Source organism: Curtobacterium sp. NPDC089991, from assembly GCF_044748425.1.
Lineage (GTDB): Bacteria > Actinomycetota > Actinomycetes > Actinomycetales > Microbacteriaceae > Curtobacterium.
The window spans coordinates 166,032-215,872 of the sequence record NZ_JBIVGB010000006.1 but is presented as its reverse complement, the minus strand read 5'-3'; the positions used below and the strand labels follow the sequence as shown (position 1 = coordinate 215,872).

The window sequence follows — 49,841 nt, the reverse complement described above, 5'->3', positions numbered from 1 at the left end:
CATCACCGCACAGATCAAGTAACACCCCACGTACTCCGGCTGTGCATGGCAGACCGGAACGGCCAACGCCCCGTCGCTCGCGACGGGGCGTTGCTTGTTTCCGAGGAGGGGAAGCAGGCGACGTCCGACGTGCCGCCAGTTACCTCGGCAATCGAGTTCGTTCACGGAGCGCGTGACCTGTGGCCCGCTCGTTCCAACGCACCCGCTCGCTCCCGTAGACACACTCGTGCTCTCCAGAGTGACCAAGGATCAGGTCACATCTCCACCTATCGAAGGTGCTCGGGCAGATCGTCGACATCGTGCAGCAGCATAGACACCACCACCGGCGCCCTCGTCTCACTGAACGATCGGTCAGCGGACAAGCGAGCCCATCTCGCTTCCGCTGATCCGCTGGCAGCGTGTGCGCGTCCTTGGCCCGCACGCACACGCTCATGAACCGGATCGAGAAACTCGTACACCTGAGGAGTTGTAGGTCACGACGAGGAGTCGGTGAGGAGTCGGCCGAAGGTGCGGTAGATCACCGGTTCGCCGCCCGGGCCAGCTTCTCCGAGGGCAGGGAAGTCGCCGAGGTGAAAGAAGCCGCTGCGCCGAGCGGCTGCGGCGGATGGGGCGTTGTCGATCTCTGCCCGGATGATCGCGCGGCGCCCGACTCCGAGTCTCTGGAGGCGCGCACAGAGCAAGCTGATCGCCGCGGTCGCGACACCTTGCCGCCGAGCCCGCGGATGGACCGCGTAGGCGATGTTCACGTCACCGGGCTCCGGGAGGTCGTCCGCGTCGGGATCGAAGTCGATGTAGCCGGCGAGTTCGCCGTCGAGCAGGACGCCGAACCCGCGCTTGCCCGCTCCTCGGCGCTCGTTGAGTGCGAGCATCTCGAAGTGTCGTCGAGTGGATTGCGTCGTGCTAGGTGTGCCACTGAGCCAGCGGATGGTCTGGTCGTCCTCGCCAGCATTGTGCGCCGCAACGTCGTCGTCGGTCAGGGCACGAAGGCGGACACGATCAGCGCCAGAATCTCTGCGTTTCCGCGCCATGTGCATGCACGTCACGATCGTCCATCCGCGCCGACGGGTCAAGCGCGCGTCGTGTGACTGGTGTGCGACGTTCGCTGTGTCAGCATCAGGAGATGCGTGACCTTCTCGCTCGGATCTCCGACCTCTCCGGCTACGTCCTGAGCAACGGGCGGCGCCTGACCGGCGGCGAGCAGGGCGGCGCGCTGCTCGCGGAATCGCCGGTCGGGCCCGTGGTGGTGAAATTCCAGCCTGACCCGGAGAAGGCCGCTCGGGTGCTCGCAGCCGCTCGTGTCATGAAAGCGACGCAGGCGAAGTGGTCCGTCGCGGACTGGCTGGCAGTCGGGCCGCTCGGCGACGGCGCATTCCACGTCCAAGAGTTCGTCCAAGGCGCCATCCTCGACGTCTCCAAGAACGCCCAAGTCGACGCGGTGATCGGCGCGAACCGGCGGCAGAAGGGCTTGGCGGTCGCGGGCGCGTACGACCATTCTGCCCAGATCGTCGCCGTCACGATGGACCGACATCCATGGTTCGGTGGCGTTGCACGTCGATCGCAAGCAGGAGCACGGGTAGCGGCGGATGCGCGCTCGCTCGTCGCGGTCGCGGGGACGGTCGAGCTCCCCAGTGACGACATCGTCCACGGCGACCTGAGCGCGTCGAACATCATCGTCACGCCGACCGGCGAATCTCGATTCGTCGATGCAGAGTCGGTCGGACGTGGCCACCGAGCCCTCGATCTGGCTGACCTGTACCGGCAGTGCGTGATCAGTGGTCACGCGCCTGAGACCGTCTTCCGGCGTCTGACCGTAGCCGGCGTTTCGGCGTCCGGTTCAGCCGCATTCATCACCTTGGTCGTCGGCGCATGCCTGAACAACCTCGCCTGGCATGCAGCGAATCGATCCTTGCCGCAGTTCGAGCACATGTGCTCGCGGGCTCAGCGCGTTTTCCATCGGGTCGAAGGTGACTGCGAAGCTGTCGAGCACTGCCCGTCGCAATAACCGATCGACTACCGGACTGCTAGGTAATCGTTCTGAGAGCGACCGGCTCGCATCGCAGTCGGGGCCGAACCAGAGACACTGGGTGCTAGGGGTTGAGAGCGTCCCATCCGTTCGGCAGCACCAATGGTTCGTGCATGTTGGTGTGAGGACGGAAGGTGTCCCAGTGCCCGAGTGAGTCAACGAACCCGCGAGGGTCTCCCGCGATCTGCTCAGCGGTTCGCCGGGCCCGGAGAAGATCTTGCTCCCGCAAGTACTGGGTCCGGACCGCCGCCTTGGCCTCGTCCTCGTCCTTCCACGCAACCTCGAACGTGGGGGAAATCAGCAGGTCCAGGTGCCAGTCGACTGCGGTAACGCCGAGCCGGTGCTTCTGTTTAGTAGACTCGAGGTTCACGTACCACCCGGTGAACGTGCCTGACGCGTCCCAGAAGTGCACCACCTGCCACGGCTCATCCAGGGGAATGACTCGAAGGACACTACTGCCTGTCCAAGTTCTCCTACCGGTCGTGAGGATCTGATGGAATCGCGATTCGAGCGGCGTTGCCCTCGGGTCTTCTCCGCTCGAGGTTGCCCAGTACGCAATCTCGGACCCCAAGGGCTGCCACCCCACGAGCCGATCTTCCGTCGATTCGAGCAGCAGCAGCGGGAACGCAGCTTGCAGGCGCCCATCGGGGTAGCAGTACCGCAGCAAAGTGGTCGCTGATTCCATGCCACCAGCCTACGGAAGCTGCTCAACTCAACCGCCGCCACAAAGAGACCGGAATCGACTCCGACCACCAACTGTTGGGGCAGGTCACGCCCGATATTCGATCGTCAATCGAGGCACCATGATGCCGGACGGTGGCACTCGGATAGGCGTTTTGTGGTGAGCTAGCCGGATGCGCATCAGGTCAGCGGCCGTTGTCGTCCGAGACGAGAGCCTGCTCGTCATCGATCGGTTGAAGAACGGTCGTCACTACTGTGTGCTCCCTGGTGGCGGGGTCGAGGAAGGCGAGAGTCTCCGCGAAGCGTGTCAGCGCGAGTTGCGTGAGGAGACGGGCCTTGATGCGAGCATCGGCGACCTGCTGGACGTACCAGTGGATAGCGCCGTTCCCGCGGCTTACTTCGTGGCGCGAGTGCGTCCTGGTCCGTTGGTACTCGGGGGTCCAGAGATCGACCGTGCCTCGGAACTGAACCAGTACGAGCCGAGGTGGGTGGCACTGGGCTTGCTCGCGCACATCCCGTTGGTGCCGGAAGCGGCGAGGGAAGCGGTCAAGCTGGTCATCGAGGCGCACCGCTGACCGGAACAGGGTGACCGAAGGGTGGCGTCGAGAGTCCGTCGCTCCGCCCGATTCACAGGCACGAGTTCGGGTGGCAGGGTGTCTAGTCATGGAGAACGCCGTGGGTCACCGGGACGACCGACACGCGCTCACAGGCCTCGCAGTCGTTGCCGCGTGGGTGCTGCTCTTCTGCGTAGCGCAAGCGCACTACGTTCCTCTCGAGACCGCCTACCAAGCCCACCTCGACTTCCTGAACAATCCGCCCATCCTTCAAGATCCACCCGCTCAAGTTGCCCTTGCCGAGTTCCTCGTGGGCACAGTGCTCGTGCTCGCAGTGCCGGCAGCTGCTATCGCGATTCTCACTGGGCTCAGCACCGCGCGGAACAGCCGAGGCGTGACTTGGGTGCGAGTGCTCGGGTGGACGACGTTCGGGATCGGTGCTGTCGGAGCGTTGCCCGCGCTCTGCGCTGGTTTCTTCGGTGCGATCGGAGCGCTTTTCAACGCTCTGACGTTGCTTGGCTGACTACTCTTGGTGAAGGGGATAGTTCCGCAAGTGGACCCGCCACGGGGCGACGGCCCGGCTTGTCCGCGCGATCGAGGCACACGATCAACCCGTCAGGTCGCAATGGCAGGGGATTGTGTTGCGAGAGCCCACACGATCACGACGACGATGGCGATGAACGCGGCCGCACCGCCGATGATGGCCGCCAGCCCGTCAGCCCGGCGTTCTCGATCACTCATGTCCCCACTGTGCACCGGATGTCAAGCGGCGAGAGCGTGCGATAGGGGATCGGCTATCGAGACGGGTTTTCGTCTTTTGTTCTGCGCACGCTGGCGACGCCCTGCTGTGGTCCGACGCGCGGCTCCGTTCCTCGCGGGCATCCCTCGAAACGCTCAATCCGCCGAGGACTCGCCGGTGTCATCGAGGTGGTGCACGAGTACGCCTTGGCCGCGGAAGCCAACAGCGTGCCAGAACGCCACCGCATCGTTGTCCTCGGGCGACGGGTCGACCACGAAGTGGGTCCTGCCGCGCGCCCGGACCCGCTCGAGCACGACCTCGACCACCTGTCGACCGAGACCCTTGCCGCGCTCCGCGGGGAGCAGGATGAGGTCCATGCCTGCGCCCGACCCGTCGGCGTACAACTGCGTGAAGCCGGCCACTCGGTCGTCGACTTCGATCAGGAAGCACTCGACGTCCGGGAGGCGAGCGCCCAGGTACTTCTCTCGGAGCTGCGAGTCGGACCGGAACCCAGGGCCGCCCCATCCCTCGAACGCCGGATCACGGAACAAAGCTTGCACCTCGGGGAAGTCGTCGGGCGTGGTCGGTCGGAGGATCAGCGCACGCTCACTCCCCCGCATCGGGCGAGCCTCCCACCGCACGTCCCGCGGGTCAACGAGCATCGCGTGATGTGTCCGCTTGTCCGCCAGCCGATAGTTCACCGGGCGCTCGACAGGCACCCGTTGGCAGCGTCCTTCGACCTCGCGCTTCCCCGAGCGGAAGTCATCGAGGCTGAGATAACGTCAGCCCGTGGATAAGTTCCTCAGCGACCCGGCAGGCCGGCTGTACCGATTCCTGGAGCACTGCGCAGGCGTGCACCCGAACACTTCAATACTCGAGGGGTGGCGGAGCTATCTCGATCTTCCAGACGGCACAGGGCCCGGCCCGATCATCACCGGCATCGCCCCGCTCTTCGTGCTCCCGGACGTAGTCGAGGGCCTGCTCCGATCCACCGAGCACGCCGAAGAGAACCTCGATGACTACACCCCTGCTCTCACGGCGGCTCGGGCCGCCATGTCAGTCGTCGCTGAGGCGACAAACGGCATGTCGCTGATGAAGCAGCGTTTTGACACCGGACACGTCCAGTCCCTCAGGAGCTGCAGCCGCCTTCTGCAACGCCTACCTGGAGTCGCTGCCCCGTCCGAGGGCCAACTAGCGGAAGTACGAGACAGCGCGCAGGCGTTGATCGAGTCGATCAACGACGCAACGGATCTCCCAGCCGCAGTGCGGGAGACCTTGCTCGGTTACGCGTACTCGGCCATCCACGACGTCGATCTCTTCAAAATCGGTGGCGCCGATGCTCTGATTCGAGAGGCCAAGCGCTTCCGGGGTCAGCTGGCGCTTGACCCGTGGTCGATGGTGCCGCCCCCATCGGAAAAGGGCGTGTTGTCTGGCGTGAAGCGACTCGCAGCGGCATTGGGTTTGATCGCGTTGGTCGTTCATACCCCGGTCGCTATCGGTGCCGATCTCGATGAGTACAAGAAGGCGCTCACTTCGATCACGGAGGAAGTACCCGCGGAGCTCCTTGCTCCCGGACAATTGTCCCTACCTGCCTTAGAAGCGCCAACAACAAACGACCCAGTGTGACCAAAACCTGCCAGTTCGTGACTTCAAAGTTGCAACTCCACCCGTGCAGGTTCGTTAGTCGGATTCTGCCGGGTCATGTGGTTTGGGCCGGCGGTGCAACGCTCGCAGCCAGGACGAGATCGCTCAGACGTCACTGGCGGAAGACGACGTCGGCGACGGCCTCGCTGACGAGCACGGATGTGTGCCCGTAGATGAGGTGCTGCACGGTGATCATGACGAGCCAGTGGTTACCTCGTCGAGCACCGAGCTCGCTGACTATGAGGAACAGTGAGTCACGACCCTCGAACCTGCCCGCCAGCCGCCGATCGCGGATATCGCCAGCCTCAATAGCCGGTCGACTACCGCGACTTCGTGCGCAGCGGTCCAGCTCCCCCCTCGAGCCCCGTGCTTCCTGATGGGGGCGTTCTCGGATAGGTGGTCCGAAACGATTCCGAATGACGGGACGTCAAACGAGGCGTTCCACCGACGCCCACCACGTGCGAAGGAATCAGCGCCGCCGCACCCCGAGCCCCACCACCGCCACGAGGTTGACAGCACTCCCCACCAAGAACCCCGTCGTCCCACCCGCGACGCCGGCCACCGGCCCGAGCACCGCCATGAGCACTGCCCCGACGACGAAGCCTGCGACCGATGCCAGCGCGACCTGCCGTGACCGCCCCGATGCGAGCAACAGCGCCGCCGGCACGAGCCCGACGGTGAACACCCACACCCCGACCATCAAGTACCGCAGGTCCGCCACGGCAGCAGCCCCCTCGGCTGGGTAGACGATCGGCAGGAACCACCCGGCGAGCAGCGCCACCAGACCGAACACGACGGCAGAAGCAGCGGCGAACCCGACGACGAGCATCAGCGCTCCGCGAGACCGCAAGGACCCACCATCCGTCCGGTGCGCGAACGCCGGCACGAGCACCTGCCCCAGCGCCTGCCCGAGCATCGATGCCGGCGTCGCCAGGGTGAACGCCGCGGCGTAGACCCCGGCCTCGTGCGCCGACGAGGTCACCTGCGCCGAGATCATCGTCAATTGCAGCAACCCGTTCGAGGTCACCACCGCCAGCACGTTCCACGCCGCGAACCCGAGCACCCCTGCGGCGGGTTCGCGAGCGGCAGGGCCGAAGTCGTTCCACCGCGGCCAGCACGCGATCGCGAACACCGTGTACCCGATGGCCAGCGGCAGCAGCACGAAGGGCTCGAGCCGAGTGATGCACGCCACCACGAGCAGTCCGAGCGCGAGCACGCTCGTCACCGAGTCCCAGAGCGCTACCCGCGGCGCCCGGCCGTAGCCGAGCTGCGCTCCGCGGGCGTAGCAGTACAGCCCGTAGCCGACGACGACCCCGACACCACCGAGCACCATGCCGGGCCCGTTGCCCCAGGCGACCGCGACCGGCACGGTGACCGCGGCGAGCACCACGGTCGACATCAGCATCGACAGCCCGAGCACCCGGTTCACCGCGGCGTCCGACCGCCGACCCCGCAACGCGATCGCCAGGTACCGAGAGGCGGTGTTGCCCGCGGCGTTCGGCCAGAGCAGCGCGACGAACACCGACAGGGACAACAGCGCCGTGGTCTGCCCGAGGGTCTCGGTGCCGAACACCCGCCCGACGACGACGGTCACGAGCAGTTTCGCGACGCCCTGCACCCCGATCCCGACCGTGGCGAGGGCCGCCGACGACGCCACCGAGGACGACGCACCAGAAGAAGGCCGAACAGAAGACCCGCTCACCGCGCCAACGCCTGTTCCACCCATCCACGCCGATGCGCGCGCACCCCGAGCGTCACCGCCCGGACCCCGATGTACCCGAGGGCGAACGCCGCCCACAGCCCCGCGAGCGTCCCGCCAGCCCACCACAGCAGCGGCAGGTACACGACCAGGTTCACGCCGCCCGCGATCGCTAGGTACCGCGCATCCCCGGCCCCGATCAGCACCCCGTCGAGCACGAAGACGTACCCGGCCACGGGCATCCCGACGGCGATGAGCACCAGCACGAGCGGCAGCGCGTCCCGCACGGCGGACGAGTCGGAGAACACCGGCCCGAGCACTCCGCTCACGGCCAGGGTCAGCGCCCCGAGCAGCGCCCCACCGATGATCCCGAGCAGTACGAGCCGCCGCGTCACCAGCCGGACCCGCTCAGGGTCCCGCGCCCCGAGCCCGTGCCCGACGAGCGCCTGCCCGGCGATGGCCAGGGCATCGAGCGCGAACGCCAGGGTCGAGAACACCGTCAGCCCGACCTGCGTGGTCGCGAGTCCCGCGGTCCCGAGCCCGGCAGCGGCCCCGACGGTCGCGAGCATCGCGATCCGCAACGACGCGGTCCGCAGGAACAGCCAGGCCCCGGACCGCAGCGCCCGGACGACGCCCGAGGCGCCGGGCCGCAGCGGCGCTCCCGACGATCGCGCGGCGCGCACCGCGATCCGGACGTAGACGATCGCCATCGCCCACTGCACGATGACGGTGCCGGCGGCGGACCCCTCGACGCCCCACCCCGCGCCGTAGATCAGGACGGCGTTCAACAGCCCGTTCGCGACGAACCCGATGGTCGCGACGACGAGCGGGGTCTTCGTGTCCTGCAGCCCGCGCAGCAGCCCGGTCGAGGCGGTGACGACCAGGATCCCGGGCAGCCCGATGAGCGACACCGTCAGGTACGCGGTCGCCGCCGCCGAGACGTCGGGCGACGCACCGAACAGGTCGACGAGCGGTCCGGCGAGCGGCCACCCGACGAGCGCGAGGACCACTCCCAGCACGAGCGCGAGCCACATCCCGTCGATGCCGGCGTGGACTGCGCCGCGACGGTCACCACCGCCGAGCGCGCGCGCCACGGCCGGAGTCGTCGAGTACGCAAGGAACACCAGCAGCCCGGTCACCGTCGACAGCACGGCACTCGCGAGTCCGACGGCCGCCAGGGGTGTCGCACCGAGGTGGCCGACGAGTGCGGTGTCGGTGAGCAGGAAGAGCGGCTCGACCACGAGCGCGCCGAGCGCGGGTACCGCCAGCCGCACGATGTCGCGATCGACCGCACGCCGTTCGCTGGTCAATGCGGGTCGCGTCGGTCGGGGCACCGGCCCATTCTGGCGGCGATGCGCACCCGTCGTCGGCAAGCGAGGTGAGTGTGGCCGCAGGGCGGGCAGGGGGCCTACCGTCGCGAGGAGTCCTGGTGTCGGACGCTGTTCGCGAATAGAATAAAATAAATACGATTCGGAGGCCCCGATGGTCGAGACAGCACCGTCCCCGTTCACACCGGGCTACGGCAGGAAGCCTGTCATCTTCGGCGGGCACAGGGAAGAGCTCACGGATCTCCGTGCCGTGTTCGACACGCTCGACTTCGGCGAGAACCATTCCGTCCTCGTCTCTGGACTGCGTGGTGCTGGCAAGACCTCGTTCATGACGACCCTCGAAGATCATGCCCGTGACGCTGGTTGGCTGGTCATCAGCGATGACGCCAGTGCGGGGCTCATGGGACGGGTGATGGACTCAACCATCCCTACCCTCATCAACGACATGACCCCGGCGAGTCGAGCGCGACTGACCTCGTTCGGGGTCTGGGAGTTCAGCGCGGACATCGAGTACGTGAACCGGCACCGCAGTGTGAAGCCGCAGCTGCGCTCCGACCTCACCGCCCTTTCTTCTGCGCTCGGAACGAGCGGGGGCATCCTCATCACCATCGACGAGGTGTCCTCCGGCAAGGTCCGTCTCCGTGAACTGAGCCGTTTCGCTCTGCAGATCTCGCACGCACTCCGTGACGGTGCGCAGATCATGGTCGTGTTCGCCGGGGTGAAGGTGAGCCTCGACGCACTTCTCGCAGAAGAGCACACCACCTTCTTGCGACGCTCACGCGAGGTGGAGTTCGAGCGCCTGACCGCACCGGAGACGCGGCGGGTGTTCGCCGAGACAGCGCGCGTCGGTGGTCGGCGCGTAGAAGATGAAGCGCTTACCAAGCTCGTCTCCCTCTCCCAGGGCTACCCCTACCTTGTGCAGCTCGCTGGCGACTACGCGTGGCGGAACAACTCGACAGCACCCACCATCACCCTCGCCGACGCCAGCGTCGCCCACGACAAAGCCATCAGGGCGGTCGAGAGTCGAGTCATCAGCCGTGTCTACGGCGACCTCTCCGATGTCGATCAGAAATTCCTTGACGCAATGGCCCAGGACGACGATCGCACGAAAGTCGCCGACATCGTCAAGCGCATGGGTGTGTCCGATGCGTACGTGCAGGTCTACAAGAAGCGCCTCATCGACAGTGGGTACGTCCACGCAGCCGGACACGGGTACGTACAGTTCTCCCTGCCTTACCTCGGCGCCTACATCCGCCGCCAGCTTGCTGCCGAAGCACGCGACGGCGGTGGCAGCGGCGGGTGGGACGCCTATCCGGCGCCTGACTTGCCCTCGTGAGCAGACAGGGCACGGCCAGCGGCGTCGTTCCGTTCCGCGCGTGACGCGGGATCTCCGACCCGCGCCGTGACGGACGGGAGGCCCGTGGCGGCGTTGCCACGGGCCTCCCGTCCGGTGGTCCCACGTCGTCAGGCCGGACGCGCGTTCCGGCCGACCGATCGCGTCAGTCGGCGCGTGGTTCGGCGGGGACACCGCCGGTGGCGGCGTGCGCGTCCTCCGAGGCGACGGGCGTCGCCTCGTCGGTGCCGCGCGCCCGCCCGATCAGGTCCATCAGGTGGTAGACGACGATCGCGGCGATGGTGCCGAGGATGATGCCGCCGAAGCTCGCCTGGCCGAACGCGAACGTGAAGTCCGCGATGCCGATGATGAGCGCGATGCCAGCGGTCAGCTGGTTCTTCGGCTTCGAGAAGTCGACCCGGTTCTCGACCCAGATCCGGATGCCGATGACACCGATCAGACCGTACAGGGCGGTGGTCGCGCCGCCGAGCACGCCGGCGGGGACGGAGGAGATGACCGCACCGATCTTCGGGGAGAGGCCGAGCAGGACGGCGGCGATCGCCGCGACCCAGTACGCGGCCGTGGAGAAGACGCGGGTGGCGGCCATGACGCCGATGTTCTCGCCGTAGGTGGTGGTGGCGGAGCCGCCGCCGGCACCGGCGAGCACGGTGGAGATGCCGTCGGCGAAGAGCGCCCGGCCGGTGAGGGGCGTGAGGTCGCGGCCGGTGAGCTGTCCGACACCCTTCACGTGGCCGACGTTCTCGGCGACGAGCGCCAGCACGACCGGCACGAACGCCAGGTAGATCGCGAGCTGCGATGGGTCGAACGCGGGAGCGGTGAACGTCGGCAGGCCGATCCAGGCGGCATCGCCGACCTTCGAGTAGTCGACCTGGCCGCCGATCAGAGCCGCCACGTAGCCGACGAGCACGCCGATGACGATGGACAGGCGACCGATCAGCCCCTTGAACAGGACGGTGACCAGGATGATCGCGGCGAGGGTGATGACCGCGACGACCGGGGCCGCGGTGAAGTTGTCCTTCGCCGCCGGAGCCAGGTTGAACCCGATCAGGGCGACGATCGCGCCGGACACCACCGGCGGCATCAGGCGGTCGATCCACCCGGCGCCAGCCAGGTGCACGACGAGCCCGACGATCGCGAGCAGGGCGCCGACGACGATGATGCCCGACAGGGCGAGGGGGATGCCGCCGATCTTGGTGGCAGCACCGATCGGTGCGATGAAGGCGAACGACGAACCGAGGTAGCTCGGCAGCCGGTTGCCGGTGATGAGCAGGAACAGGATCGTGCCGATGCCGCTGAACAGCAGGGTCGTCGACGGCGGGAACCCCGTCAGCAGCGGCACCAGGAAGGTGGCGCCGAACATCGCGACGACGTGCTGCACGCCGAGACCGATCGTCCGGCCCCAGGTGAGTCGCTCGTCCGGTGCCACGATCGTCGTCGCGGAGACGGTCTTGCCGTCGCCGTGCAGCTTCCACGGAAGTCCCATGCGATGACCGTACCGGCAGCCGTGCGCAGGTGACGACGGACACCGACCTGCTGCATGGCGTCGGTGGCTATCGTGGACGGCATGACCGACGTCGCACGTGCCTCCGGCATCCACACTGACGAACTCGACCCCGCGGTGCGCCCCCAGGACGACCTGTACCGCCACGTGAACGGCACCTGGATCGCCGAGACGCCGATCCCCGACGACAAGGCCCGCTACGGCTCGTTCACGGTGCTGGCCGAGGCCGCCGAACTCGCCGTCCGCGAGATCATCGAGCGCTCGCAGCAGGCCGCCCCCGGCACCGAGGAGCGCAAGGTCGGTGACCTCTTCTCCTCCTTCACCGACGAAGCCCGGCTCGAAGAGCTCGCCACCGCGCCGATCGAGCCGCTCCTCGCCGAGATCACGGCCATCGAGTCCGTGCCGGAGCTCATCGCCACCGTCGGACGCTTCGAGCGCCTGGGGCTGCCGAGCTTCCTGCAGCTCTTCGTCGACAACGACCCGGGCGACCCCGAGTCCTACGTCGTGTTCCTCGAGCAGTCCGGTCTCGGCCTGCCCGACGAGTCCTACTACCGAGAAGAGCGCTTCGCCGACATCCGGACGAAGTACCGCGAGTTCGTCGCGGCGATGTTCCCGCTCGCCGGGTTCGAGGACGGCGGCGACCGCACCGAGCACGTCATCGCGCTCGAGACGGCCCTGGCGTCGAAGCACTGGGACAACGTCACCACCCGCGACAGCCAGAAGACCTACAACAAGCTGCCCTGGGCCGAGGTCGCGGCGCTCGCCGAGGGCATCGACCTGCAGACGTGGTGGGAGGCCATCGACGCACCGGCCGGCGCGTTCGAGACCGTCGTGGTCCGCGAGCCGTCGTTCATCACGGGCCTTGCCGAGCTCCTGCGCGACCAGCCGCTCGAGGTCTGGAAGGACTGGCTGCGCTGGCAGGTCATCCGTGGCTCGGCCGCGTACCTGACGAGCGCGTTCTCGGCCACGAACTTCTCGTTCTACGGCACCGCCCTCACCGGGGCGCCGAAGCAGCGCGAGCGCTGGAAGCGCGGCGTCTCCCTGGTGGAGGGCGCGATGGGCGAGGCCGTCGGCCGGATCTACGTGCAGGAGCACTTCGACGAGACCTCGAAGGCCACGATGGACGACCTCGTCGCCAACCTGGTCGAGGCGTACCGGCAGAGCATCACGGCGCTCGACTGGATGACCGACGAGACCCGTGCGCGTGCCCTCGACAAGCTCGACAAGTTCACGCCGAAGATCGGGTACCCGGTCAAGTGGCGCGACTACTCGGCGCTGCCGGTCGTGCCCGACGACCTGGTCGCGAACGTCCGCGCCGTCGCGTCGTTCCAGGTCGACCGCGAGCTCGGCAAGATCGGCAAGCCGATCGACCGCGACGAGTGGTTCATGACCCCGCAGACGATCAACGCGTACTACAACCCCGGTTTCAACGAGATCGTGTTCCCCGCGGCGATCCTGCAGTTCCCGTTCTTCGACGCCGAGCGCGACGCCGCCGCCAACTACGGGGCGATCGGTGCCGTCATCGGCCACGAGATCGGGCACGGCTTCGACGACCAGGGCTCGCAGTACGACGGCGACGGCAAGCTCGAGAACTGGTGGACCGAGGCGGACCGCACGGCGTTCGAGGAGCGCACGAAGGCCCTCATCGCCCAGTACGACGCGCTCGTCCCGACCGAGGTGCCGGACGGCCACGTCAACGGTGCCCTGACGATCGGCGAGAACATCGGCGACCTCGGTGGCCTGTCGATCGCGTGGAAGGCGTACCTGCTGTCGCTCGACGGTCAGGAGCCCCCGGTCGTCGACGGCCTGACCGGTGCCGAGCGGTTCTTCCTGAGCTGGGCGCAGGCGTGGCAGATGGCGATCCGTCCGGAGGAAGCCGCGCGCCTGCTGTCGATCGACCCGCACTCGCCGAACGAGTTCCGGTGCAACCAGGTCGTCCGCAACATCGACGGCTACTACGACACGTTCGGCGTGACCGAGAAGGACGCGATGTACCTCGACCCCGCCGAGCGCGTCGCGATCTGGTGATGGTGGAGCCGGACGCGGCTCGGTCGTCACGCCGTCGGCGGCCGGAGGACCGCTCGGATGGTGGCGGTCGGGCCCGCGGTCGGCACAGCGGTCGGCCGGACGACCGCTTCGGCGCCACGACCGAGGCCCTCGGTGCCCTCGCCCTCGACGGCGCCGGCGTCAGCGCCTCGGTGATCGACACCTCGACCGGCAAGGCCCTGCTCGCGATCGACGACACCGTCGTGCAGCCCGTCGCGAGCCTCGGCAGGGTGCTGCTGCTGATCGAGGTCGCGGCACAGCTCGAGGACGGACGCCTGCACGGCGACCGCCTCCAGCGCATGGCACGGGACACCGCGACCGGCGCCGGGCTGTGGCAGTTCCTGCAGGAACCGACGATGCAGGTGCCCGACCTGGCGACCCTGGTCGGCGCCACCGGTGACACCTGGGCGATGAACGCACTGCTGTCGACGGTCGGCATCGACGCCGTCCGCGAGCGTGCGGAGTCGCTCGGCATCGAGCGGACCGCGCTGATCGACCGGGTGCGCGACCGTCGTGGTCCGGACGACGCCCCGGACGCCTCGGTGGCCCCGACGGGTGAGCTCGCGTGGGTGATGCGCGGACTGGCGCTCGGCGAGGTCGTGGACGAAGCGGTCTCGAACCGGGTGCTCGGCTGGCTGTCGCTGGCGAGCGATCTGAACCTGGTCGCCGGCTCGTTCGGCCTCGACCCCCTGGCGCACCGTGCGCTCGACCACGGGCTGCAGGTCGTCGCGGTCACGGGTTCGAGCACGGGCGTCCGCGCCGAGGCCGGGATCCTCCGCGGCCCGGGGTCGTCGGTCAGCTACGCCGTGACGGTGACGTTCGACGACGCCACGTTGCAGCGGCGCCTCGCGGTCATCGAGGCACTGCGGACCATGGGCACCGAACTGCTCGAGGCAGTGCACGCCCCGGCGCGCCGCTGACCGGGTCGCTCAGTTCCCCTCGGACGTTGCGTCGGGTGGCGGCACGCAGGCCGACTCGGCGGTGAGGCTCAACCCGTCGACGGTGCCGCGGATGCTGGCGGTGGCCGGGTCTGCGCCGGAGGAAGACGACCAGAAGTCACGGCCCATCGCGCGGTCACTGACCCCGAGGCCCTCGGACGTCCAGAGCGCGGTCACGGCGTCGAACGGCTCCTGGGCGTCGTCGACCACGTCGAACACGGGCACCACGCTGAGCGCCGTCGCCCGGGTGCCGGTCGTGTCGGACGACCCGGACGTCGCGCACTGTTCGGTGCCCGTCGTCACGGTCGCCGGGACCCCGGCGGCGGCTGCTGACCGCTCGAGGAACGCGCGGAGCACGGTGGCGCGGTCGTTGACGTCTGCAGGGACCCACGGGGTCGGCGTGGGACTCGTCGGTGCGTCGCCGTCCGGACCGACATCCCGCGGCTTGGGTGCGTCGAGGGGGAGCCCGAGCCACCCACTGACTGCGCCGCTGCCCAGGTCGAAGGCGGTCCGCGGTGCGCGGTGTGCATCGGCTGCCTCGTCCGTCGTCGCGGCGAGGGTCTCGGCGACGTCGCCGAGCGGACGCACGCCGATCGACAGGGACGGCCGATCGGCCACTGCCGGGAGGCCGGAAGCGTCGTCGGGGGCCCGCGCCGCGTCTGCATACGTCGTCCCGGGCGAGTAGTAGAGGCGCTCCACGTGGTGGTCGTCGGCGAGTGTGTCGATCATGCGCATCAGGGCCCGGCCGGGGTGCGTGGCCGTGACGTCGACGGACACGTCGCCGCGGCTCAAGGTCGTCGTCCTCGTCGTACTCGTGTTCGTCGGCTCTGGACCGGTGATCGTCCGCACACGTTTCGCTGCATCGCTGAAGCTGACGTCCCGCACGAGCCCGATCCTCGAACCGGTCGGGGTCATCCACAGCTGTCGCACGAAGGTCCGCGTGCGCAGCCGACCGGCCAGGCCGACGACCCTGCGGTCCATCGGATCGAGGCTGACCGGAGCGGTCTTCCGCGCAGACGGCACGTCGAGTGTCACCTGCAGCGTCGTGCCGGTGACACCGCGCTCGGCCGTCTGCCGGACCCGCTCGGCGACGGCGAGGTCGGCGGTGTCCGCGGTGACCCGGAGCGACGTGAGCCAGTTGTCCGGGTCGTCCTTGGCGTCGAACTGGCGGATCTCGCCCTCGGTCGAGCCCACGCCGGGCAGCCGATCGACGTCCGCGATCAGGTCCGCGAGCGCCGCCTCCGACCCGTGCGGCGGCGGTGGCATCGTGCACGCTGCGAGTGCCAGCAGGGCCCCGAGTGTGGTCGCGATCGCTGCCGCGGACCGTGTTCGTCTTCGAGCCCCCATGCCGTGAGTCTAGGAACGGGCCGTCGCAGTGCGGTATCGGTCGCGAGACCCATCGGTGCTCAGCGGAGGACCACGAACGACCGCAACGGCTGCGGGGCGACGTCGTGGACCTCGACGAAGCCACGTGACTCGTAGAACGCGCGCTGACCTGGCTCCGCATCGGTGAGCAGGACCGTCTGGCGGACACCCGCGTACCGCTCGAGGACGGCGTCGAGCAACGCGCCGCCGACGCCGGACCGGTGCGCTTCCGGCACCACGAGCAGGTCCTGGACGTAGACGATCGTCACGCCGTCGGACACCGTGCGGACGAGCCCGAGCAAGCGGTCGTCGTCGTCGCGTGCGGTCAGCACGGTGTCGGAGCCCGCGATCGCCCTGGCGAGGGCGGCGGGGTCCTGCGTGTACGCGGTCCACCCGACGGCCTCGTAGAGGGTGAGGAGTTCGTCGGTCCCCGGTCGTTCGTCCCTGATGGCGAAGGTCACCGGTCCATCGTGCACGAGGCCCGAGGCGGCCAGGCCGAGGTCGACACCGCCGCCGGGCGTGCGGTGAACTGCCGGAGGTGCCCTCCGTGGGCATCACGGTGATCCGGCTGCCCGACGAGCCAGCCGTCACCCACCCGCTACGACGTCGCCTGCCCCTCCGGCACGAGCGCCTGCACGGACAGCAGCGACGCATCGGCGGACGAGCACGCCTGGTAGTCGGCGTCCTTCACGAACAGCGACTGCTTGGATCCGGGCGGGTACACGCGGAAGCCGTCCGGGGTCTTCGGTGAGCAGTCGGCCTTCGAGTAGTTCCCGGCCTGGACGATCTTGAGCGGTGCCACGGCGGTCTGCCCGGCGGCCAGGCTCACGGTCGGGTGCGGTGAGCTCTTCTCCTGCGTCGCCGCAGCACCGATCTGGGTGCCGTTGCCGCCGCCGACGAACGAGACGCCCGGCCAGCCCTGCAGGGTGCAGGTGGTCGACCCGGTGTTCTGCAGGGCGAGGTGCACGATGACGCTGCCGGCCGCACCGCCGCTGCCCGGCTCGATGCTGGCGGCGAGCGAGGACGCGGCACAGCGACTGCCGGCGGCCGACCCGGACCCCGACGACCCGGACCCCGACGAGCCGGATCCGGAGGACCCGGAACCGGTGCCGGCTGACGCCGACGAGCCGGACGACGGCGTCGGGGACGACGACGACGCCGACGAGGACGACGACGCGGACGGCGACGGCGCGGGTGCGGTCACCGTCTCGGTGGCGGAGGGCTCCCCGCCGGAGGCACAACCCGCCAACGCCCCGACTGCGACGAGCCCGGTGACGGCGAGCAGGAACTTCAATCGACTGCTGCGTTGCATGGTGCACAGGCAACCACCACCGGGAGATCGCGGTTCGGTCGGCATCCAGGGACCGCGAGCACACTCCGGAGCAAGGAACCCGAGCAGCGGAGGTCGGACATGACGGGCAAGCACGAACAGGCACGTGGCGACGAGGGCCGCGCGGACGGGGTCGAGACCCGCGCAGGTGCCTTCACGGACAGCGACATCCCCGGCGAGGAGCGCGTCACGACGACGGAACCCGTCGGCGAGTTCGTCGCGAGCGACATCCCGGGCGAGGCCCGCCCGGAGTCGAGCGGACCCGACGGCGAGTACGTCGAGTCGGACATCCCCGGCGAGGCCGAACCGACGCAGGACGGCGAGACCGGTCACTACGTCGACAAGGACCAGGCCTGACGACTAGTCGATGCGCTCCGCCGCCACCAGGCGGCGGAGCGTCTCCACGCCCGCTGGCGGGCAGCGACCGGCGTCCGCCGAGGTGACCCACTCGACCTCGTCGACCTCTGCCGAGGCGACGGGCGTGGCGGAGTCCAACGGGCCTCCTGGTCGGACCAGGAACAGGGTCATCGCGACCATGGTGCCTGGCGCCTGCCCGTGGGCCGGCTCGAGGACGACACCGAACGGGTCGACGTCATCGGCGGTCACCCGCAGGCCGGTCTCCTCGTGTGCTTCGCGGATGGCGGCGTCGAGGTCGGTCTCGTGCGGCTCGGCCTTGCCGCCGGGCAGGTAGAGCACGTCGCGCGCTCGCGCACGCACCATCAGGACGCGTCGGTCCCGCACCAGCAGGAGCGCGCTGACCCGCAGCGTGGGTGGCTGGGTCGTGTCGGCCGGGAGGCTCAGCTCGCGTCCGCCTCGTCGGCGCGCTTCGAGACGGTCGGGTCCAGGGCGGTGCGGTCGGCGAGCGGGACGACGGGCGCCGGCAGCTCTGCCTCGGGCTCGGGTCGCACGCCGAACAGGGCGTCGATGGCCCCCACGAACTCCTCGCCACGGCCGGCGCGGCCGAGCTCGCGGGCCCGGACCGACGGGCGGTGCAGCAGGACGCCCACCAGGTGCCGGAGGGCGCGCTCGGTGTGCTCGGCGGACTCGCCGTCGGCGTCACCGCGGCGCTTCGCACGGTCGATCTCGTCGTCGAGGATGTCGAACACGTGCTTGCGGAACGCGACGAGGGCCGGGGTGGTGGACTGCTCGAGCGCCTGCGCCCGGAAGCGGGACACGGCGTCGTCGACCATCGCGCGGGCCTCGGACTCGGCGTTCAGCTCGGAGATCGGGGCGTGCAGGCTGATGGTCTCGAGGTCGAGCAGCTCGACGCCGTCGACACCGGCAGCGGCCGGGTCGACGTTGCGGGGGAGTCCGAGGTCGATGACGATTCGGCGGATGCCGTCGTCGAGGTCGGCCGGTGCGACGACCGGGAGCTCGCTCGACGTGCAGGTGATCACGACGTCGCTGGTGCCGATCGCGTGGCGCAGGTCACGGGCGGCGACGAGGTCGTGCTTCGCGGCGAACCAGGCGGCACGGCCCGAGGGCGAGAACACCTGGATGTGCACGGCGCCGCGGTCGCGCAGGGCCGCGATGGTGGTGGCCGCGTAGCTCCCGGTGCCGATCAGCAGCACGCGGGTGTGGGCCCAGTCGGTGACGCGCGACGACGCGAGCTGCAGGCCGAGGCGCACGAGCGAACGACCGGCGGCACCGATCCGGGTGCGGGTCTTGACGCCGCGCGAGGTGTGGGCGGCTTCCTGGAACAGCCGCTCGAGGTCCGAGGTGGTGGTGCCGTTGCTCCGGGCGTCCTCGAGCGAGCGGCGGACCTGGCCGGAGATCTCGGTCTCGCCGACGACGACGGACTCGAGTCCGCTCGACACGGCGAACAGGTGCTGCACGACGTCCTTGCCGCCGAGCACGTTGACCGAATCACGCAGTTCGGTGGCGTCCAGGTCGCTCGCAGCCGCCACGGCCTGAACGGTGGCGGCGACGGCGGAGTCGCGGTCGTCGCCAGCGATGTCGAGGTAGGCCTCGAAACGGTTGCAGGTGGCGAGGACGACGGCGCCGTCCAGGACGTCGGAATCCGTCACGAGGTGGCCTGCTGCGGCCGGGGCAGCGATGCTCAGTCGCTCCAAGAGGTCGAAGCTGGCGTTGCGATGCGACGCCGTGAGACAGATGAGCACGTAGCCAATGGTAACGCGCTCGATGGGACAATCATCCGGTGACCGACGCGACGACCACATCCCTCCCCGACTCCCACCCCCTGGCATCAGGGCGGACGAGCGGGTCCCGCCTCGTCCGGGCCCTGCGGGGTGACCGTCCGGAGACGCTGCCGGTCTGGTTCATGCGGCAGGCCGGTCGGTCGTTGCCCGAGTACCGCGAGCTCCGGGTGGGCACGGCCATGCTCGACGCGTGCCTCGACCCCGAGATGGCGTCGGAGATCACGCTGCAGCCCGTCCGCCGGCACGGGGTGGACGCCGGCATCTTCTTCAGCGACATCGTCGTGCCGATCAAGCTCGCGGGTGTGGACGTCGAGATCGTCCCCGGTCGCGGCCCCGTGCTCGGCTCACCGATCCGCACCGCGGCGGACGTCGACGCCCTCGAGCCGCTGGACCCGGCGGCCCTCGAGCCGATCCGGCAGGCGGTCGCCCGCACGGTCGAGCAGCTCGGCGACACCCCGCTGATCGGGTTCGCAGGCGCACCCTTCACGCTCGCCGCGTACCTGGTCGAGGGCGGCCCGTCGAAGGACCACATCCGCGCACGGACCCTCATGCACGCGGAGCCGGAGACCTGGTCGCGGCTGCTGGCCTGGGCGGCCGAGGTGTCGGGGGCGTTCCTCCGGGCCCAGGTGCTCGCCGGGGCCTCGGCCGCACAGCTCTTCGACTCGTGGGTCGGGTCCCTGTCGCGCGCCGACTACGTCCGGTACGTCGCACCGCACTCGGCGCAGGCGCTGTCCCACGTGACCGACCTGGGCGTGCCGCGCATCCACTTCGGCGTCGGCAGCGGCGAGGTCCTCGCCGACATGACCACGCTCGGCACCGACACGGTCGGCGTCGACGCGGTCGGGGTCGACTGGCGGCTCCCGCTCGACGAGGCCGTCCGCCGCGTCGGCACCGGCGTCAGCGTGCAGGGCAACATCGACCCGGCGATGCTCGCGGCCCCGTGGGAGGTCCTCGAAGCGCACGTGCGCGAGGTCGTCCGCCGCGGTGGCGCCGCCCGCGCCCACGTCGTGAACCTCGGCCACGGTGTGCCGCCCGAGACCGACCCGACGGTGCTGACGCGCGTCGTCGAGCTGGTCCACTCGCTCGGTGACGGGTCTGCCGCGTGACCGACGTCGTCGTGGTCGGCGGCGGGATCGCCGGACTCGTCACGGCCCGTGACCTGGCGAAGGGCGGCGCGGACGTCGTGCTCGTCGAGTCGTCCGGCGTGCTGGGCGGCATGATCCGGCGGCACACGGTCGGCGGCCTCGACCTCGACATGGCGGCAGACTCGTTCGCGACCCGCACGGACGCCGTCGGCCGCCTGGCGATCGAACTCGGGCTCGGCAACGACGTCGTCGCCCCGGACCCGCGCGGTGCCTGGTTGATGACCCGTGACGGCCGGACGTCGCCGATCCCCGCGACCGGGCTCCTCGGCATCCCGAGCACCCCGATGGCCGCCGACGTGCTCGCCGTCGTCGGGCAGAAGGGCGGGCTCCGTGCACAGATGGACTCGCTGCTGCCCGGACCGGTCGGCGCCAAGGCGGAGTCCCTGGGCGAACTCGTCCGGCGGCGCATGGGGGAGCGAGTCCTCGACGACCTGGTCGTCCCGATCGCCGGCGGGGTGCACTCCACCCACCCGGACCAGCTCGACCCGGAGCGGGTGGCTCCCGGCCTCCGTGCGGCACTGCTCCGCGAGGGCTCGCTGGCCCGCGCGGTCCTGGCACTCCGGGCCCGCGCGGCCGCCGGTACCCCGGTGCAGGGGATCCGCGGCGGGATCGTCCGGCTCGTGGACGAACTCGTCGCCGACATGGAGACCTACCGCGTCGACGTCCGGCTGCACACCCGGGCGACCCGGATCGAGGCGCACGCGGTCGAGGTCGTCTCCGCCGACGGCACGGTCGAACGCCTGCCCGCGCAGCACACCCTGTCGTCGGTGCCCGATCCCGAGCGCACCGCGGCGTCGGACCGGACCGGGATCGAGCTCGTCACGCTCGTCGTCGACCAGCCCGAGCTCGACGCAGCCCCCCGCGGGACCGGGATGCTCGTGCACCCGGACGCGCAGGCCGTGTCGGCGAAGGCCCTGACGCACGCGACGGTGAAGTGGCCGTGGCTCGCCGAGGCGGCTGCCGGCCGCGACGTGCTGCGCCTGAGCTACGCGACGCCCGCCGACGCGACCAGTGCACCGGGCGCGAGCGGTCCCGACGACGCGGCCACGAGCCTCCCGGTCGACCCGGACGGACCCGTCGGCACCCGAGCGCTGCACGACGCGGCCACGCTGCTCGGCGTCCCCCTGACGGCGACGCACGTCGTGGGCGCTGCGCGCGTCCGCTGGCACGGTCCGGACCTGACCGCTGCCGGGCTGGCCGAGGGGGTCGTCGGCATCGGCGAGGCCAGCTCCGGACGTGGCCTGGCCGGGATCATCGCAGCAGCCCGGACCGCCGCTGGACAGATCCTGGATTCCTGAGCGGACCCCAGACCGCCCGGGGGCTACTGTTGGTGAGACCGTCGGACGTATTCCGTTCGGCGCATGACCACCGCACACTGAACCAACGGAGGAATCGCACATGCGCGGAAAGCTCCTGTTCGTCGCCGGCGCCGCACTCGGGTACGTCCTGGGATCGCGAGCCGGACGGGCGCGGTACGAGCAGATCAAGACCGTCAGCGGCAAGGTCTGGAACAGCAACGGCGTCCAGAAGGGCGTGCACGTCGCCGAGGACTTCATCGCCGACAAGACCCCGGACGTCGCCGAGTTCATCGGTGAGACGACCAAGAAGGCCGTCCGCAAGGTCGGCCAGAAGAAGGACACCACCACCTCATGACCGACACCCGCGACCGCAAGTCGCGTTCGCTGTTCGGTCTGGTGGGCGACGTCCCGAAGCTCGTCAAGGGCCTGGTCAAGGGTGAGATCGACCTGCTCAAGGCCGAGATGCTCACGAAGGCCAAGATCTTCGGGCTCGCCGCGGGGCTGCTGGTCGGAGCACTCGTCATCGTGCTCTACGCGATCGGCGTGCTCCTGACCGCCGCCGTGATGGGCCTGGCGACCGTGATGCCGGCCTGGCTCGCAGCGATCGTGATCGCCGTGGTGATGCTGATCGTCGCCGCCATCCTCGGGTGGATCGGCTGGAAGCGCCTGAAGAAGGGCCTTCCGATCACGCCGAAGCGCACGATCGACAGCGTCAAGAACGACATCAACGCGGTGAAGGGGATGGGCAAGAAGCCCACTCCGCCCAGCCAGTACGGCAGCCGCAAGCCGGACGTCGGCGGCCGGTTCTGAGCCCCGACAGCCGCACCACCGACGGAGGAACCGTGACCGATCCGCACGACGATCTCGCAGACCGCGTCGCCGCGACCCGCGCCCAGCTGTTCGACACCCTCGACGCGATCGAGGACAAGCTCAACGTGCCGAAGCAGATCGGCATCGCGGCGTCGAAGGTCAAGCGCGGCATCGACGAGAAGCCGGTCCCGTACCTGGCCGGCCTCGCAGCCGGAGTAGCGGTGGTCGGGGGTATCGTCGTGATGGTGCTCCGACGGCGGTAGACCGCCCGAGCGCGGTCCACCGGGTGCGGGGCGGCCACAACCCTGGCAACCGATAGGACAAGGACCCATGAGTTCCGACGCGCCCGCTCCTGCAACCGCGCACACCTCTCCGCACGAGACCGACCCCGCGACGGGGATCGATCCCAACCTCATGACGGCGTACGCCCTCTGGGCCGTGTTCCGCAGGCCGCTCGGCCCGGTCCACCGCGTCGGTGACGACGCCGTGGCCGAGCTCGACGCCGTGGTCGCGTCCGCCGCTGAGCGCGGGGTGACCGTCCGTGGCTTCTACGACGTCTCCGGCTTCCGTGCCGACGCCGACGTCATGATCTGGCTGCACGGCGACGACGCGCAGGTCATCCAGGCCGTGCTACGCGAGATCCGCCGCACCGGGCTGTTCCAGGACACCGAGCCGGTGTGGCACGTGATGGCGATGCACCGCGAAGCCGAGTTCAACAAGCGGCACACGCCCGCGTTCCTGCGTGGCAAGGACCCCGAGGCGTGGATCACGGTGTACCCCTTCGTCCGTTCCTTCGAGTGGTACCTGCTGCCCGAGGACGAGCGCTCGAAGATGCTGCGCGACCACGGGATCGCCGGCGCCAAGTACCGCCGCGTCCTGACGAACACCATCGCCACCTTCGCCCTGAGCGACTACGAGTGGATCCTGCCGCTCGAGAGCCCCGAGCTCGTCGACCTCGTCGACCTGATGCGCGACCTGCGTGCCACCGAGGCCCGTCTGCACGTGCGCGAAGAGGTCCCCTTCTTCACGGGTCGTCGCGTGACGACCGCCGAACTCCCGGAGGTGCTGTCATGACCGACACCAGCCTGATCACGAACGGTCAGCCCGTCCTCGCCGCCACCCCAGCGGCCGCTTCCGGCCCGGAGCACGTCGAGGTCCCGACCGCCTACGACGCGATCCTGCTCGCCGGCTTCGGTGGCCCCGAGGGCCAGGACGACGTCATCCCCTTCCTGCGCAACGTCACCCGCGGCCGCGGCATCCCGGACGAGCGGCTCGAAGAGGTCGCGCACCACTACCGGCACTTCGGCGGCGTGAGCCCGATCAACGCGCAGAACCGCGCGTTGAAGGCGGCGCTCGAGGTCGAGCTGGCATCGCGCGGCATCGACATGCCGGTGCTCTGGGGCAACCGCAACTGGGAGCCCTACCTCGAGCAGGCCTTCACCGAGGCCGCCGACAAGGGCTACAACAAGCTCATCGCGATCGCCACGAGCGCCTACTCGTCGTTCTCGAGCTGCCGCCAGTACCGCGAGGACTACGCACGCGTGCTCGACGAGACCGGCCTGCTCGGCACCATCGAGATCGACAAGATCCGGCAGTTCTTCGACCACCCCGGCTTCGTCCGCCCGTTCGTCGACGGCGTCCGTGACGGCATGGCGAAGGCCATCGCCGAGAACGCTCAGCTCGACGTCGCGACCGAGCTGCACGTGCTGTTCTCGACCCACTCGATCCCGTCGACCGACGCCGCGAAGTCCGGCCCGGACTACCGCGGCTTCGACGAGCACGGCGCCTACGAGGCCCAGCACCTCGCCGTCGCGCAGGTCGTCCTCGACCAGGCGTGGGCGGAGCTGCTCGAGCAGCCCGAGCACGCGCACCTGCAGGGCACGTCCAAGCCGGCGTGGAAGCTCGTCTACCAGTCGCGCTCCGGTCCCCCGACGCAGCCGTGGCTCGAGCCCGACGTCAACGACTACATGAACGAGGAGCTGAAGGGCGGCTCGACCCGCGCCGTGCTCATCGTCCCGCTCGGCTTCGTGAGCGACCACATGGAGGTCATGTGGGACCTCGACGAGGAAGCCACCGAGACCGCGCAGGAGCTCGGCTTCTGGTCGGTCCGCACGCAGACCCCCGGTGTCGACCCGGCCTACGTCTCAGGTCTCGTCGACCTGGTGCTCGAGCGCGTCAACGGCACCCCCACCAGCGAGCGTCCGCACCTGACCGACATCGGCCCCTGGTACGACGTCTGCCGCCCGGGTTGCTGCGAGAACGTCCGCGCCGGCTTCAAGCCCGCCGCCGCTGGCGTCGCTCCGTGACCGACGCACCGACCCCGATCCGGCTGGGCACCCGCGCCAGCCGGCTCGCGGTCGCGCAGTCGCAGGACGTCGCCGACCGCCTGGCAGCGGCGTCCGGTCGCCCGGTCGAGCTCGTCACCGTCACGAGCGAGGGCGACACGAACCGCGCCTCGCTCGCGTCGCTGGGGGGCACGGGTGTGTTCGCCAGCGCCCTGCGTGAAGCCCTGGTCGCCGGCGAGGTCGACGTCCTGGTGCACTCGCTCAAGGACCTGCCGACCGCGCCGTACCCGGGCCTGACGATCGCGGCCGTGCCGAAGCGTGCCGACGCCCGCGACGTCCTCGTCGCGCGGAACGGCGCCACGGTCGAGAGCCTGCCCGAAGGGGCGAAGGTCGGCACCGGTTCGCCGCGTCGCGTCGCGCAGCTCAAGGCGAAGCGCCCCGACCTGGACGTCATCGACATCCGCGGCAACATCGACACCCGGCTCGGCCGCGTCGACGACGACCTCGACGCCGTCGTGCTCGCCGCCGCCGGGCTCACCCGCATCGACCGGCTGTCGGCCGCCACCGAACTGCTCGACCTCGGTTTCTGGCCGAGCGCTCCGGGGCAGGGCGCACTGGCGATCGAGACCCGTGCTGCTGAGACCGACACGAACCTGCTCGCCGCGCTGCGCAAGATCGAGCACGCCCCGACCCGCCTGACGGTGTCGGCCGAGCGCGAGGTCCTGGCGAAGCTCGAGGCCGGCTGCTCCGCCCCGATCGGTGCGACCGCGGTCGTGGACGCCGAGCTCCTGCTCGTCTCCGCCACCGTCTACAGCCCCGACGGCGCCGAGTACCGCACGGCGTCGCACGCGGCCGTGCTCGAGGGATCCGCGCAGGACCGTCTCGCCGAAGCACTCGAGGTCGGTGGCCGCGTGGCCGCCGAGCTGCTCGAGAACGGTGCCGGCGACCTGGCGGACCTCACCGACTCGGTGAAGTAGAGCCCGTCACGGACACGCCCGCTCCCGTCGTCGTCATCCCCCGGGGTGGCGCGTGGGGCGAGCGCGTCGCGACGGCGGCTCGGCAGCGCGGGCTCGACCCGCGGGTCGTCCCGCTCATCACGACCGAGCCGCCGCTCGACAGCGGCCCGCTCGACCGTGCCGTCGCCCGCGTGGCCGGGTACGCGTGGGTGGTGGTGACCAGTGCGACGGCCGTGACGGTGCTCGCAGAACGCGTGGCGGGCCTCCCGTCCGGTGTCCGCGTTGCGGCGGTCGGTGAGCCGACCGCCCGTGCCGCGCGTGCTGCGGGCTGGGTCGTCGACCTCGTGCCGGAGCAGGCCTCGGCCGCTGCCCTCGTCGACGCGCTGCCGGACACCGACGGCACCGTGCTCTTCCCGCGCTCCGAGATCGCCGCGCCGACCCTCGTCGACGGACTGCGGGCCCGCGGCATCGACGTGGACGACGTGGTCGCGTACCGTACCGTGGGGACCGGCGACGAGCCGATCACCCTCGACGCGGTGCCCGACGCGGTGCTCGTGACGAGCGGCAGCGTCGCCCGCGAGATCGCCCGCCGGATGACCCCGCTCGACCCCCGCACCCTCGTGGCCTGCATCGGCCCCGGAACCGCCGCCGACGCGCGCGCGGCCGGACTGCCGGTCCACGTCGTCGGACCCACCCGGTCCGCAGAAGCCCTGCTCGACGCCGTCGTCGAGGCCCTGAACCCCACCGCCCCCGAACAGGAAGGCCACCCGTGACCGGCCGTTTCCCCCAGGTCCGCCCCCGTCGACTCCGCGCCACCCCCGCGATGCGACGGCTCGTCGCCGAGACCCGGCTGCACCCAGCCGAGCTCGTGTTGCCGATGTTCATCCGCGAAGGCGCCACCGACGCCGTCGACATCTCGAGCATGCCGGGCGTGCAGCAGCACTCGCTCGACTCGTTCCGTCGCGCACTCGTCGAGGCCGCGGAGGTCGGGATCGGCGGCGTGAACCTGTTCGGCGTCCCGACCACGAAGGACGCCACCGGTTCCGGCGCGACCGACCCCGACGGCATCCTCAACGTGGCCATCCGCGTGGCGAAGGAAGAGGTCGGTGACGACCTGGTCGTGCAGTCCGACCTGTGCCTCGACGAGTTCACCGACCACGGCCACTGCGGCGTCCTGGCGGCGGACGGCTCCGTCGACAACGACGCGACCCTGCTGCGGTACCGCGACATGGCCGTCGCGCAGGCCGAGGCTGGCGCCGAACTGGTGTGCCTGAGCGGCATGATGGACGGCCAGATCGCCGCCGCGCGTGACGCGCTCGACGTCGCCGGGCACACCGGCACCGCGCTGCTGGCCTACGCGGCCAAGTACGCCTCCGCCTTCTACGGCCCCTTCCGCGAGGCCGTGTCGTCGTCGCTCGTCGGCGACCGGCGGACCTACCAGATCGACGCCGCCAACGGTCGTCAGGGGCTGCGCGAGGTCGCGCTCGACGTCGACGAGGGTGCCGACGTCGTCATGGTGAAGCCGGCGATGAGCTACCTCGACGTCCTCGCCGAGACCGCTGCGACGTCGCCCGTGCCGGTCTGGGCCTACCAGATCTCCGGCGAGTACGCGATGATCACGGCAGCCGCGCAGAACGGCTGGATCGACCGTGACGCCGCCGCGATGGAGTCGCTCATCGGCATCAAGCGCGCGGGTGCCGACGCGATCCTGTCCTACTTCGCCGTCGACATCGCACGGAAGCTCAACCAGGAGGCCGGCCTCCGCACCTCCGGCACCACCGCCGCAGTCGCCGGCATCGCCTCGACCGGGAAGGCCCCCGAATGACCACGAACGACCAGCTGTTCGGCCGCGCCAAGAACGCGATCCCCGGCGGCGTGAACTCGCCCGTCCGCGCCTACGGGTCGGTGGGCGGCACCCCGCGCTTCCTGGTGTCGGCGAAGGGCGCGTACGTCACCGACGCCGAGGGCCGTGAGTACGTCGACCTCGTGGCGTCATGGGGACCCGCGATCCTCGGACACGCGCACCCCGGCACCGTCGAGGCCGTGCAGCAGGCCGCCGCGCGCGGACTGTCCTTCGGCGCCTCGACCCCGGGCGAGACCGAGCTCGCCGAGCTCGTGAAGCAGCGGGTGTCGGTCGACGGCGACGGCCCCATCGAGAAGCTCCGCATGGTGTCGACCGGCACCGAGGCCACGATGACGGCGATCCGGTTGGCCCGCGGCTACACCGGCCGCGACCTGCTCGTGAAGTTCGCCGGGCACTACCACGGGCACTCCGACTCCCTGCTCGCCGAGGCCGGTTCGGGCGTGGCCACCCTGGCCCTGCCGGGCAGCGCGGGCATCACCGAGGAGACCGCGGCGCAGACCCTGGTGCTGCCGTACAACGACCTCGACGCCGTCCGCCGCGCGTTCGACGAGCACTCCGAGCGCATCGCCGGCGTCATCGTCGAGGCCGCCGCGGCGAACATGGGCGTGCTCGCTCCCGAGCGCGGGTTCAACCGCGCGCTCGCGCAGATCGTGCAGGCGCACGGGGCGCTGCTCATCGTCGACGAGGTCCTGACCGGGTTCCGCGTCGGGTCGGCCGGCTGGTGGGGCCTCGAGGCGTCGAAGGTCGTCCCCGACGGCGCCGGGTGGAAGCCCGACCTGATCACGTTCGGCAAGGTCATCGGTGGCGGCATGCCCCTCGCCGCGCTCGGCGGCCGACGCGAGGTCATGGACTTCCTCGCCCCGCTCGGCCCCGTGTACCAAGCGGGCACCCTGTCCGGCAACCCGCTCGCGGTCGCCGCCGGCATCGCCACGCTCCGGGCCGCGACGCCGTCGGTGTACGAGTCGCTGAACCGCACGGCCTTGGTCATCTCCGCGGCCACGTCGGACGCGCTGTCGGCCGAGGGCGTCGCCCACACCGTGCAGCGCGCCGGCAACCTGTTCTCGTTCGCCTTCACGGACACCGCACCGCGGAACTACGACGACGTGCGGGCACAGGACGTGTTCCGGTACGCGCCGTTCTTCCACGCGATGCTCGACGCCGGCGTGACCCTGCCGCCGAGCGTGTTCGAGGCGTGGTTCGTCACGGCCGCCCACGACGAGCGGGCCGTCGGACGGATCCTCGACGCGCTGCCCGCAGCAGCGAAGGCAGCGGCCGCCGCGACGGCGTAGATGGTAGGCGCCGCGACGGCGTAAGCAGTAGCCGTCGCGGCGGCGTAGGGGTCGGCGCTCCGTGCCGGAGCCTCGGCTGGTTGACTGGCCGCATGCAACTCGCCGAGGCCCTCATCGAGCGCGCCGACCTGCAGAAGCGCATCGAACAACTGCGCGGCCGCATCGCCGCGAACGCCCGCTACCAAGAGGGCGAGGAGCCCGACGAGGACGCCCGCGAGCTCCTCGCCGAGGCCGAACGGTCGATCGACGCGCTCGAGGTCCTGCTCGCCCGCATCAACGCGACGAACGCCAGCACCACCGTGGCGTCCGGGCAGACCGTCACCGCGCTGCTCGCCAGACGCGATGCCCTCCGGCTGCGGCACGCGCTCGTCACCGGAGCGGCGGACGCCACCGCCGGCACGAACGGCGGTTACCGACAGCTCCGCAGTGAACTCCGCACGTTCGCCGCGCTGCCGACCGCCGAGCTCCGGTCGCGGGCCGACGCCCTGGCGAAGGAGATCCGCGAACTCGACGCGGTCGTCCAGCGCACCAACTGGGAGGTCACCCTGGTCGACTGAACAGCGGGGCGGTGCGTCGGTAGACGGACCGGGGCGGGTACGGACCCGACGACCGGCGGGCAACCCGGTCACCTGTCGGCGCAGTGGGCAGCGCCATGGCGAGAGCCGTGCACATCGCAGCCCAGCACGTCGCACCAGGTACGGTGCACACCGCACCACGCACAACCGCGTACCGACCGGACCGACGAGGGCGGGACAGGGGACAGCACCGCCCCACCCTCGACGGGTCAGGAGCAGTCGGCCTTGGTGAAGGTCGTGTCGAGCGTCTTCGAGGTGCCGTCGAACGCGTAGGTGTACCGCATGTCGACGCCCTCGTCGAGGAGGTCCTTCGTGTCGCTGTTCGAGCAGAGCGTCGGGCCGACCGAGTCGCGGATGGCGCTCTCGGTGATCGACGCCGGGTCGACGCTGGACGACACCGTGTAGTCGTAGTGGATCGCGTTGCCCTCGGCCTCGACGCCCGTCCACGACGTCACCGAGTCGACCTGCTTCGGCAGGTCGCTCTGCTCGCGGATCTGCACGACGGCCTTCGAGACCTTCTCCTCCGTCGAGTCGCTGAACGCGGCGGTGAGCGCCTGGCGGACCAGGAACGCGACGACCACGGCGACGACGACGCCGAGCAGCGAGATCAGGACGCGCTTGCCACGGGACTGCTTGGGCGGCGGGGCGTACGGAGCGCCGGCGGGCGCTGGCTGCGCGTACGGCTGCTGGCCGGGCTGCTGCTGCGCCCAGGGCTGCTGGCCCGGCTGCTGCGGACCGGGCTGCTGCGGGCCGGCGTTCGGCTGCGGCTCGGACCCCGGGTAGGGCGGCGGCGTGTTCGTCATGGTGTTCCCCCTCGTTGCGGTGCGCGGCCTGACACCGTCATCCGGCATCGGGTCCCTCCCCGAAACGGGCCGCGGACACCTGAGCAACCATCCAAGCACAGGCCGGAGCGCCGCAACGCGCCTGTCCGGCCCCAGCGACGCGTCAGGCGGAACGGCGAGCTGCCCAGCGGCCCTCGGAGCGCAGGATCGCGAGCGGGAAGTCGAACGCGTGCGACACCGCCGACGACGTGATGACCTCGTCCGCGGTGCCCTGTGCCACCACGGCACCGTCACGGAGCAGCATCGCGTGCGAGGTCGACACCGGCAGGTCCTCGAGGTGGTGCGTGACCATGACGCTGCCGAGCTCGGGGTGTCGGTGCCGCAGCGCGTCGACGGTCTCGAGCAGGTGCTCGCGCGCGGCGACGTCGAGCCCGGTCGCTGGTTCGTCGAGCAGCAGCAACTGCGGCTCGGACATCAGCGCCCGGGCGATGAGGGTCCGTCCGCGTTCGCCCTGGGACAGCACGGGCCAGCGTGCGTCGCGTCGTGCGGCGAGCCCGACGTCGGCGATGTGCTGCTCGGCCAGTGCGACCTGTGCGGCCGTGGGCTCCCACCGCATCATGAGGTCGGTGGTGCCGGTCAGGCCCGTCAGCACCGTCTCGAGCACGGTGAGCGGGGAGAGCATCCGGTGCCGCGGGTCGACGTGGCCGATGTGCTCACGCAGCTCGCGGACGTCGACGCGTCCGAGGCGTCGGCCGAGCACCTCGACCGTGCCCGCCGTGGGGTGGCCCGTCGCCCCGAGCACCGCGAGCAGCGTCGACTTGCCGGCGCCGTTCGGTCCGAGGAGCGCCCAGTGCTCACCGCGGCGGACGGTCAGGTCGACGTCGTGCAGCAGGTCGCGGCCGGAGCGCGTCACACGGACGCCCTCGGCACGGAGCAGGACGTCGTCGGCGCGGAACTGGGCGCCCGCGGCGCGGAACTGGTCGGTGTCGGTCACGACTCCATCGTGGCCGACGTCAGCGCCGTTCGGTGCCGTCGGCCAGCGCGCCGCCCTCGGCGACGAACGCGCGGGCCTGCACGGTGTGCTCCTCGACGGTACTGCTGAGCGAACGGATCACCGCGGCCGCTGCTTCGCCGTCTCGCTTCGAGATCGCCGCACGGAGCGGGTCGACGAAGTGCTTGACGTCCCAGAACATGCCGCTCTGGTGGGTCAGGGCGAGGAAGTTCGCGCGGGGCAGCAGCGAGGTCGACAGCTGGACCAGCAGGTCGTTGTCCGCCGCACCGATCAACTGGGTGACGACCGCGCCGACCTGCGTCGAGACGTCGCCGGCGCGCTCCTGCTCGGCGGCAGTGCGCAGGGCTTCCAGCGTGTCGACGAGGCGTGTGGCCGCTGCGTCGTCGAGCTTCGGGACGGCCCAGCGGGCGGCGAGCTCCGTGACGCCGGCGAGCACCTGGATGGTGTCGTCGAACTGCTTGGCGGTGGGCGACGCGACCCGGGTGTACCGGTTCGCCTCCATCTCGACCAAGCCGTAGTCGACGAGCTTGGCGATCGCCTCACGGATGGGCGTGCGACTGACGCCGAGCCACTGGACCAGTTCGTCGTCGTTGAGCCGTTCGCCGGCCTGCAGCGTGCCGTCCTGGATCGCGGCCAACATCTTCTCGAGGACCACGTCGCGGAGCAGCTTGCGCGGCGAGTTCTCGACGGTCGACTTGGGTACCGGCATGACGGACTCCTCGTGTCACGGACGCTTGGTATCCAAACCCTAACGTGTCAATATGCAATCGTTTGCGGAATAACAGCATCCCAGAACATCAGCCACGCACGTCGACCACCGTGCGTCCGTGCACCCGACCGGCGACCACCTCGGCGCCGATCTCGATCGCCTGCTCCGGGGTGACGGTCCGGGTGACACCCGCCAGCAGCGCCGGGTCGAGGTCGGTCGCCAACCGCTCCCACGCTCGGTGCCGCAGTTCCGACGGGGCGTCCACCGAGTTGATGCCGAGCAGCGACACCGCACGCAGGATGAACGGCAGCACCGTCGTCGGCAGCGCGGAGTCCTGCGCGAGCCCGCACGCCGTGACGGCTCCACCCCACCGGGTGCCGGCCAGCACGTTCGCCAGGGTGGCCCCGCCGACGCTGTCCACGGCGCCGGCCCACGCGGCACGCTGCATCGGCTTGCCGGGCTCGGACAGGGCACCCCGGTCCACGACCTCGGTCGCGCCGAGGCGTCGGAGCGAGGCCTCGTTGGTGCTCCGTCCGGTCGACGCGGTCACCTCGTACCCGCGCGCGGCGAGCAGGGCGATCGCCACCGTCCCCACCCCGCCGGACGCACCCGTGACGAGCACCGGCCCGGCACCGGGCTCGACGAACCGTTCGAGCGCGAGCACGCTGAGCATCGCCGTGAACCCCGCCGTGCCGATCGCCGCCGCGAACGAGTCCTCGATCGCCTCGGGCAGGACCACGAGGGAACCGGACGGCACCACGGCGTGCTGCGCCCAACCACCGTGCCGGGTCTCACCGAGCCCGGCACCGTTCAGCACGATGCGGTCGCCGATCGAAACGTCGTGCACACCCGGTCCGAGCGCCGACACGGTCCCGACGACGTCGATGCCGGGCACGAGCGGGTCGACCCGCGCGACGCCGGGGTTCCTGGCGAGGGCGAGGCCGTCCTTGTAGTTGACGCTCGAGTACGTGACGTCGACGAGGGCTTCGCCCTCGGTCGGATCGGGCAGGTCGACGTCGGCGACGGTGGGCGGGGCTGAACTGGACACGACTACGGCGCGGGTCATGCGCCGGACGCTACCCCGGGCCTCCCGGCCAGCGGTCCGTTCTTTCCCAGAACGCGCGCGATCCCTGGCGGAACCGGGCGTACCGGGTCGGAAAAAACGACCAGGTACGCCCGAATCGGTCAGGTACGCCCCGGCCAGCGCCCCCGACCAACCTCAGCCGAACATGATGGCGGCTTCGTCGAAGCGCGCCTGCGGCACCGTCTTCAGCTCGCCGAGCGCCTCGTCGAACGAGACGTGCACGATGTCGGTGCCTTTCAGGGCGACCATCCGGCCCCATCGTTCCTCGACCACCGAGTCGATGGCCGCCAGGCCGAGCCGCGTCGACAGCACCCGGTCGTACGCGGTCGGCGTTCCGCCGCGCTGGATGTGCCCGAGGGTCGTGGCGCGCGTCTCGATGCCCGTCATCTCCTCGATGAGGGGCGCGAGGCGCTCGCCGATGCCACCGAGCCGCGGACGCCCGAAGGCGTCGAGCCCGCGCTCGGTGTGCGCGTTGTCCTCGTGGTCGGGGACGAAGCCCTCGGCCACCACGACGAGCGGTGCGCGCCCGCGGTCGTAGGCGGCACGCACCCACTTCGCGATCTGCTCCATGCTCGTCTTCTGCTCCGGGATCAGGATCGCGTGCGCGCCCGCGGCCATGCCGGAGTGCAGGGCGATCCAGCCGACGTGCCGGCCCATGACCTCGGCGACCATGCAGCGGGAGTGCGACTCGCCGGTGGTGCGGAGGCGGTCCATCGCCTCGGTCGCGATCGCGACGGCGGTGTCGAAGCCGAACGTGTAGTCGGTGGCGCCCAGGTCGTTGTCGACCGTCTTCGGGACGCCGACGATCTTCAGCCCGGCGTCGGTCAGGCGCTTCGCCGCGGCGAGCGTGCCCTCGCCACCGATCGCGACGATCGCGTCGATGCCGTGGCGGTCCAGGGTCTTCGAGATGTTCTCGACGCCGCCGTTCGGGCCCTCGAAGGGGTTCGTGCGGCTGGTGCCGAGGATCGTGCCGCCCTGCTTGGCGATGCCCTGGATGTCCTTGCGGCCGAGCGGGACGATGTCGCCGTCGACGACGCCGCGCCAGCCGTCCCGGAACCCGACGAACTCGTGGCCGTGGATGGCGATGCCCTTGAGGACGATCGCGCGGATGACCGCGTTCAGACCGGGGCAGTCGCCTCCGGAGGTGAGGATGCCGATGCGCATGGGAACTCCGTCGTCGGGTGGTGCGGGTGGGGGTCGTGGGGGACTGCGACCATCATGACTGACGGTGGTTGCGCATTACCATCCCGGTGTGACCCTGCTCGACTCCGCCTCGTCGTCCGCTGGTGCGTCCGGCGATGCGTCTCGCGTCGACACCGTGTACCGACCGGGAGGCCCGGTGAACGTCACGTCGACCCTGCGGCCCCTGCAGCGCGGCTCCGGCGACCCCGCCTACAAGGTGGTCGGCTCGGACGTGTGGCTCGCCCTGCGGACGCCCACCGGCCCCGCTGCCGTTGCGATCCGGCCGGCCGGCGACACCATCGCGGTCTCGGCGTGGGGCGACGGTGCCGCGTGGGCGGTCGAGCACGCGCCGGAGCTGCTCGGTCGCGGCGACGACTGGGACGGGTTCGACGTCTCCGGGCACGCGTTCCTCGCTGCCGCCCGACACCGGCAGCCCGGACTCCGGCTGCTCCGGACGAACACCGTCGTCGCGATGCTCGTGCCGGCGATCATGGAGCAGAAGGTGACCTCGCGGCAGGCGTGGGGCGCATGGCGGTACCTGCTCCGGCGGTACGGCACGCCCGCGCCGGGTCCCGCGCCGGACGGTCTCATCGTGCCGCCGACGGCCGACGAGTGGGCGCGGATCCCGAGCTGGGAGTGGCACAAGGCCGGCATCGAGCCCGGACGGTCGGCGACGGTGATGCGCGCGGTGCGTGTGGCTCCGGCGCTCGAACGGACGCTGACGCTCGGTCGCGGCGGTTCGGTCGTGTCGGCGCGGCTCCAGTCGATCCCCGGCATCGGGAAGTGGACGGCTGCCGAGACCGCGCAGCGCTCCCACGGCGACCCGGACTCGCCGAGCGTCGGGGACTTCCACGTCCCCGCGCTGGTCGGGTGGGCGCTGACCGGGGGACCGGTCGACGACGACGGGATGCTCGAGCTGCTCGAACCGTGGCGGGGGCACCGAGAGCGGGTCGTGCGGCTGATCGGCGGCTCGGGGTTCCGGAAGCCGTCGTTCGGGCCGCGGCTCACGATCCAGGACCACCGCGGGCACTGAGCGGTCGCGCGCGCTGCCGTCCGCTGCCGTCCGCACCTGTTTCGCGACACGACACCAGGTGATCACGTGGTGTCCTGTCGGAGAACCGGTGTCGCGCCGGGTCAGGGGTGGCGGACGCCCTCGCCGGCCAGCACGGCGCGGTAGCCCTCGCGGAACGTCGGGTACTGCGGCGCCCAGCCGGTCGACCGGAGCAGCGCGTTCGACAAGCGCTTGTCACCACCGGACTGCCGGGCACCGCCGTCACCGGTGACGGGCTCGGGAACGCCGAGCTCGTCGGCCAGGAACCGCAGCACGTCGTCGAGCCGGCTCGGTTCGTCGTCGGTGCCGAGGTACGTCGGCGCCGGGTCCTCCACGGTCGCCAGGTGCACGAGCGCAGCGGCGGCGTCGTCGCGGTGGATCCGGTTCGTGTGCGGCGAGGCACCCGGAGCCAGCCGGGCCGAACCGGAGCGGACCTGGTCGATCAGACGCTCACGACCCGGACCGTAGACACCGGACAGGCGCACGAGCACGGCGCCGGGAGCACGGTCGCGCAGCAGTGCCTCGGCCTCGACCAGGACCTCGGCGGTCGGGGTCGCACCGTGCGCCGGGGTGTCCTCGGTGACCTCGCTGCCGTCGTCGACGTCGTACACCGCGGTCGAGGACACCACGAGCAGGCGTGGATCGGCGTCCGAGGCGTCGATGCCGTCGAGCACGTTCCGCAGGCCGTCGACGTAGGTGGCGCGGTACTCGTCGACGTCACGGCTGCCGGCGGCGAAGGCCACGACGACGACGGTGGTGTCGGCGGGGATCTCGGGGACCTCGTGCCGCAGGTCGGTGCTGCGGCCGGTGAGCGGCGCCGGGACCAGTTCGGCGCGGCGTCGGAGGCCGATCACGTGGTGTCCCCGGCGCGCGAAGCGGAGACCGGCTTCGGTCCCGAGGTCGCCGCAGCCGGCGATCACGACGGTGTCGTTGTTCTGCACCCGTCGACCTTGGCACGGGCAGCTGGTGGACGCTCCAGCGCCCGGCCTGCTGCCGCTCAGAGCACCTTCCGTCAGTCCGAGGTACGAGCGGGTTCTTCGTCCTTCGCCTCCACGCCGTCATGGCGCATCCGCACGACGCTGGCCAGGGTCGACAGCGCCATCGCGGCGATGATCACGATCAAGGAGACCCAGGTGTTGATCTCCGGTGCCCACTCGATGTGCTCGCCACCGTTCAGGAAGGGCAGCTCGTTGTCGTGCAGTGCGTGCAGGACGAGCTTCACGCCGATGAACGCGAGGATCACCGCGATGCCGTACTTCAGGTAGACGAGCCGCTCGAGCAGGCCACCGAGCAGGAAGTACAGCTGCCGCAGACCCATCAGGGCGAAGACGTTCGCGGTGAACACGATGAACGGGCTCTCGGTGATGCCGAAGATCGCGGGAATCGAGTCGAGTGCGAACAGCAGGTCGGTGGTGCCGATGGCGATCAGCACGATGAGCAACGGGGTGAAGTGCCGCACGCCGTCGTGGGTGGTCCGGAACTTCATGCCGTCGAACGTGTCGGTGAGGCGCACGCGACGGCGGAGCAGCCGGACGATGAAGCTGTCCTTCTGGTCGTCGGCATCGTCCTCGCCGCGGAGCTGCTGGATCGCCGTCCAGATCAGCCAGGCGCCGAAGATGTAGAAGATCCACGAGAAGTTCTCGATGAGCTGGGCGCCGACGAGGATGAAGATGCCACGCAGCACGAGCGCGATGATGATGCCGAGCATCAGCACCTCTTGCTGGATCTTCTTCGGCACCGAGAACCGCGCCATGATGATGACGAAGACGAACAGGTTGTCGATGCTCAGGCTGTACTCGGTGAGCCAGCCTGCCAGGAACTCACCCGCCGAGTCGCCGCCCGCGAACACGAGCATCAGGACCGCGAAGACCAGCGCGAGCCCCACGTAGACGCCCACCCACGTCGCCGACTCGCGCAGCGTCGGCACGTGTGGCCGGCGCGCGACGATGAGCAGGTCGGCGAGCAGGATCGCGACGATCGCGATCAGCGAGCCGACTTCGAACACGACGGGGAGTTCGGGCATCTGGTGCATTCCTTGCTGGTGATGGGCGGGCACTCGAGCACGGCCGGGCTCGGGTGCTGTCCCCTCTAGTGTCGGGGACGTTCGCGCGCTGAGCGACCGCGTCCCGCGTTCAGCGACCGGGGCCGTCGATCGGTGGGCGCGGTGGGAACGGCCGTCGTGCGACCCAGATCTGTACTCCGACGAGCACACCGAGCATCCCGCCGAAGCACAGGAACACCCATCCGGCCGCCGGGTGGCCGCCACTGATGAAGACCGCACCGATGACGAACCCCGCTGCGGCTCCGAGCCCGTGGAACACCAGCGAGACCACCGTCCAGCCCGGACTCGCGTTCATCGACAGCTGAGCGTCCCGGACCCATCCCGCATCCCGCGTGCGCCGGAGCACGACGACCGTCGTGGCGATCGAGACGCCGATGGCCACCAGCAGCATGACCAGTTCCACGGCGCATCGACCTCCTCCGGCATCGTCGTCACGTCGACGATGAACGATCCAGACTGCCACCTCGTTGACCGGGTATGGGACTCCGCACACGCACCAAGGTCATCATCGTCATCTCCACCGGCGTCGTGGTCATCGCGGCCGCCGCCGTCATCGCCGGTCCGTCCATCTACGCGAACACCGTCAACGGACAGGCCGCCGCAGCTCCCTCCCTGGAAGCGACGTCGTCCGCCACCCTCGACGCAGCGGACGCCGACGGCACCTGGACCAGCACGAAGACCTCGTACGCCGGCTACCGGGTGCACGAGGTCCTGCAGGGGAATGATGTGAACGTGGTCGGACGCACGAAGGACGTCGAGGGCACCGCCGAGGTCGACGGCGGCTCCCTCGCGACGGCGACGGTCACGGTCCAGGTCGCGAAGATCTCCACCCCCGAGTCCGCGCGCGACGCCTACTTCCGGGACACCGCGCTGGAGACGGACAAGTTCCCGACGGCGACGTTCACCTTGACGAAGCCCGTCGACGTCTCGAAGGCGCTCGACGGCAGCACGCAGGACGTCACCCTGACCGGCACGATGGACCTGCACGGCGTCACGAAGGCCGTCACCGCCGACGCGCAGGTGGCGGTCGGCACGGGAGGCACCGTCCAGGTCGCCGGCTCGGTGCCGATCACCTTCGCCGACTACGGCGTGAAGGCTCCCTCGCTCGGCTTCGTCACCGTGGACGGGAAGGGCTCCGTCGAGTTCTCCCTCGACCTGCAGAAGTGACCGTGTCGAGTCGTTCCGCCGACGAGCTGCTCGCGACGCTGTACCGCGAGCACGGTGACGCGCTCACCCGGTACGTCCGGCACCTGACGCGGGACGGCTCGGCGGTCGAGGACGTCGTGCAGGAGACCATGGTCCGCGCCTGGCAGCGCCCAGCGGTGCTGGAACGCGCGCCGGACAGCGCGCGCGCCTGGCTGTTCACGGTCGCGCGGAACCTGGTCGTCGACGACGCGCGATCGGCTCGGAACCGCCGGGAGTTCGGCACCGAACACCCCGTCGACCGCGCCGAGTCGGACCGCACCGACGCCGTGCTCGACCGCATCGTCGTGGCCGACGCGCTCGCATCGCTCTCCCCGGACCACCGCCGCGTGGTCGTGGACGCCTACTGGCTTGGCCACACGGTGCCGGAGATCGCACGACGACACGACATCCCCGAGGGCACCGCGAAGTCGCGGCTGCACTACGGGCTGCGAGCCCTGCGGCTCGCACTGCAGGAACGAGGAGTGACCCGATGAGCGACGACCGGTACGCAGAGTGGGACGCGGCGTACGTGCTCGGGTCCCTGAGCCCGGACGAGCGGCTCGAGTACGAGCAGCACCTGGAGACGTGCGACCGTTGCACGGCCGCCGTCGCCGAGCTGGTCGGCCTGCCCGGTCTGCTCGCCAAGCTGCCGGCCGACCAGGCGATCGAGATCGCCGAACCGGACGGGAGGCCCGACACCGGTTCCGAGAGCACCCTCGCCTCGGTCGCGCACCGCGTTCGACACCGTCGCCGCCGTCGCCGGGTCTGGGTCGCCGCCACCGCGGGGCTCGCGGTGGTCGCTGCCGTCCTGGGCGGACTCGCCGTCGGCACGGCGGGGGACCGCGGCTCGGTGCAGGCCGGACGTGACGTCTCGGCATCGGCGACTGCGGACCGCTACGACATGACCGGCGCCCAGGGGCTCGACGTCGACCTGGCCGTCAGCGGTGAACAGTGGGGCACCCGCTTCGACTGGGGTTGCTCCTACGGCGGCAAGGAGTGGGCGGCGGACGGCTCGGTCATGTACGACCTGGTCGTGGTGCGGTCGGACGGCACCGCGCAGATCGTCGGCTCGTGGACGGCCGCGGGCGAGGACGCGAAGGGGCTGTCGGCGTCGACGGACATCCCGCGCGACGACATCGCGAGCGTGCAGGTGCGGCTCCGCGGCGAACAGGGAGCCCTCGCCGTCGTCGACCTCTAGCTCCCGCCCCGCCGCCCGCCCGCCCCCGAGCCCCCGAGGTTCCGAGATCTCGGCATCTCGGCGCAGCTCAGGGCCGTTCATGGAACCTCGGCGCTCCCCGTGCGGCGAGTCGTGGAACCTCGGCGGAGGTGCGGGGGCAGCTAGCCCGAGACGGCCTCGTCCGACACGTCGGGGCCGATCGCGTCCTGGACGCGCGCGCTGACGGACCGGAGGGTGTCCGCGTCGGTCCCCACGGGCCTCCAGAACAGGTCTTCCAGCGCACCGGTGTGCGCGCGGATGCCGGCGAGCACCGCGCGGCGGCCGTCGGGGGTCATCTCCACCCAGCTGCCGCGGCCGTCGGTCGGGCAGTCGGCGCGTCCGACCAAGCCGCGGGAGACCATCCGTGTGACCTGGTGGCTGACGCGCGACTTCTCCCAACCGATGCCGGCGGCGATGTCGCGGACGCGCAGCCGGTGGTCCGGCTCGCGCTGCAGCCCGATCAGGATCTCGAACTCGGGGATGGAGATGCCGGCGCCAGCCTGGACGGCCTGGTCGAGCGCTCGGTCGAGGCGTCGCCAGACGTCGTGGTAGGCGTCCCACGTCGCCCAGTCGTGGCCATCGTTGCCCTGCGTCGACATGCCGACCAGCGTATCCACCGTGGGGACCGACCGACCCCGCCGCCGCGTTTTTCATCCGTCCGGATGACCCGAACGGGGCGCTGCGGAGCGATCCGTCCGGCCCGTACGATGACCGGGCCGTGCAGCGCTCGGCGCGATGAGACAGGAACCCGCATGACGAACCCGTACGCACAGCCGCCGATCACACCGGTCCGCCCGACGAACACCCTGGCGATCATCGCGCTCGTGCTGGGGTTCGTGGTGCCCATCGGCGGGGTCGTCGTGGGGCTCATCGCGCTGCCGCAGCTGCGGCGGACGGGCGAGGCCGGACGCGGTCTCGCGATCACGGGCATCGTCGTCGGCGCGGTCATCTCCGTCTTCACGGTGCTGCCGCTGCTGCTCATGCTGCCGGAACTGATCCGGGTCTTCAGCTGACGTCATCCCCCAGGACGGTTCCGAGCCGACGTGCGGCGCGCTCCAAGGTGAGGTCGGAGGTGCGGCATACGATCGGAGCATGCCGAGCGCCCGCCTCCAGGACTGCACCGACGACGCCGTTGCGCTGGTCCGCAAGTGGCTGGCGGCGTCCGCCGGGGCGAAGCCGGACGCCGGTGCCGCCCGTCTCGCCGAGGCCCTGCGCGACGAGCGTGGCCTCGACTTCACGCGCAGCTTCGTCGACAAGGTCATCCGCCCCGAAGACCCCCGGGTCGCGGCCCGCAACCTCGAACAGGTCAGCCGCGACGTCCCCGACTTCCTCGCCTGGTACCTGCGCGGCGCGGTGACGCTCGGCGGCGGGTTCGCGACGATGGCGCCGTGGGCGGTCATCCCCACCGCACGGCGGATCCTGCGCCGGATGACCGGCCACCTGGTGATCGACGCGAGCACGGCGAAGCTCGGTCCGGCGCTCGCCAAGGTCGGTGGCCCGGGCACCCGGCTCAACGTGAACCTGCTCGGCGAAGCCGTGCTCGGCAGCGCCGAGAGCGACCGCCGGCTGCAGGGGACGATGGACCTGCTCGCCCGCGACGACGTCGACTACGTGTCGATCAAGGTCAGCTCGGTCGTGCCGCAGATGTCGATGTGGGCGTTCGACCAGACGGTCGAGCGGGTCGTCGACCGGCTCGTGCCGTTGTACCGGCTCGCGGCCGCTCCGCTGGCGTCCGGCGGCCCGGCGAAGTTCATCAACCTGGACATGGAGGAGTACCGCGACCTCGACGTCACCCTCGCGGTGTTCCGGACCCTGCTCGACCGTGACGAGTTCGCGGGGCTGCAGGCCGGCATCGTGCTGCAGGCCTACCTGCCCGATGCCGCCGGGGCGCTCGAGTCCCTGACGACGTGGGCGCAGGAACGCCGGGCCCGGGGTGGCGCTCCGATCAAGGTGCGGCTCGTCAAGGGCGCGAACCTGGCGATGGAGCACGTCGACGCGATCGTGCACGACTGGCCGCTCGCGACCTGGGGCAGCAAGCGCGAGACCGACTCCGCCTACCTGCGGCTGCTCGACGCCGCGTTGACTCCGGAGCGCACCGACGCTGTGCGCATCGGGGTCGCCGGGCACAACCTGTTCGACCTGGCGACCGCGTGGGTCCTCGCCCAGCGCCGCGGGGTGACCGACGCGATCGACGTCGAGATGCTGCTCGGCATGGCATCGACGCACGCCGACGCCGTCCGCGCCGACGTCGGACAGATCCTGCTCTACACACCCGTCGTCCAGCCGGACGAGTTCGACTCCGCGATCGCGTACCTCGCCCGCCGCCTGCAGGAGAGCGCGAGCCCCGAGAACTTCATCGCCGCGGCGTCCGACATCGACCACGACGCCAGCGTGTTCGACCGCGAGCACGGCCGGTACCTGGCGTCGGTCGCGGCGCTCGACGAGCCGGTGCACGCGACGCACCGCACCCAGGACCGCCGCCGGGCGCTCGGCGAGCCCGTCCTGCGCGACGCGTTCCGGAACGCCCCGGACACCGACCCCGCCGTCCCCGCCAACCGTGCGTGGGCGCTCGACGTCCTGCGCCGGGTGCCGCGCTCGCAGCTCGGCGCGCAGACGATCCGCGGGGCCAAGGTGGCCGACCGCTCCAAGCTCGAACGGATCGTGGCCCGCACCGCGCAGGCCGGCGTCAACTGGGGGCGGCAGGACCCCTCCGACCGTGCTGAGCTCCTCGACCTGATCGGGCACGAGCTCGAGACCCGCCGCGCCGACCTGATCGAGGTGATGGCGGCGGAGACCGGGAAGACGTTCTCCGAGGCCGACACCGAGGTCACCGAAGCCGTCGACGCCGCCCACTACTACGCCGAGCGCGCCCGCCGCCTCGGCGACATCGAGGGTGCCCGCTACGTCCCGCCACGCCTGACGGTCGTCGTGCCGCCGTGGAACTTCCCCGTCGCGATCCCCGCCGGTGGGGTGCTGGCGGCGCTCGCCGCGGGCAGCGGAGTCGTGCTCAAGCCGGCGCCCGAGGCGAAGCGCAGCGGTGCGCTGCTGGCCGACGTGCTCTGGGACGCCGGGGTGCCGCACTCGTTGCTGCAGCTCGTCGACCTGGCCGAGGACGAACTCGGCCGTGACCTGGTCGGGCACCCCGCCGTCGACCGCATCATCCTGACCGGCTCGGCCGACACCGCGCGATCGTTCCGCTGGTGGCGTGCGGGTCTGCCACTGAGCGCCGAGACGAGCGGCAAGAACGCGATCGTCGTCACGCCGAGCGCCGACATCGACCTCGCGGTGCAGGACATCGTGCAGTCCGCCTTCGGCCACGCCGGTCAGAAGTGCTCGGCGGCGTCCTTGGTCGTCCTGGTCGGCACGGTCGGCGAGAGCGAACGCTTCCGTCGGCAGCTCGTCGACGCCACGCGCACGCTCCGGGTCGCCTGGCCCGACGACCCCACCGCCCAGGTCGGCCCGGTCATCGCCGAGCCCGAGGGCAAGCTGCGGCAAGGGCTCACCGAGCTCGGGCCGGGAGAGTCCTGGCTCGTGCAGCCGACGGCCCTCGACGACTCCGGGCGGCTCTGGTCACCCGGCATCCGCGACGGCGTCCGCCCGGGCAGCGACTTCCACCAGACCGAGTACTTCGGCCCGGTGCTCGGGATCATGCGCGCCGAGACGCTCGAGCAGGCGATCGCGATCCAGAACGGCACGGACTACGGCTTGACGGCGGGGATCCACTCGCTCGACGCCGACGAGGTGGCGGACTGGCTGGCGAGCGTGCGCGCCGGCAACCTGTACGTCAACCGCGGCATCACCGGTGCGGTCGTCGGTCGGCAGCCGTTCGGCGGCTGGAAGCGGTCGTCGGTGGGCACCGGCACGAAGGCGGGCGGACCGATGTACGTCGCGACGCTCGGCCGGTGGGAACCGGTGCCGCGCACGGTGCACAAGAGCATCCAGCTGCACGGTCTCCCGCCGCGCGTGACCTCGGTGATCGAGGCCGCACGCAGCGGCTTGTCGTTCGAGGAGTTCGACCAGGTGCGGGCCGGTGCGCTGAGCGACGTCCGTGCGCGCGAGGAGCTGTACGGCGGGTCGCACGACCTGTCGGGGCTCGTGGTGCAGCGGAACGTGCTGCGCCACCGACCGCAGTCCGTCATCGTGCGGCAGGCCGAGGACGCCTCGGCGGGTGACCTGGTCCGCGCGCTCGTCGCTGCCACGGCTGCACGCGCCCACGTCCTGCTCAGCACCGCCCGCCCGTTGCCCGGTCCACTCAGCCAGCTGCTGGCCTCGAGTCGGTCGCCGCTGGACGTCGTCGACCACCTGGTCGAGTCCGACCAGGACTTCCACGCCCGCGCGTCGTCCGGCGCCGTGTTCCAGGCGAACTGGACGAGTGGTGAGGACGACGAACCCGTCGACGCACTCGGGGACATGCTCGCGCAGGGGCAGGACCGACCCGTGCACACGGCGTTCGGCGGCCCCGGGGCACGGATCCGGCTCATCGGTGGCGATGCCCTGGCGCTCGAGGAAGCCCTCGGGGCGAGCATCGACGTCGCGATCCACGACGCGCCGGTGGTCGAGGCCGGGTTGATCGAGATGCTCCCGTTCATCCGTGAACAGTCGGTCTCGATCACCGCGCACCGGTTCGGGGACGTCGACGCGGACTTCGCTGACCTGCGCGTCTGACGTCCCCGGCTCGGGTCAGTCCTCGGTGTCGCCTGCTTCTTCGTCCTCGACGCCGGTCTCGTCCATCCGGTCACGCAGGTGGTCGGCCATCGCTCCGGCGCCCTCGCCGTGGTGGTCGTGGTCGACCTGTTCGATCAGGCCGTGCAGCTTCTCGTGGTTCGTGGCCTCGTTGGCGCCGTCCATGACGGGCTCGGTCTGCTCGTTGTCGCTCATGGCTCGGACGCTACGCCGGGGTGGCTGCGGACCGGTAGTGCAGCTCGACGGCACCGCCGGTGAACGGCGTCGTCCCGACCAGCTCGAACACCGGGGTCGGTGCCGCGACCGGCAGCAGCGGCGCACCGGCGCCGAGCGCCACCGGCATCACGGTGACGCGGAGCTCGTCGAGCAGCCCTGCTTGCTGGTACTGCGCCGCGAGCAGTCCGCCGCCGACGACCCAGACGTCGCGCTCGCCGGCGGCCCGTTCGAGGTCGGCCTGGTGGTCCGCGACCTCGCCCGACACGAAGTGCACGTCGGCGCCGTCCGGCACCGGCAGGTCACGCGTAGTGAACACCCACGTCGCCAGGTCCGGGTACGCCCAGGTGTCGTCATGCTCGAGCAGCCACTCGTACGTGGTCGAGCCCATGACGATCGCGCCGATGCCGGCGAAGAACCGGTCGTGGTGCTCCTGGAACGGCTCGAAGCCGAACTGCAGCAGCCAGTCGAGGTCGTCGTCCGGTGCAGCGACGAAGCCGTCCAGCGAGGACGCGACGGAGTAGGTGGTACCCATGCCCCGGACGCTACCGAGCACCCCCGACAGGCGTCAGCGCCGCCCGCCGTCAGCGCCGGCTGCCCCGACCGACGACGGCGACCTCGGCGACGGTGAGCACCGTGGCGATCCACACCTGCCGCAGGGCGAACCCGCGGCGTCGTGGGTCGAGGGCGAGCGGCACCATCGTCACGCCGTGCACCGCGTCGACGGCGGCGCTGAGCGTGTGCGCGTTCCCGGTGCCCGTGCGTGCGACGAGGGCGGCCTGCACGAGCTGCCGGACGCCGAGCACACCGTGCAGCACGGCCTGGTCGCGACCACGAGCCGCTCGGCCCAGGTGCCACAGGCCGAGTCCGGCCCGGGACAGCTCGACGACGGCTGCACCCCGCACCGACGATCCGTGGCGGCTCATCGTCGTCGTCCGGCCACGAGTGCGACGGCCCCGGCCGCGCCGAGTGCCGCCCCGATGATGCCGTTGCCGATCCGTCGGTGTTCCACCCACCAGGTCTGCGGCGACCAGGCGTGCGCGGACTCGTCGAACACACCGTGCGCGCCGTGGTCGCCCGGCACCGGCTCGTACAGGTTGTCCTGCAGCTCCTGCCCGTCCTTGTCAGGCGCCTGCTGCCCGGAGACGAGCGTCTTGGCGGCGTACCAGTCGGCGAAACGCCCGCTGATCCGGTTGCCGAGGATCGTGTAGACGGTCGACTCGCCGACCCAGGTGCGACGGCGCGGCCGCTCGGCCACGGCAGCGATCGCGCGGGCACCGACCTCGGGCTGGAAGATCGGGGCGACCGGCTGCGGGTGGTGCGGCAGCTTCGACTTCACCCACCCGAACTGGATCGTGTTCAGAGCGGGCATGTCGACCCGCGACACCTTCACCTTGCTGCCCTGTTCGAGCAGCTCGGAGACGACGGACTCGGTGAACCCGACGATCGCGTGCTTCGCGCCGCAGTACGCGGCCTGCAGCGGGATGCCCCGGAAGCCGAGTGCCGAACCGACCTGGACGACGTGCCCCTGGCCGCGGGGCACCATCCGGGCGAGCGCGGCACGGGTCCCGTTGACGAAGCCGAGGTAGGTCACGTGCAGCGCCCGCTCGAAGTCCTCGGGCGCGGTGTCCAGGAACTTGCCGAACACCCCGACCATCACGCCGTTCACCCACAGGTCGATCGGCCCGAGTTCCTGCTCGACGCGGTCGGCCGCGGCCTCGACGGCCTTGCGGTCGGACACGTCGGCGACCAGGGCCAGCCCGCGACGCCCCGCGGCCTCGACCTCGGCGACCGCGGCGTCGACGCCGTCCCGTCCACGGGCGAGGACGGCGACGTCCCACCCCCGCGCGGCGAGCTCCCGGACGGTCGCACGCCCCAGTCCTGCGGATCCACCGGTCACCACTGCCACTCGAGTCATGGCTCACTTGTACCTGCGGCCGACCATGCACCACTCAGCCGGTGTCCCCCGACGTCCCGTGCCTGCGGACGGTGGCGAGCATGATGGTCGCGTGGACACGCGAGACGACCCGGTGGAACCCGAGCCGGAAGCGGAGCCGCAGCCGCGCTGGATCCGCCGGGCGCCGATCCTCCCCGAGCAGTGGTGGGGTCCTCCGATGGCCCAGGCGGTCGGGGCGCTGGCGGTCGTGGCGATCGGCATCTGGCTGCAGCGTCCCGCCCTGCCCGTCGCGATCCTCGTCGGTGTCGTCGGGCTGGTCGGCGCGGTCGTGCTCGCGGTCGCCGGACGACGGGCGTACTGGTACCCGAGTTGCACGACGGCTTGGCGCTTGCACCGCACGCGTGTCGTCGTCTGGAGCGCCGCCGGAGTCGCGTTGGCGGTGTTCGCCCTCGCGGTGGGCGCGCAGACGCTCCTGATCGGCTACCTGGCTGCCGCGACGGGCGTGTACACGCTGCGGCGGGAGGAGCCGACGCGGTTCGAGCTGTGGGGGCGTTCGGCGGCGTCGGCTGCCGTCGCGATCGTGTCGGCTGTGTACGCGGTCGTGGCGTTGACGGTCCCGAGCGTCGACGAAGCACACTCATCGCGGTGGATCGGGTGGAGCATCGTCATCGTCCCGGTCGCCGTCGTTACTGCGGTCCTGCAGTGGCGAGCCGCCTCGGGGACGGCCGACCCCGACCAGAACGGAGCGGTGGCGGACGCCGGCGAACCGGAACCGGGACCAGAACAGCGACCGGGCCCGGAGCCGCCGGCCGACGACCCGCTCAGCGCCCCCGACCGAACCGCGTCGTGACCCCCGCCGAGTAGAGCACCGAGTCCGGCTCGAGCTCCGTCAACCCGAACGGCAGCCCGGCGGCGCCGACCAGGTCGTCCCGCAGCGACACCACCGAGGCCCGGTGCAACGGCCACGCGTCGTGCTCGTTCGGCCAGAACCGGGTCCGCCCAGCCCGGTGCACGTGCATGCCCCACCGCGCGGTCAGGAACGTCTCGAGCGGCCCTGGCTCGTCCAGTACCTCGCCCACGCGGACGTCGAGCATCGACCGCAGGTGCGTCCCGTGCCGCCGCATCGCGTACCCGACGCGGCCGTCGCCGCTCCGCGACTCGGCGTCCGCCCACCAGTAGGGCAGCCCGGTGGCCACGCGTGCGCCGAGGGTCGGCAGCAGCTTGCCGGCGTCGAGCGACAGGAACACGACACCGTGCTGGCCGTACTCGTCGACCGTGTAGACGCGGACGTTCACCTCGACGAAGTCGCCGATCGAGCCGGTGCGTCCCAGCGCCCCGAGGGGCGGGAACCGGGTGTCCTCGAACCGGAACCCGATGAGGCCCACCCAGGTGGTCACCCCGTCGTCGGTCCCGTCGAGCGCCATCGTGTCGGGTCGCGTTCCGGCTGGCAGCAGCGGGGCCACCGCCGACACGTCGACGCGCCAGTGCACGAAGACGACGTCGAGCCAGTCCTGCGAGATCCAGGGGCGGCCCGGCAGGCCGGGGGCGGCTGACTGGAGGCCCGGGGTGCCGTGGGTGGGTCGGGTGTCGGTCACGATGTGGTCGCCTCCGGTTCGATGTGGCCTGCGACGGGTGCGTCGTCCCACCCCTGCTGCGGGGTGTCGCAGGTGCCGCGGAACACGTACTGCGAGGGCCGCTTCCGCTCGCTCGACGTCCAGTCGATCGCGGGGCGGCGCCGTTCGGGCGGCAGGTACCCGATCCGGTAGACGGCCATGAGCTCGAGCGACTCGGGCACCCGGAGCAGCCCCTCGATCTCCGCCCAGGCGCCTGGCGTCTCCATCGGGAAGGACACGAACTGGATCCCCAGCCCGAGCTCGGTCGTCGCGAGCCAGATGTTCTCCATCGCCGCGCCCATGCTGAACACCGAGTAGAAGCCGGACAGCTCCTGCTCCCGGTACTCGTGGCGATCGAGCATCACGCCGAGCAGCAGCGGCGACCCGGCGACGAGCTTCCGGTTCTCCTCACCCAGGCTCTGCGGCACACGGAGGGTGTTCATGAGCAGCTGCCCGCGCTTCGTGAACACCTGCTTCGTGAAGGGCCGAAGCGGTCCGGGCAGCTTGTCGAACAGCATGCCGTCGCGCCGCTCGTCCATCTCGGCCTTCGAGAACCGGAAGTACGGCTTGTACCGCTCGAAGAACGTCCCCTCGGCCATGGTGCGGGTCATCGAGCTGCCGCTGATCGCGGCGACCCGGTCGATCGTGTCGCGCTCCTCGACCAGCACGAACCGCCACGGTTGGCTGTTCAGCTGGGACGGGGCCCGGCCGGCGAGTTCCATGAGCAGCCGTTGGTGCTCCTCGGACACCGGGTCGGGCAGGAACGCCCCGTTCGTGGTCCGTCGGCGTCGGATGGCCTCGAAGAGCTCCACTGCTTCCCCTCGTGTCTCGTCGTCACGGTCGACGCCGCACCAACAGCGCCCCCAGGTAGGACGGCGCAGCGGCCACCGCGATCTTCCAGTGTGCTCCGGAGCGCGGGCTCGTGCGGGGCGCGAGCGCGAGCGGGACGAGTGCGGGCAGCAGGAACAGCGCCGAACGGTCACGGGTCCACAAGGGCGTCGTCGCGGCGGCTCCGGTGAGCGTCGCCGTCACGACGAACAGACCGTGGTGCACGACGCGGAGCTTCTTCGTCCGGATCAACCGGACGGCGACGGCCGTGCCCCAGAGGCAGTTCGCGACGTAGGCGAGGCCCGCAGCGGTGACCAGCTGCCGGGCCGGGCGCGATCCCGTGGGCGCCGAGCCGCGCCTCCAGACCGCCTTCCGTCCCATGCGTGGGACGTTACGCGGTGTCGCGACTGACCAGCTTGGAGAGCACGATCGCGGACCGCGTGTGGTCCACCTGCGGTGCGAGGCGGACCTTGTCGAGCGCCTCCTCGAGCGCGGACAGGTCCTTCGAGCGCATGTGCACGACGGCGTCGGCGCTCCCCGTGACCGTGCCGGCGTCGATGACCTCGGGCACGGTGTCGAGCAGCGCACGGAGCTCGTCGGGGGAGACGGTGCCGCGGCAGTACAGCTCGACCCAGGCCTCGGTGCCGCGGTCCTCGACGGCGGGGTCGACCTTGATCGTGAAGCCCTGGATGACACCATCGCCGACGAGTCGGTCGACGCGGCGCTTGACGGCCGATGCCG

The 49,841-nt window shown here is 70.8% G+C and carries 56 protein-coding genes (1 of these 56 only partly in view); 27 read left to right on the top strand and 29 right to left on the bottom strand.

Going from position 1 to position 49,841, the window contains the following annotated elements; genetic code table 11:
* Positions 1-473 precede the first annotated feature (473 nt).
* The gene (locus ACIPV1_RS17030; RefSeq protein ID WP_402726884.1) at positions 474-1,028 is read right to left on the bottom strand and encodes a GNAT family N-acetyltransferase; all 555 of its coding nucleotides are present in this window, start codon (positions 1,026-1,028) and stop codon (positions 474-476) included.
* A gap of 92 nt (positions 1,029-1,120) precedes the next feature.
* On the opposite strand from ACIPV1_RS17030, the gene ACIPV1_RS17025 reads away from it, so the two are divergent.
* Positions 1,121-2,002 carry a phosphotransferase family protein gene (locus ACIPV1_RS17025; protein WP_402726882.1) on the top strand — a complete coding sequence of 294 codons (882 nt, stop codon included), beginning with the start codon at positions 1,121-1,123 and terminating at the stop codon, positions 2,000-2,002.
* 85 nt (positions 2,003-2,087) lie between these two features.
* On the opposite strand, the gene ACIPV1_RS17020 is transcribed toward ACIPV1_RS17025, so the two are convergent.
* Entirely contained in the window at positions 2,088-2,708 is a 621-nt protein-coding gene (locus ACIPV1_RS17020) for a DUF402 domain-containing protein (RefSeq protein ID WP_132100419.1), read from the bottom strand.
* 169 nt (positions 2,709-2,877) lie between these two features.
* Here ACIPV1_RS17020 and ACIPV1_RS17015 point away from each other — a divergent pair, with 169 nt between their 5' ends.
* Positions 2,878-3,279 (top strand): NUDIX domain-containing protein, encoded by a 402-nt coding sequence (locus tag ACIPV1_RS17015; RefSeq protein ID WP_402726881.1) that lies wholly within the window; start codon positions 2,878-2,880, stop codon positions 3,277-3,279.
* A gap of 88 nt (positions 3,280-3,367) precedes the next feature.
* Positions 3,368-3,781, top strand: coding sequence for a hypothetical protein (locus tag ACIPV1_RS17010; protein ID WP_402726880.1), 414 nt, complete (start codon positions 3,368-3,370; stop codon positions 3,779-3,781).
* A gap of 92 nt (positions 3,782-3,873) precedes the next feature.
* On the opposite strand, the gene ACIPV1_RS17005 is transcribed toward ACIPV1_RS17010, so the two are convergent.
* The gene (locus tag ACIPV1_RS17005; RefSeq protein ID WP_279388066.1) at positions 3,874-3,999 is read right to left on the bottom strand and encodes a hypothetical protein; all 126 of its coding nucleotides are present in this window, start codon (positions 3,997-3,999) and stop codon (positions 3,874-3,876) included.
* A gap of 153 nt (positions 4,000-4,152) precedes the next feature.
* Positions 4,153-4,617, bottom strand: a complete 465-nt coding sequence (locus ACIPV1_RS17000; protein WP_402726879.1) for a GNAT family N-acetyltransferase — start codon at positions 4,615-4,617, stop codon at positions 4,153-4,155.
* A gap of 169 nt (positions 4,618-4,786) precedes the next feature.
* Here ACIPV1_RS17000 and ACIPV1_RS16995 point away from each other — a divergent pair, with 169 nt between their 5' ends.
* A complete protein-coding gene (locus tag ACIPV1_RS16995) occupies positions 4,787-5,623 on the top strand; it encodes a hypothetical protein (protein ID WP_402726878.1) in 837 nt (278 codons plus the stop codon).
* Between the two features lie 487 nt (positions 5,624-6,110).
* Here ACIPV1_RS16995 and ACIPV1_RS16990 read toward each other — a convergent pair whose 3' ends face one another.
* Together ACIPV1_RS16990 and ACIPV1_RS16985 are read right to left on the bottom strand one after the other, a co-directional pair.
* Positions 6,111-7,343, bottom strand: a complete 1,233-nt coding sequence (locus ACIPV1_RS16990; RefSeq protein ID WP_402726877.1) for a lipopolysaccharide biosynthesis protein — start codon at positions 7,341-7,343, stop codon at positions 6,111-6,113.
* Complete coding sequence (locus ACIPV1_RS16985; protein ID WP_402726876.1) at positions 7,340-8,650, bottom strand: MATE family efflux transporter; 1,311 nt, start codon at positions 8,648-8,650, stop codon at positions 7,340-7,342. Before ACIPV1_RS16985 ends, ACIPV1_RS16990 begins: the two co-directional genes overlap by 4 nt.
* 172 nt (positions 8,651-8,822) lie before the next feature.
* Between ACIPV1_RS16985 and ACIPV1_RS16980 the strand changes: the two genes are divergently transcribed.
* On the top strand, positions 8,823-10,004 hold the full coding sequence (locus ACIPV1_RS16980) for an ATP-binding protein (protein WP_123294496.1): 1,182 nt from the start codon (positions 8,823-8,825) through the stop codon (positions 10,002-10,004).
* Between the two features lie 163 nt (positions 10,005-10,167).
* On the opposite strand, the gene ACIPV1_RS16975 is transcribed toward ACIPV1_RS16980, so the two are convergent.
* Complete coding sequence (locus tag ACIPV1_RS16975) at positions 10,168-11,505, bottom strand: uracil-xanthine permease family protein (protein WP_131844981.1); 1,338 nt, start codon at positions 11,503-11,505, stop codon at positions 10,168-10,170.
* Between the two features lie 81 nt (positions 11,506-11,586).
* Here ACIPV1_RS16975 and ACIPV1_RS16970 point away from each other — a divergent pair, with 81 nt between their 5' ends.
* Complete coding sequence (locus tag ACIPV1_RS16970; RefSeq protein WP_402726875.1) at positions 11,587-13,551, top strand: M13 family metallopeptidase; 1,965 nt, start codon at positions 11,587-11,589, stop codon at positions 13,549-13,551.
* Positions 13,551-14,489: a serine hydrolase gene (locus ACIPV1_RS16965; RefSeq protein ID WP_123294500.1), complete on the top strand. Its 939-nt coding sequence runs from the start codon at positions 13,551-13,553 to the stop codon at positions 14,487-14,489. The genes ACIPV1_RS16970 and ACIPV1_RS16965 overlap by 1 nt, the downstream gene beginning before the upstream one ends.
* Before the next feature lie 9 nt (positions 14,490-14,498).
* Here the strand turns inward: ACIPV1_RS16965 and ACIPV1_RS16960 are convergent, their stop codons facing one another.
* The 3 genes from ACIPV1_RS16960 to ACIPV1_RS16950 form a co-directional block, all read right to left on the bottom strand.
* Positions 14,499-15,854, bottom strand: coding sequence for a hypothetical protein (locus ACIPV1_RS16960; RefSeq protein ID WP_402726874.1), 1,356 nt, complete (start codon positions 15,852-15,854; stop codon positions 14,499-14,501).
* 59 nt (positions 15,855-15,913) lie between these two features.
* Positions 15,914-16,333, bottom strand: a complete 420-nt coding sequence (locus ACIPV1_RS16955; RefSeq protein WP_123937197.1) for a GNAT family N-acetyltransferase — start codon at positions 16,331-16,333, stop codon at positions 15,914-15,916.
* Between the two features lie 137 nt (positions 16,334-16,470).
* Positions 16,471-17,184, bottom strand: coding sequence for a DUF4232 domain-containing protein (locus tag ACIPV1_RS16950; RefSeq protein WP_402726873.1), 714 nt, complete (start codon positions 17,182-17,184; stop codon positions 16,471-16,473).
* A gap of 99 nt (positions 17,185-17,283) precedes the next feature.
* Between ACIPV1_RS16950 and ACIPV1_RS16945 the strand changes: the two genes are divergently transcribed.
* Positions 17,284-17,559, top strand: coding sequence for a hypothetical protein (locus ACIPV1_RS16945; protein WP_123294504.1), 276 nt, complete (start codon positions 17,284-17,286; stop codon positions 17,557-17,559).
* Positions 17,560-17,562: 3 nt separating this feature from the next.
* Here the strand turns inward: ACIPV1_RS16945 and ACIPV1_RS16940 are convergent, their stop codons facing one another.
* The gene (locus ACIPV1_RS16940; RefSeq protein ID WP_260097337.1) at positions 17,563-17,967 is read right to left on the bottom strand and encodes an NUDIX domain-containing protein; all 405 of its coding nucleotides are present in this window, start codon (positions 17,965-17,967) and stop codon (positions 17,563-17,565) included.
* 32 nt (positions 17,968-17,999) lie between these two features.
* Positions 18,000-19,322, bottom strand: a complete 1,323-nt coding sequence (locus tag ACIPV1_RS16935; RefSeq protein WP_123294506.1) for a glutamyl-tRNA reductase — start codon at positions 19,320-19,322, stop codon at positions 18,000-18,002.
* 38 nt (positions 19,323-19,360) lie between these two features.
* Between ACIPV1_RS16935 and hemE the strand changes: the two genes are divergently transcribed.
* The 12 genes from hemE (at position 19,361) to ACIPV1_RS16875 (ending at position 29,565) form a co-directional block, all read left to right on the top strand.
* Positions 19,361-20,467 (top strand): uroporphyrinogen decarboxylase, encoded by a 1,107-nt coding sequence (gene hemE, locus ACIPV1_RS16930; RefSeq protein WP_131844975.1) that lies wholly within the window; start codon positions 19,361-19,363, stop codon positions 20,465-20,467.
* Positions 20,464-21,804 (top strand): protoporphyrinogen/coproporphyrinogen oxidase, encoded by a 1,341-nt coding sequence (locus tag ACIPV1_RS16925; protein ID WP_402726872.1) that lies wholly within the window; start codon positions 20,464-20,466, stop codon positions 21,802-21,804. Before hemE ends, ACIPV1_RS16925 begins: the two co-directional genes overlap by 4 nt.
* Before the next feature lie 100 nt (positions 21,805-21,904).
* Positions 21,905-22,159 (top strand): hypothetical protein, encoded by a 255-nt coding sequence (locus ACIPV1_RS16920; RefSeq protein ID WP_017887727.1) that lies wholly within the window; start codon positions 21,905-21,907, stop codon positions 22,157-22,159.
* On the top strand, positions 22,156-22,614 hold the full coding sequence (locus ACIPV1_RS16915; RefSeq protein WP_111083766.1) for a phage holin family protein: 459 nt from the start codon (positions 22,156-22,158) through the stop codon (positions 22,612-22,614). The genes ACIPV1_RS16920 and ACIPV1_RS16915 overlap by 4 nt, the downstream gene beginning before the upstream one ends.
* A 32-nt stretch (positions 22,615-22,646) precedes the next feature.
* Positions 22,647-22,877 (top strand): DUF3618 domain-containing protein, encoded by a 231-nt coding sequence (locus ACIPV1_RS16910; RefSeq protein ID WP_111083767.1) that lies wholly within the window; start codon positions 22,647-22,649, stop codon positions 22,875-22,877.
* A gap of 67 nt (positions 22,878-22,944) precedes the next feature.
* Positions 22,945-23,688, top strand: a complete 744-nt coding sequence (hemQ, locus tag ACIPV1_RS16905; RefSeq protein ID WP_228505515.1) for a hydrogen peroxide-dependent heme synthase — start codon at positions 22,945-22,947, stop codon at positions 23,686-23,688.
* Entirely contained in the window at positions 23,685-24,920 is a 1,236-nt protein-coding gene (locus ACIPV1_RS16900; RefSeq protein WP_123937201.1) for a ferrochelatase, read from the top strand. Before hemQ ends, ACIPV1_RS16900 begins: the two co-directional genes overlap by 4 nt.
* Positions 24,917-25,876, top strand: a complete 960-nt coding sequence (gene hemC, locus ACIPV1_RS16895; protein ID WP_131880877.1) for a hydroxymethylbilane synthase — start codon at positions 24,917-24,919, stop codon at positions 25,874-25,876. The genes ACIPV1_RS16900 and hemC overlap by 4 nt, the downstream gene beginning before the upstream one ends.
* Positions 25,765-26,628 carry a uroporphyrinogen-III synthase gene (locus ACIPV1_RS16890; protein WP_402726883.1) on the top strand — a complete coding sequence of 288 codons (864 nt, stop codon included), beginning with the start codon at positions 25,765-25,767 and terminating at the stop codon, positions 26,626-26,628. Before hemC ends, ACIPV1_RS16890 begins: the two co-directional genes overlap by 112 nt.
* On the top strand, positions 26,625-27,680 hold the full coding sequence (hemB, locus tag ACIPV1_RS16885) for a porphobilinogen synthase (protein ID WP_402726871.1): 1,056 nt from the start codon (positions 26,625-26,627) through the stop codon (positions 27,678-27,680). Before ACIPV1_RS16890 ends, hemB begins: the two co-directional genes overlap by 4 nt.
* Positions 27,677-29,008 (top strand): glutamate-1-semialdehyde 2,1-aminomutase, encoded by a 1,332-nt coding sequence (hemL, locus tag ACIPV1_RS16880; RefSeq protein WP_402726870.1) that lies wholly within the window; start codon positions 27,677-27,679, stop codon positions 29,006-29,008. The genes hemB and hemL overlap by 4 nt, the downstream gene beginning before the upstream one ends.
* A gap of 92 nt (positions 29,009-29,100) precedes the next feature.
* Entirely contained in the window at positions 29,101-29,565 is a 465-nt protein-coding gene (locus tag ACIPV1_RS16875; RefSeq protein WP_123339224.1) for a DIP1984 family protein, read from the top strand.
* 227 nt (positions 29,566-29,792) lie between these two features.
* Here the strand turns inward: ACIPV1_RS16875 and ACIPV1_RS16870 are convergent, their stop codons facing one another.
* The 5 genes from ACIPV1_RS16870 to ACIPV1_RS16850 all read right to left on the bottom strand — a co-directional run bounded on the left by ACIPV1_RS16870 (position 29,793) and on the right by ACIPV1_RS16850 (position 34,334).
* Complete coding sequence (locus ACIPV1_RS16870) at positions 29,793-30,386, bottom strand: hypothetical protein (RefSeq protein WP_111083775.1); 594 nt, start codon at positions 30,384-30,386, stop codon at positions 29,793-29,795.
* A gap of 142 nt (positions 30,387-30,528) precedes the next feature.
* Positions 30,529-31,359, bottom strand: coding sequence for an ABC transporter ATP-binding protein (locus tag ACIPV1_RS16865; protein WP_243648929.1), 831 nt, complete (start codon positions 31,357-31,359; stop codon positions 30,529-30,531).
* Positions 31,360-31,378: 19 nt separating this feature from the next.
* Positions 31,379-32,086: a GntR family transcriptional regulator gene (locus ACIPV1_RS16860; protein WP_123294516.1), complete on the bottom strand. Its 708-nt coding sequence runs from the start codon at positions 32,084-32,086 to the stop codon at positions 31,379-31,381.
* 88 nt (positions 32,087-32,174) lie between these two features.
* Positions 32,175-33,152, bottom strand: a complete 978-nt coding sequence (locus tag ACIPV1_RS16855) for an MDR family oxidoreductase (RefSeq protein ID WP_131880885.1) — start codon at positions 33,150-33,152, stop codon at positions 32,175-32,177.
* Between the two features lie 153 nt (positions 33,153-33,305).
* Entirely contained in the window at positions 33,306-34,334 is a 1,029-nt protein-coding gene (locus ACIPV1_RS16850) for a 6-phosphofructokinase (protein ID WP_111083779.1), read from the bottom strand.
* 88 nt (positions 34,335-34,422) lie between these two features.
* Here ACIPV1_RS16850 and ACIPV1_RS16845 point away from each other — a divergent pair, with 88 nt between their 5' ends.
* On the top strand, positions 34,423-35,385 hold the full coding sequence (locus tag ACIPV1_RS16845) for a DNA-3-methyladenine glycosylase family protein (protein WP_402726869.1): 963 nt from the start codon (positions 34,423-34,425) through the stop codon (positions 35,383-35,385).
* A 101-nt stretch (positions 35,386-35,486) separates the two neighbouring features.
* Here the strand turns inward: ACIPV1_RS16845 and ACIPV1_RS16840 are convergent, their stop codons facing one another.
* The 3 genes from ACIPV1_RS16840 to ACIPV1_RS16830 all read right to left on the bottom strand — a co-directional run bounded on the left by ACIPV1_RS16840 (position 35,487) and on the right by ACIPV1_RS16830 (position 37,868).
* Positions 35,487-36,344, bottom strand: a complete 858-nt coding sequence (locus tag ACIPV1_RS16840) for an NAD-dependent epimerase/dehydratase family protein (protein WP_402726868.1) — start codon at positions 36,342-36,344, stop codon at positions 35,487-35,489.
* A 71-nt stretch (positions 36,345-36,415) separates the two neighbouring features.
* Entirely contained in the window at positions 36,416-37,426 is a 1,011-nt protein-coding gene (locus tag ACIPV1_RS16835) for a TerC family protein (protein WP_123294520.1), read from the bottom strand.
* A gap of 109 nt (positions 37,427-37,535) precedes the next feature.
* Positions 37,536-37,868, bottom strand: coding sequence for a hypothetical protein (locus ACIPV1_RS16830; RefSeq protein ID WP_402726867.1), 333 nt, complete (start codon positions 37,866-37,868; stop codon positions 37,536-37,538).
* A 74-nt stretch (positions 37,869-37,942) separates the two neighbouring features.
* Here ACIPV1_RS16830 and ACIPV1_RS16825 point away from each other — a divergent pair, with 74 nt between their 5' ends.
* The 3 genes from ACIPV1_RS16825 to ACIPV1_RS16815 are packed head-to-tail and all read left to right on the top strand — an operon-like array spanning position 37,943 to position 39,848.
* Complete coding sequence (locus ACIPV1_RS16825; protein WP_402726866.1) at positions 37,943-38,632, top strand: YceI family protein; 690 nt, start codon at positions 37,943-37,945, stop codon at positions 38,630-38,632.
* Complete coding sequence (locus ACIPV1_RS16820) at positions 38,629-39,144, top strand: sigma-70 family RNA polymerase sigma factor (RefSeq protein ID WP_123294523.1); 516 nt, start codon at positions 38,629-38,631, stop codon at positions 39,142-39,144. Before ACIPV1_RS16825 ends, ACIPV1_RS16820 begins: the two co-directional genes overlap by 4 nt.
* Positions 39,141-39,848: a zf-HC2 domain-containing protein gene (locus ACIPV1_RS16815; protein WP_123937209.1), complete on the top strand. Its 708-nt coding sequence runs from the start codon at positions 39,141-39,143 to the stop codon at positions 39,846-39,848. The genes ACIPV1_RS16820 and ACIPV1_RS16815 overlap by 4 nt, the downstream gene beginning before the upstream one ends.
* Positions 39,849-39,988: 140 nt before the next feature.
* On the opposite strand, the gene ACIPV1_RS16810 is transcribed toward ACIPV1_RS16815, so the two are convergent.
* Positions 39,989-40,465: a MarR family winged helix-turn-helix transcriptional regulator gene (locus ACIPV1_RS16810; protein WP_111083786.1), complete on the bottom strand. Its 477-nt coding sequence runs from the start codon at positions 40,463-40,465 to the stop codon at positions 39,989-39,991.
* A gap of 153 nt (positions 40,466-40,618) precedes the next feature.
* On the opposite strand from ACIPV1_RS16810, the gene ACIPV1_RS16805 reads away from it, so the two are divergent.
* Together ACIPV1_RS16805 and ACIPV1_RS16800 are read left to right on the top strand one after the other, a co-directional pair.
* Positions 40,619-40,879, top strand: a complete 261-nt coding sequence (locus tag ACIPV1_RS16805) for a DUF4190 domain-containing protein (protein ID WP_402726865.1) — start codon at positions 40,619-40,621, stop codon at positions 40,877-40,879.
* Between the two features lie 79 nt (positions 40,880-40,958).
* A complete protein-coding gene (locus ACIPV1_RS16800) occupies positions 40,959-44,531 on the top strand; it encodes a proline dehydrogenase family protein (RefSeq protein ID WP_402726864.1) in 3,573 nt (1,190 codons plus the stop codon).
* 15 nt (positions 44,532-44,546) lie between these two features.
* On the opposite strand, the gene ACIPV1_RS16795 is transcribed toward ACIPV1_RS16800, so the two are convergent.
* Genes ACIPV1_RS16795 through ACIPV1_RS16780 form a run of 4 tightly spaced genes read right to left on the bottom strand, consistent with a single transcriptional unit; the run spans position 44,547 to position 46,680 of the window.
* Positions 44,547-44,744 carry a hypothetical protein gene (locus ACIPV1_RS16795; RefSeq protein WP_123339214.1) on the bottom strand — a complete coding sequence of 66 codons (198 nt, stop codon included), beginning with the start codon at positions 44,742-44,744 and terminating at the stop codon, positions 44,547-44,549.
* A 10-nt stretch (positions 44,745-44,754) separates the two neighbouring features.
* The gene (locus tag ACIPV1_RS16790; protein ID WP_123294528.1) at positions 44,755-45,297 is read right to left on the bottom strand and encodes a dihydrofolate reductase family protein; all 543 of its coding nucleotides are present in this window, start codon (positions 45,295-45,297) and stop codon (positions 44,755-44,757) included.
* 49 nt (positions 45,298-45,346) lie between these two features.
* On the bottom strand, positions 45,347-45,688 hold the full coding sequence (locus ACIPV1_RS16785; protein ID WP_402726863.1) for a hypothetical protein: 342 nt from the start codon (positions 45,686-45,688) through the stop codon (positions 45,347-45,349).
* A complete protein-coding gene (locus tag ACIPV1_RS16780) occupies positions 45,685-46,680 on the bottom strand; it encodes an SDR family oxidoreductase (RefSeq protein WP_402726862.1) in 996 nt (331 codons plus the stop codon). The genes ACIPV1_RS16785 and ACIPV1_RS16780 overlap by 4 nt, the downstream gene beginning before the upstream one ends.
* A 91-nt stretch (positions 46,681-46,771) precedes the next feature.
* Between ACIPV1_RS16780 and ACIPV1_RS16775 the strand changes: the two genes are divergently transcribed.
* Positions 46,772-47,509: a hypothetical protein gene (locus tag ACIPV1_RS16775; RefSeq protein ID WP_402726861.1), complete on the top strand. Its 738-nt coding sequence runs from the start codon at positions 46,772-46,774 to the stop codon at positions 47,507-47,509.
* On the opposite strand, the gene ACIPV1_RS16770 is transcribed toward ACIPV1_RS16775, so the two are convergent.
* The 4 genes in view from ACIPV1_RS16770 to ACIPV1_RS16755 are tightly spaced (at most 22 nt apart) and all read right to left on the bottom strand, a layout consistent with a single transcriptional unit that may run on beyond the window.
* Positions 47,481-48,254, bottom strand: a complete 774-nt coding sequence (locus tag ACIPV1_RS16770; protein ID WP_402726860.1) for a YqjF family protein — start codon at positions 48,252-48,254, stop codon at positions 47,481-47,483. The genes ACIPV1_RS16775 and ACIPV1_RS16770 overlap by 29 nt on opposite strands.
* Positions 48,251-49,084 carry a nitroreductase family protein gene (locus ACIPV1_RS16765; protein WP_159572824.1) on the bottom strand — a complete coding sequence of 278 codons (834 nt, stop codon included), beginning with the start codon at positions 49,082-49,084 and terminating at the stop codon, positions 48,251-48,253. Before ACIPV1_RS16765 ends, ACIPV1_RS16770 begins: the two co-directional genes overlap by 4 nt.
* A 22-nt stretch (positions 49,085-49,106) precedes the next feature.
* A complete protein-coding gene (locus ACIPV1_RS16760; protein WP_402726859.1) occupies positions 49,107-49,481 on the bottom strand; it encodes a hypothetical protein in 375 nt (124 codons plus the stop codon).
* Positions 49,482-49,491: 10 nt separating this feature from the next.
* Positions 49,492-49,841, bottom strand: the 3' portion of a protein-coding gene (locus ACIPV1_RS16755; protein WP_111083794.1) for an Lrp/AsnC family transcriptional regulator. It continues 88 nt past the right edge of the window; 350 of the gene's 438 nt are visible here — the last part of the coding sequence; its start codon lies beyond the right edge, outside the window; the stop codon is at positions 49,492-49,494.

Excerpts from the sequence above, each read along its gene's own strand:
- ACIPV1_RS17030 (WP_402726884.1), bottom strand. The coding sequence starts at position 1,028 with ATGGCGCGGAAACGCAGAGATTCTGGCGCTGATCGTGTCCGCCTTCGT.
- ACIPV1_RS17025 (WP_402726882.1), top strand. The coding sequence starts at position 1,121 with ATGCGTGACCTTCTCGCTCGGATCTCCGACCTCTCCGGCTACGTCCTG.
- ACIPV1_RS17020 (WP_132100419.1), bottom strand. The coding sequence starts at position 2,708 with ATGGAATCAGCGACCACTTTGCTGCGGTACTGCTACCCCGATGGGCGC.
- ACIPV1_RS17015 (WP_402726881.1), top strand. The coding sequence starts at position 2,878 with ATGCGCATCAGGTCAGCGGCCGTTGTCGTCCGAGACGAGAGCCTGCTC.
- ACIPV1_RS17010 (WP_402726880.1), top strand. The coding sequence starts at position 3,368 with ATGGAGAACGCCGTGGGTCACCGGGACGACCGACACGCGCTCACAGGC.
- ACIPV1_RS17005 (WP_279388066.1), bottom strand. The coding sequence starts at position 3,999 with ATGAGTGATCGAGAACGCCGGGCTGACGGGCTGGCGGCCATCATCGGC.
- ACIPV1_RS17000 (WP_402726879.1), bottom strand. The coding sequence starts at position 4,617 with ATGCGGGGGAGTGAGCGTGCGCTGATCCTCCGACCGACCACGCCCGAC.
- ACIPV1_RS16980 (WP_123294496.1), top strand. The coding sequence starts at position 8,823 with ATGGTCGAGACAGCACCGTCCCCGTTCACACCGGGCTACGGCAGGAAG.
- ACIPV1_RS16975 (WP_131844981.1), bottom strand. The coding sequence starts at position 11,505 with ATGGGACTTCCGTGGAAGCTGCACGGCGACGGCAAGACCGTCTCCGCG.
- ACIPV1_RS16970 (WP_402726875.1), top strand. The coding sequence starts at position 11,587 with ATGACCGACGTCGCACGTGCCTCCGGCATCCACACTGACGAACTCGAC.
- ACIPV1_RS16965 (WP_123294500.1), top strand. The coding sequence starts at position 13,551 with ATGGTGGAGCCGGACGCGGCTCGGTCGTCACGCCGTCGGCGGCCGGAG.
- ACIPV1_RS16960 (WP_402726874.1), bottom strand. The coding sequence starts at position 15,854 with ATGGGGGCTCGAAGACGAACACGGTCCGCGGCAGCGATCGCGACCACA.
- ACIPV1_RS16950 (WP_402726873.1), bottom strand. The coding sequence starts at position 17,184 with ATGCAACGCAGCAGTCGATTGAAGTTCCTGCTCGCCGTCACCGGGCTC.
- ACIPV1_RS16945 (WP_123294504.1), top strand. The coding sequence starts at position 17,284 with ATGACGGGCAAGCACGAACAGGCACGTGGCGACGAGGGCCGCGCGGAC.
- ACIPV1_RS16920 (WP_017887727.1), top strand. The coding sequence starts at position 21,905 with ATGCGCGGAAAGCTCCTGTTCGTCGCCGGCGCCGCACTCGGGTACGTC.
- ACIPV1_RS16915 (WP_111083766.1), top strand. The coding sequence starts at position 22,156 with ATGACCGACACCCGCGACCGCAAGTCGCGTTCGCTGTTCGGTCTGGTG.
- hemQ (WP_228505515.1), top strand. The coding sequence starts at position 22,945 with ATGAGTTCCGACGCGCCCGCTCCTGCAACCGCGCACACCTCTCCGCAC.
- ACIPV1_RS16900 (WP_123937201.1), top strand. The coding sequence starts at position 23,685 with ATGACCGACACCAGCCTGATCACGAACGGTCAGCCCGTCCTCGCCGCC.
- hemL (WP_402726870.1), top strand. The coding sequence starts at position 27,677 with ATGACCACGAACGACCAGCTGTTCGGCCGCGCCAAGAACGCGATCCCC.
- ACIPV1_RS16875 (WP_123339224.1), top strand. The coding sequence starts at position 29,101 with ATGCAACTCGCCGAGGCCCTCATCGAGCGCGCCGACCTGCAGAAGCGC.
- ACIPV1_RS16870 (WP_111083775.1), bottom strand. The coding sequence starts at position 30,386 with ATGACGAACACGCCGCCGCCCTACCCGGGGTCCGAGCCGCAGCCGAAC.
- ACIPV1_RS16860 (WP_123294516.1), bottom strand. The coding sequence starts at position 32,086 with ATGCCGGTACCCAAGTCGACCGTCGAGAACTCGCCGCGCAAGCTGCTC.
- ACIPV1_RS16855 (WP_131880885.1), bottom strand. The coding sequence starts at position 33,152 with ATGACCCGCGCCGTAGTCGTGTCCAGTTCAGCCCCGCCCACCGTCGCC.
- ACIPV1_RS16850 (WP_111083779.1), bottom strand. The coding sequence starts at position 34,334 with ATGCGCATCGGCATCCTCACCTCCGGAGGCGACTGCCCCGGTCTGAAC.
- ACIPV1_RS16835 (WP_123294520.1), bottom strand. The coding sequence starts at position 37,426 with ATGCCCGAACTCCCCGTCGTGTTCGAAGTCGGCTCGCTGATCGCGATC.
- ACIPV1_RS16825 (WP_402726866.1), top strand. The coding sequence starts at position 37,943 with ATGGGACTCCGCACACGCACCAAGGTCATCATCGTCATCTCCACCGGC.
- ACIPV1_RS16815 (WP_123937209.1), top strand. The coding sequence starts at position 39,141 with ATGAGCGACGACCGGTACGCAGAGTGGGACGCGGCGTACGTGCTCGGG.
- ACIPV1_RS16810 (WP_111083786.1), bottom strand. The coding sequence starts at position 40,465 with ATGTCGACGCAGGGCAACGATGGCCACGACTGGGCGACGTGGGACGCC.
- ACIPV1_RS16805 (WP_402726865.1), top strand. The coding sequence starts at position 40,619 with ATGACGAACCCGTACGCACAGCCGCCGATCACACCGGTCCGCCCGACG.
- ACIPV1_RS16800 (WP_402726864.1), top strand. The coding sequence starts at position 40,959 with ATGCCGAGCGCCCGCCTCCAGGACTGCACCGACGACGCCGTTGCGCTG.
- ACIPV1_RS16795 (WP_123339214.1), bottom strand. The coding sequence starts at position 44,744 with ATGAGCGACAACGAGCAGACCGAGCCCGTCATGGACGGCGCCAACGAG.
- ACIPV1_RS16790 (WP_123294528.1), bottom strand. The coding sequence starts at position 45,297 with ATGGGTACCACCTACTCCGTCGCGTCCTCGCTGGACGGCTTCGTCGCT.
- ACIPV1_RS16785 (WP_402726863.1), bottom strand. The coding sequence starts at position 45,688 with ATGAGCCGCCACGGATCGTCGGTGCGGGGTGCAGCCGTCGTCGAGCTG.
- ACIPV1_RS16780 (WP_402726862.1), bottom strand. The coding sequence starts at position 46,680 with ATGACTCGAGTGGCAGTGGTGACCGGTGGATCCGCAGGACTGGGGCGT.
- ACIPV1_RS16760 (WP_402726859.1), bottom strand. The coding sequence starts at position 49,481 with ATGGGACGGAAGGCGGTCTGGAGGCGCGGCTCGGCGCCCACGGGATCG.